This is a genomic window from Candidatus Tisiphia endosymbiont of Sialis lutaria (assembly GCF_964026535.1).
Lineage (GTDB): Bacteria > Pseudomonadota > Alphaproteobacteria > Rickettsiales > Rickettsiaceae > Tisiphia.
The window spans coordinates 288,356-346,026 of the sequence record NZ_OZ032153.1 but is presented as its reverse complement, the minus strand read 5'-3'; the positions used below and the strand labels follow the sequence as shown (position 1 = coordinate 346,026).

Sequence of the window (57,671 nt, the reverse complement as noted above, 5' to 3'; positions counted from 1 at the left end):
GTGCCAGATGAGTTTTTAGGTAATGTTTTATCTTTGTGTACTGATAAAAGAGGAGTACAAATTGAATTAACTTATGTCGGTGGTAGGGCTATGGTAATTTACCGATTACCGTTAAATGAGATAGTATTTGATTTTTACGATAAGTTAAAAAGTTACACAAAAGGCTATGCTAGCTTTGATTGGGAAATGGATGGTTATGAGGAAAGTGATTTGGTAAAATTATCTATTTTGGTTAATAGCGAGCCAGTTGATGCTCTATCTACTATAGTACATCGGTCACGATCAGAATATCGTGGTCGAGAATTGTGTAAACGCCTTAGCGATTTAATCCCAAGGCAATTATTTCAGATCGCTATTCAAGCTGCTATTGGTAGCAGAATAATCGCTAGAGAAACCGTTAAAGCAATGCGTAAAGATGTTTTATCTAAATGCTATGGTGGAGATATAACTCGTAAACGTAAATTATTGGAAAAGCAAAAAGCTGGCAAAAAACGTATGCGTAATATTGGTAATGTTGAAATTCCGCAATCGGCTTTTATAGCTGCTCTTAGAATAGGAGATGAGTGATATAGCTACCCTGATTGACTATAGTTATAAAAAGATTGACTCACCGACAAGTTAATATAATATAAATTAAAGCTTATGAGGTATTATTATGCTAAAAAACTATACATGTGTAAAAGGTACTGTGTTAGAGGATTTAGAAGATAGTACAAAACACACAATGACTCACCATAATTTTATAGTGCAAGCTAACCAACTAGACTATCAAGTAAATATAGATATTCAGTCTGATTCTAGAGCTAATGTTAAACTATACTATGTCGATCAGTTGGATAATAATGAATTGTTAACTAATTTAGCTAAACTAGGAAATGAGGGATTATTTCGCTTAGATAAGTTAAATCAAGCCTATAGACTTGATTATTTTCGCAGTGGAATTTTGCCAGTAGATTATTTAAAGAATACTTTAGCAAAATCATGGCAAGAAATTTCATCTTTGCTAGACATGCATATTATCCGTGGTACAAAGATATGTATTTTAGGTGAGTCTTATGATGATACTGAAACAAGGGAAGTAGTACCTTATGGATTACAGCTAAAACAACAACATTCTCAACTTCCTCCTAGAGGTATACATGATATACATCTGAATCAGGGGAACTATAACCCACACAGTAAAGATAATGGCATTTATCAAGATGGGGCTATATTCATAGAAACCCCTAATAATAGTATTAAAGCCTTTTTCTTCATGTTTGATGAACAATCTTTGAATACTGATGATTCAGGCGATCCTGTTGATGATGAGTGAATTGACTAACCCGACTTGTCATTGCGAGAAGACCTTAAGTCCTCAAGCCGTCATTGCGAGGAGGCGTAAACCGATGAAGCAATCCAAGAAAAAGTGAATAGAAATGGATTGCTTCGTCGGTCTGGCGACCTCCTCGCAATGACAGTCGGATTAGTTATAAATATAATAAAAGCGAAAAAGAAAAATTTATATGAAAAATTATAGAATTGAAACCGATTCATTTGGAGAAATCAAAGTAGACGATCAATTTTACTGGGGGGCGGGAACTCAAAGGTCTCTTGAGAATTTTAAGATAGGCGAGCAAAAAATGCCTATTCAGTTGATTAAGGCACTAGCAATTTTAAAAAAATGTGCAGCAAAGGTCAATAAAGAATTAGGCGATCTTAAGCCTGAGATATCAGAAGCAATAGATCAAGCTACCTCTAGAATATTAAAAGGGGAATTTGATGATCAATTTCCTTTAGTAGTATGGCAGACTGGCTCTGGTACTCAGACTAATATGAATATCAATGAGGTAATAGCCTCTATTGGTAATGAACAATTAGTAGGCAAGAAGGGTGGTAAATCGCCAATTCATCCAAATGATCATGTAAATATGGCACAATCATCCAACGACTCGTTTCCAACTGCTATGCATATCGCAACCATACTCGCTAGTAAACAACAATTAATTCCAGCATTAACCAGCCTACATTCGGCGTTAAATACCAAAGCTACAGCTTGGAATAATATAGTTAAGATAGGACGCACTCATTTGCAGGACGCTACGCCAATAACGCTTGGGCAAGAATTTTCTGGTTATGTAACGCAAATAGCCTATGCCATAGAACGAGTTGAGGAGTCACTAAAAAGAGTATATTTTTTAGCCCAAGGTGGAACTGCAGTGGGGACTGGTATTAATTGTCGTAAAGAATTTGCTGTAAGATTCTCTGATCAAGTTGCTGCATATACCAACTATCCTTTCAAAAGTGCTGCTAATAAATTTGAAGCATTAGCTACTCATGATGCATTAGTAGAATTTTCTGGTACTCTAAATACCATAGCAGGAAGTTTAATGAAAATGGCTAATGACATCAGGCTATTAGGATCGGGACCAAGATGTGGTTTTGGTGAATTACATTTACCGGAAAATGAGCCTGGTTCTTCAATTATGCCAGGTAAGGTTAATCCAACACAAATTGAAGCATTGACTATGGTTTGCGTGCAGGTTATGGGCAATAATCTTGCAGTAGCTATAGCCGGATCAAACGGTCATCTTGAATTAAATACCTTTAAGCCGGTTATAATATATAATATTTTGCAGTCAATAGAGTTGATTTCTGCTAGCATCAATAGTTTTGTTACGCATTGTATTGAAGGTTTAGAGCCGAATATAGAACGTATTAATAAGCTGAGAGAGCAATCGCTGATGTTAGTGACAGCCTTAAATCCGCATATAGGTTATGATAATGCGGCAAAAGTTGCAAAAAAAGCCTATCAAGAAGGTATAACTTTAAGAGAAGCTGCTATAAAATTAAATTTTTTATCAGGTGAGGAGTTTGATCGCTTAGTGGTAGCAAAAAATATGGTATAATTAGACTGATGCTCTTTATGAAATATATTTTATGGTAGAAATTTTCAGATTCTTTATTATACTAAAAACAATTTATATTTAACAGGTAAAATATTATTATGGCTTTACATCTCAAAGCACCAGAAAATGTAATTCTTAAACCAATTATCACAGTATTTGGTGTTGGAGGAGCTGGTGGTAATGCAATAAATAATATGCTACTTGCCAAATTGCAAGGAGCAAACTTTGTTGTTGCCAATACTGATGCCCAATCACTCGAACATTCCTTATGCGACAACAAAATACAGTTAGGTGTTGCGATTACTAAAGGTCTTGGAGCTGGTGCGTCTCCAGAAATCGGGGCTTTAGCAGCTGAAGAATCAGCTGACGAGATTAAGGGGCATTTAGAAGGTAGCAATATGGTGTTTATCACTGCCGGTATGGGTGGAGGTACTGGTACAGGTGCTTCTCCGGTTGTGGCAAAGATTGCTAAGGAGCTAGGAATTCTTACTGTGGGGGTAGTTACTAAACCTTTTCATTTTGAAGGAAAACATAGAATTAAAACTGCTGAACAAGGTTTACTAGAACTACAAAGATTTGTTGATACTTTGATAGTAATACCGAATCAAAATTTATTTCGTATAGCAAATGAAAATACTACCTTTGCCGATGCCTTTAAAATGGCAGATGATGTATTACATGCCGGAGTCAGAGGGGTTACTGATTTGATGATCATGCCAGGTCTGATTAACCTAGACTTTGCTGACATTAGAACAGTGATGAGCGAAATGGGTAAAGCTATGATGGGTACGGGAGAAGCATCTGGTGAGGATAGGGCGGTTAAGGCAGCTGAAGCGGCTATCTCTAATCCACTATTAGATCATAACTCAATGCGTGGTGCTAGAGGGGTGTTAATTAACATTACTGGTGGTGCGGATATGACCTTATTTGAGGTTGATAGTGCGGCTAATAGAATTAGAGAAGAAGTAGGGGATAGTGATGCTAATATTATTTTTGGTTCAACGTTTAATCAAGAATTAAATGGTGTTATTCGGGTATCGGTAGTTGCTACTGGTATTGATGCTGATCAAGTTATAAGCAACAAACCCCAACCTATTGAATCAGTAACTAGTAGTCCTGCAAGTTGTGAACAAGTAGCTAATAACCCTAATTTAACAGAGACAATCATTTTAGAAGAAATTCCAGATTTTGCCCAATATACTGGTGAAAAAGCTAGTTTAGTAGATTCTGGAGTACAGCCTTTAAACTTAAACGTTCAGGCGACATCAATTAATATACCAAATCAGCCAACTATAAGTAGCAATGATGCCAAAGCATCTTTACTCAGTAGAATGTGGAATTCACTAAAATCCAATACTAATCAAAATCAAGAGCAAATCAAAAACCATATTCCTCCAATTTCTCAAAAGAGCGATGTAGACGTTGATATCCATGATATTCCAGCTTTTTTAAGGAAACCAAAATAATAGAATACATTAGTTATCTTGAAATATATCAAGTAGCGTGCTATAATTCTCACTTATTGTTCTTAGGCTATGTAACAAAATTTAAATTATTAATATAGCTTAGCGATCGATATAAATTAATATATGATAGTGTATAATTATGGCTGAAGTTTTTTTTAATGGTCCTGCTGGTCGGATTGAAGGGCTGTATACTAAATCTAGCGATTCTAAGGCTCCACTTGCTTTGGTATTACATCCACATCCACTTCACGGTGGCACTATGAATAACAAAGTGGTTTATAATGTATATAGAACACTAGTATCGAATGGATTCACAGTACTCAGAATTAATTTTCGAGGAGTTGGACGCTCTCAAGGAGAGTTTGATAATGGTATTGGGGAAATGACTGATGCGGCGACAGCACTTGATTGGTTGCAGCTTAACAATCCTACAGGTAGTATAAATTTAATAGCAGGCTTTTCTTTTGGAGCCTTGATAGCCATGCAACTTATCATGAGAAGACCAGAGATTAATAATTTTATTATGGTATCCCCACCAGTAAATAAATATGATTTTTCCTTCTTGTCTCAATGCCCTATTTCCGGTTTTGTAATACAAGGGGACAATGATAGTATTGTGTCAGAAGAATCAGTACTTGAACTGGTAGGAAAGCTGTCTAAGCAGAAACATATAACTGTCGACTATAAGCTCATCCATGGAGCCGATCATTTTTTTCGGAACAAAATTGGTGAATTTACCCAGGCAATTAGTGATTACTTACAATTAAGGTTATTAAATAATAAAGTTACTCATTTAAATAAGGACTTTCTTACTGAAGGAAAATTAGCAAAAAAATCTCTTCAAAAGGTTTTCTTAGATTAACTGCAATTAGCCACTGGTTATAAGTTATAGTCAATTAACCTGAATTAGTGCCGAATAAGCACCCATCATACTGTCATTGCGAGGAGGCATAAGCCTCCGAAGCAATCCATTTTAATAGTTTTTTGGATTGCTTCGTCGCCACTAAAGTGGCTTCTCGCAATGACGCTGAAGCTAAATACTAATAGGATTTATAACGTTGCTAATTCAAGTTAATTCACTATAATCTGGTTGGAGTAAATAAAGCATTAAAAATAGCAATGAATGAATAAGTGGAAATATTAATGGAAAATTATGATATAGCAATTATTGGCGGTGGGCCTGGTGGTTATGTTGCGGCAATTAGGGCGGCACAACTAAATAAAAAAGTTGTGTTGATTGAGAGAGAGCATTTAGGAGGGGTTTGTTTAAATTGGGGATGTATACCAACAAAAGCACTACTTAAATCAGCTGAATTATTTCAGAAAATTAAGCATGCTCAAGATTATGGTATTATAGTCAATGAACCAAGCTTTGACTTAAAAAAAATAGTACAGCGTTCTAGAGATATATCGACGCAGTTAACATCTGGCATTAAGTCCTTACTAAAGAAAAATAAGGTTACGGTAATTGATGGCACTGCTGTACTTGGAGCTGGCAAAGTGGTAAATATTGATAGTAACGGTCAAAAAATTTCAATTAAAGCACAAGATATAATAATTGCTACAGGTGCAAGAGCTAGGATTTTAAATGGATTTAAACCAGATGGTAAGCAAATTATTACTTCTAAGGAGGCTATGATTTTGGATAAATTACCAAAATCTATGATTATAGTTGGATCAGGAGCGATTGGTATAGAATTTGCCTCATTTTATAACTCTTTAGGAACAAACGTCACCATAGTTGAAGTACAAAATAGGATTTTACAAGCTGAAGATGAAGAAATTTCTTTAATGGCACGAAAAATTTTTGAGAAAAAGGGTATAAAAATTCATACTAATAGTAAGTTGTTAAATCATAGCCAAACACAAGATCATGTTATGATTGAAGTTGAGATAGAAGGTAAGAACCACAAAATACAAGCTGAAACTTTGCTTATGGCAGTTGGTATAGTTGGCAATACGGAAAATCTTAATTTAGAAAAAACTAATATAAAAATAGATAGAGGTCATATTGTTACCAATCAGTTTATGCAAACTGATGAACAAGGAATTTATGCAATAGGTGATGTCACATCTCCCCCGTGGCTTGCACACAAGGCAAGTCATGAAGGTATTATTGCTGTAGAAACTATTGCCGGTCTTAAAGCTCATCCTCTAGAAAATCGTAATATTCCAGGTTGTACTTATTCCTCACCGCAGATTGCTAGTGTAGGGCTTACTGAAGAACAAGCGAAAAAAGCTGGTTACCAAGTGAAAATTGGCAAATTCCCATCTATCGCTAATGGGAAAGCCCTGGTTGATGGGTGTACTGAAGGGATGGTTAAAACAATATTTGATACAAAAACTGGGGAATTGCTAGGGGCGCACTTGATAGGCGAAGAGGTTACCGAGCTAATTCAAGGTTATGTAATTGCTAGAACTATGGAAGGTACAGAGCTTGATTTAATCAATACCATTTTCCCTCACCCAACTTTATCGGAAATGATGAGTGAGTCAGTATTGCAGGCCTATGGTAGAGCCATTCATATTTGATTTATTTTTTTCTAAATATACTTAGTGGTAAGGATAGATTGTGTTATAAGTACTATTTGTTACTCCCGCGAAGGTTTTGTGTCATTCCCGCGTAGGCGGGAATCTAGCCCCCTGCTTACGCAGGGGTGACAAGAGAGGCGGATGACAAGAGAGCAAGAATAACAACTTGCAATTAAATTTAAATATGAGGTACAGGCAATGAGTAAGATGAATGCTGAGGATTATGAAACTTTTCCACGAAAGCGGCGAATAAATATCGTTATGCGGCATGGTGTATCATTTGGCTCGGCATTGGCTATGGCTATTTCGTTTAACATCAACCACTCTGTGTTATGGGCAGTCTTACATGGTTTGTTTTCATGGCTTTATGTGGTTTATTATTGCTTGTCTTATTAGAGTTTTATGGATGTAACAGTATAATGATCAATAATAAATTAGTACAAAATTATACTTCTGCGTTATTTAATAATGCACTAGCTAATGCTTTGGAAGATAAAATATTTGAGCAGATTAAGATTATTGATCAGCTTATCAATGATAATGCACAAATCAAGGAGGCGATATTTTCTCCTATAGTGAAAAATATTGATAAATGTAAAATAATTGAATTAATTGCAAAAAACTTTAATGTTGAATCTACAGTTAAGCAGTTATTATTAATATTACTAAAACATTCACGTATGCCTATTTTATCAAATATAGTTGTATTGTACCAACAATTACTTAATAAAAGTAGAAATATTAAGATGGTAACAATCACTTCTGCTAAAATTTTGCATAGTGAAGAAAAACAATGGTTAACAAAACATTTAGAAACTGATTTTCAGCAGAAAGTTGCGATAAAATTTAGTCAGAATCAGTCAATTATTGGTGGTATTATTATACAATATGATAGCGTAGTTAGGGATTACTCTATTGATGGAATGTTAAAAAAGATAATAAAAACCTTAAAAACTACAAAGATTTAGGTTATATAGATAGTTAGAAATGGATTGCCACGATCACTATATGGTCTCGCAATGACGTTTGGTAAAATCTTTTCGTCATTGCGAGAAGCCACTTTAGTGGCGACGAAGCAATCTAGGAAAGTGATTAGAAATGGATTGCCACGACCACTTATATGGTCTCGCAATGACGTTTGGTAAAATCTTTTCGTCATTGCGAGAAGCCACTTTAGTGGCGACGAAGCAATCTAGGAAAGTGATTAGAAATGGATTGCCACGACCACTATATGGTTTCGCAATGACGTTTGGATTAAAAATTATTAAATAAGATTTACGAGGTAAATAATTATGGGTTCTTCCCAAAAATTAAAGGCTGTTGAACTTGCTGAAGTACTAAAAAAAGAAATTGCTAATATTGAACAATTTAGCGATTTACAAGAAGTAGGGCAAGTTATAACAGTTGGAGATGGTATAGCTAGAGTATACGGTATCGATAATGTAGGAGCTGGTGAGGTAGTTGAGTTTGCCTCGGGGGTGAAAGGTCTTGCTCTTAATCTTGAAACAGACTCGGTAAATATCATATTGATTGGTGACGATCGCGAAGTAAAGCAAGGAGATTCGGTCAAAAGAACTGGTAAGATTATACAAGTACCAGTCGGTAAAGCATTGCTTGGTAGGGTCGTTGATGGTATGGCAAGTCCTATTGACGGTAAAGGCGAAATTATAACTGATAGCTACAGGAATATAGAAGAAAAGGCTCCGGGGATCATTTCTAGACAAAGTGTTAAAGACCCGGTGCAAACGGGTATCAAAGTGATTGATTCCCTAATTCCTATTGGTAGAGGTCAGCGGGAGTTAATTATTGGTGACAGGCAAGTAGGAAAAACGGCTATTGCCATCGATACGATTATTAACCAAAGACAAGCTCATCTTGATGGCGATGAAAAAAATAAGATTTATTGTATTTACGTAGCTATTGGTCAAAAAAGGTCGACTGTCGCACAGGTAGTAAAAAAATTGGAAGATTCAGGGGCTATGGAATATACAGTAGTTGTTGCAGCCACCGCCTCTGATCCTGTTGCGTTGCAATATGTGGCACCTTACACTGGCTGTAGTATTGGTGAGTATTTTCGTGATAATGGCATGCATGCATTAGTTATTTATGATGATTTGAGTAAACATGCTGTTGCCTATAGACAAATCTCTCTATTGCTCAGAAGACCACCAGGGCGTGAAGCATATCCGGGAGATATATTTTACCTACATTCTAGGTTACTGGAACGAGCAGCAAATATGTCGGATAAAGATGGTGGGGGTTCTCTTACGGCTTTGCCGATTATTGAGACCCAGGCAGGTGATGTTTCTGCATATATTCCAACCAATGTTATATCAATTACTGATGGACAGATTTTTTTAGAGAATGAACTATTTTATAAAGGTATCAGACCGGCGGTAAATATTGGTATATCAGTGAGTAGGGTAGGATCAGCTGCTCAAGTAAAATCTATGAAACAAGTAGCAGGAAGTGTCAAACTTGAATTAGCCCAATTTAGGGAATTAGCCGCTTTTGCTCAGTTTAGTTCAGATTTAGACAGCTCAACTAAGCAGCTTATCTCACATGGTACAAGGTTAAGTGAGATATTGAAGCAGGATCAATATGCTCCCTTCTCTGTTGAAGAACAGGTAGTAAGTCTTTATGCTGGGGTGAAAAATTATCTCGATAATATTCCTGTTGAGTTAGTAAAAGAATTTGAGCTTAAATTACTCCAAGAAATAAAGCTTAAAGAAAACGATATTTTATTATCCATTAAAAATCAGGGGCAAATCATTAAAGAAACGGAAGAAAAGTTAAAATTTTTCTTAGAAGAATTTGTACAGAACTTTCTTACTGACAATAAAGTTGGGTAGCTATGTCAGGTTTAAAACAATTAAGATCTCGTATTAAAAGTGTTAAATCAACGCAAAAAATTACTAAGGCTATGCAAATAGTCTCGGCTACCAAATTTACCAAAGCCAAAAGCCAAATTAAGGACTCAGAAGATTATATTGAGATTTTGCGGAATACAATGTCTAATGTAGCATCTAGGAATAATTTGCAAAATATGACTGAAGAAGAAAAAAAATTCTTTTCAAGTGATGTAAATATAAATAAGCCTCATTTATTGGTAGTAGTTACCTCGGAACGCGGTTTATGTGGTTCTTTCAATTTTGCAGTGTTCAAACAGGTGAAATTTGATATTGCAAATTTGGAAAATGCTGGTAAACAAGTAAGGCTTATTATTATTGGTAAAAAAGGCTACGATCTATTCAAATGGCAATATTCCCATTATATTGACAATTATTATGATTTTCCCAAATATCATAATAATAATTTGGCATTTCAGATTAAAGATAAAATAACGGAGATGGTGGATAGTGGTAAAATTAGCAGTTGTCAGATATATTTTAATAAATGTAAAAATGCTATAACCCAGATTGCCACTAAACAGCAAATATTACCAATTGAACAGCAGCTATCTTCAAGTGAGCAATACTCAAGTGAGCAGTATTTAAGCTATGAATATGAAGGCGAGGGGCTTGTTTTGAATATGATTAATCTTTATGTAACCGCACAAATTAATTATGCTCTACTACAAAGTAGAGTTAGTGAAGAAGGAGCTAGAATGACAGCGATGGATAATGCCACAAAAAATGCTAATGAGCTTATTAATAAGTTAACATTAACGCTGAATAGGTCTAGACAAGATATAATTACTCGGGATTTAATTGAAATTATTGCAGGAGCAGAAGCTATATAAATTAATTAGGTTGCTGGATGCTCATTGTGAGCGAATGGATTGCTTCGTCGGCTCACGCCTCCTCGCAATGACGTTTGGTAAATCAGTTCCGTCATTGCGAGCGAACGTATGTGAGCGTGGCAATCCATAAAGGTAATTAGAAATGGATTGCTTTGTTGTTACTAAAGTAGCTTCTCGTAATGACAATTAGGGTCTAATTTACTATAGATAGACAAATATAATGTAAGGTAAAATATGACAAAAATTATTGGCAAGACTATTGGTAAGATTGTGCAAATTATCTCAGCTGTGGTTGATGTACAGTTTATTAATGATGCTAAATTGCCGAAAATTCTTAATGCACTTGAATGCTATAATAATGGAGAAAAGGTGATATTAGAAGTATCGCAACATATCGGAGATGATATTGTTAGATGCATATCTATGAATCCAACAGAGGGGTTAGTAAGAGGTCAAGAGGTGGTAGATACAGGAGATACCATTAAGGTACCTGTTGGCACGGCAACACTTGGGCGTATAATGAACGTAATTGGTATGCCGATTGATGGAAGAGGTAACATTACTTCAACTAAATCTGCTTCAATTTACCACTCAGCTCCCAGTTTTGTTGATCAATCAACGGAAAAAAACATTTTGGTTACAGGAATTAAAGTCATTGATCTGTTAGCTCCTTATTCAAAAGGAGGAAAGATTGGGTTATTTGGTGGTGCTGGGGTAGGAAAAACAGTATTAATTATGGAGCTTATTAATAATATCGCCAAAGCTCATGGAGGATATACGGTTTTTGCTGGAGTTGGAGAAAGGACTAGAGAAGGCAATGATTTGTATCATGAAATGATTGATTCCAATGTAATTGATCTAGAAAATCCAGAAAAATCTAAAGTAGCTCTGGTTTATGGGCAAATGAACGAACCGCCCGGTGCAAGGGCTAGAGTTGCTTTAACTGGACTCACTATAGCCGAAAGTTTCAGGGATTTAGATGGCGGACAGGATGTCTTGTTTTTTGTCGATAATATTTTCCGATTCACTCAGGCTGGTTCTGAGGTATCAGCCCTTTTAGGTAGAATACCTTCGGCAGTGGGCTATCAACCAACATTAGCAACTGATATGGGTGAGTTGCAAGAACGTATTACTTCAACAAAGTTTGGATCAATTACTTCGGTACAGGCTATTTATGTGCCAGCCGATGATCTAACTGATCCTGCTCCTGCTGCCTCTTTTACTCATTTGGATGCAACGACTGTACTTAGTCGACAAATTGCTGAGCTTGGTATTTATCCGGCAGTAGATCCACTCGATAGCGGTTCACAATTGTTAAGTCCGGCAATTGTTGGAGAAAAACATTATTTAGTAGCTCGAGAGGTACAAAAAGTTTTACAGACATATAAGTCGCTACAAGATATCATTGCCATTTTAGGAATGGATGAGTTGTCGGAAGCAGATAAATTAACTGTTACCAGAGCCAGGAAAATACAACGATTTTTATCCCAACCTTTCCATGTTGCCGAAGTATTTACAGGTATGTCTGGAAAGTTTGTCAGTTTAGCTGATACTATTGAAGGGTTTCAAGGTTTGGTTTCTGGCAAATATGATCATTTACCAGAAGCAGCTTTTTATATGATAGGTAGTATTGATGAAGCAGTAGAGAAAGCTGAAATGCTTAAAGAGAAAATTGCATAAATGGATTGCATAAATGAACAAAATAATTAGGGTTAAAATTGTAACACCTACAAGTATTGTATTTGACCAGGAAGCTCAAGAAGTAACAATGCATGGAGAATTAGGAGAATTTGGTGTTTTACCTGGTCATGAGTTACTGATTTCTAGTTTAAAAGCTGGTTTAACAAAAATAACAGTAGGTAATTCTGTATTAAAGTATTTTGTTTATTCGGGATTAGCTGAAGTTACTAAGACCAACGTTAATATAGTAACTGAATTTGCTGTTGATACCAACAACTTACAACCCCATGAAATAGCTGAAAAGATAGTATTGTTAAAAAAAGAAATAAGCGAAGAAAAGGGTGAGACAAAGAATGATATTATAAAATTAGATATAGCTAGATACGAATCTTTACTAGCTTGTTTTGAGTAAGTATGTCATTATATAGCTAACATTACCGTCATTGCGAGGAGGGGTGAAGTCCGAAGCAATCCAAATTTATCGTTTCCCTGGATTGCTTCGTCGCCGTAAAGCGGCTCTTCGCAATGAGGTTTGGGTAAGGCACTTCTGTCATTGCGAGCGAACGTACGTGAGCGTGGCAATCCATGAAGCTTATCATATGGATTGTTTCGTCGTGTTTACACACTCCTCGCAATGACGTAGTTTGCTAGTTAACACAACTACTTTTACTACAGTAAAAGATAAACATCAGGAGATATATTATGTTTATAGAAAATGCCTATGCAGATGACGATACAATATCAATCAAAGAAACTGTAGAAGTAGTTCCAGCAGCACCTGAATCATCTATGCAGTCAGTATTAACAAGCATGGTGCCGATGGTATTAATTTTCATTGTATTTTATTTTTTCCTAATTAGACCGCAAGAAAAACGTCGTAAGGAGAAAGAAAGTGTGGTGAGTAGCGTAAAAAAGGGCGAAGAGGTAGTAACTAATAGCGGAATCTTTGGTATAGTCAGCAAGATTAACGATACTGACAACACAATAGACCTTGAAATATCTGAAAATATACGAATCAAAGTTTTAAAATCTGCAATACTCGATATTACAAGTCGTCATAAAAAAGAAGCTATAGCTGTTAATAAAAGTAAAAAAGACAAAGGAAAATAGCTGTGCATAATATTGCTAAATGGAAAATATTCTTGTCTATTTTATGTACAATAGGAGCATTTATTTGTGCTTTACCTAATTTTACAACTATAGATTCAAAAATATTACCCAATTATAGGGTAAATCTTGGTCTTGATTTAAGAGGTGGTACTCATCTATTGCTAGATGTCGATTTTGATACTTATTTAAATGATGTAATGGAAGGTTTGACTGACCATTTACGAAAATATTTACGGGAAGATAAGGTAGGCTATAAAAATCTTATTGCTAAAAATCACATGGTACAGTTTGAATTAAGAAACCCAGAAGATTACAAAACAATAAAAAAGATTTTAGGTAAAATTGACCGAGAAATTACTGTAGAACAAGATAATTCTAATATTAAGCTTAGCTATAATGATTCTAAACTTGCCGAATTAAGGCAAAAAGTAATTGCTCAATCAATCGAAATAATTAGAATGAGAGTGGATAGTACAGGTACCAAAGAGCCTAACATACAGAGGCAAGGCGATAAACATATATTGCTCCAGGTACCAGGTGAGGAAAACCCACAACAACTGAAAAATATTCTTGGTAAAACTGCAAAATTAACCTTCCATTTAGTTGACGAAAATGCCAACATACAAGAAGCAATAAATGGGCGTTTACCCTCTGGCTCAATCTTAGTTAAAGGAGAAAATTCAGATAAAAAAGAATATTATGTAGTTGTTAAGAAAAAAGTTATTGTTAGTGGTGAGCAGCTAATAACTGCTCAAGCTTCTTTTAACCAAAATACTCAACCAGCCGTTGCTTTTTCCTTTAATAATCTTGGTAGCAAATTATTTGCGGAAATAACCAAAAATAATTCTGGTAAAAGGCTTGCGATCGTGCTTGATAATAAATTATTAAGTGCTCCAGTAATTAATGAACCAATTCTTGGAGGAAGTGGTATAATTTCAGGTAATTTTACTGTCGAATCAGCCAATGAATTAGCCTTATTACTTAGAGCTGGTTCGTTACCAGCTCCTTTAAAGATAATAGAGGAACGAACCATAGGGCCAAATCTTGGGGCAGACTCAATAGAGGCAGGTAAGAAAGCAGGGATGATTGGTTTTGCCAGTGTGGTGATATTTATGATTTGGTCGTACGGAATTCTTGGAATTTTTGCCAATATAGCATTAAGTCTAGCCCTACTCTATATTCTAGCTTTATTGTCACTTTTCCAAGCGACATTAACTCTACCGGGAATTGCTGGTATAATATTAACGATTGGCATGGCGGTTGATGCCAATGTACTCATTTATGAGAGAATAAGGGAAGAGCTTAAAAAGGGGGCATCTAACCTGTATGCTATAAGGACAGGGTTTGAATCAGCTTTTGCGACAATTCTTGACTCAAACGTGACAACTTTGATAGCGGCGTTTTTACTTTTTATGTTTGGTGTTGGTGCTATAAAAGGCTTCGCGGTAACACTAACTATTGGTATAATATCATCGATGTTTTCTGCGATTATTATTACTAAATTGTTAATTGATATTTGGATTAAATACCAAAATCCAAAAAATCTGGGATTGTAGTAATAACCGTCCATACATGACATCTGACTTTCTGTCATTCCCGCTTCGGTGTGGAACCACAACTGTTGAAAGTTAGAAGGTAAAGCGGGTTTTAGATAGGTTTTCTGTCATTGCGAGACCACGTAGTGGTCGTGGCAATCCATCTTTGGTTACTTTTGTGGATTGCTTCGTCGACCTACGGTCTTTCTCGCTAATAGACGTTGACCACATACGACTTTTAAACTATCCGGTCTAAAACCGCTTCCTCTTCTAACTTTCAACAGTTGTGGTGTGGAATCTAGACCCCTGCTTACGCAGGTATGACAAGAGAGTAGGTATGACAAGATGAGTAGTGGTGACAAGATGAGTAGTGGTGACAAGAGAGTAGGGGTGACATAAAACATTAGTATGGATAACACAATAATTAAACTACAGGATTTACAATATGTCTAAAGCTAAACTCTTACAAAAAATGATGCTACCTATTATAGTAACAGGGATGTTTACTGGGGTAACATATGAAGGTTATAAACGCTCGTCAGAACTTTCTAAATTTGAGATAGCTGCTAAGGGATTAGGTTTCACTTTCCCAACTCAGCAAGACAGTTTGTTAAAGATTCTTCATCTAGCCGGATATTTACAACCAGAAAAATTATGGCGTGATCTAGCATGTTTTGATAAAACTGGTAATTCAGAAAAAATATTTGCTTCAATTTCTAGAAGTTTAATTAAATCTCGAGCTACTCAAGATGCTCCTGATCAATTCGATGCTAAATTATTGCGTAAAAATTTATTTAAAGCTACTAATGAATTGAGTGTACGAGATGTTGAAGATTGGTTACTATATGTTGCTCAGAATGCATTTAATCGTAAAGTTGGTCAGGAACGTAATGAACTAACCAATGAAAATTGGATGATTAAATATGCCTCTCAATACATTGATGCTGCCAAACAATTAGGGCTTATTGATGAAATACCACCCCAACATCAGGAATATGCTGAAAGCTGGATTGCTGGAGCCTCTAGAATTGGCTTATTGGCACGGATAATTTATCATAATAAAATAACAGAACAAATTAAAATTAATGGATCAGTATTAGTATTAGCCGGAGCAAGACCATTATGGGCTAATATTGATGGTATTAACCCAGAGACATACGATAAATTACTAAAAATATGGCAAGATAAGGGGGATATCAATAAATTAGATGCTTCTTTATTAGTTGGAGAAGATTCAGCTCGTACAGAGGAAGGGAAGGAATATATGGGGTCACTTGCTAAAAGTTATAATATTGTTTTAGAACTAACACAACCCTTCATTCAATATACCACAAAAGAAGAATGTCCTGCAGGTTTCTTTCCTGGAAGAGTCTATCCTAATTATGCAACTACAGATGAAACAAAGCTCACAGAAAGCCTTATGAGTGAGGATTTATTAAATAACTTCCTTAATAAGGAGCAGAGAAGCTCAGCTGAAGTAATAAATACCGAACTGGGCAACAATAACGCAAGACCTAATACCGCTACTACTGCTTATGATGCTGCAGTTACTCTTGTTGATAAGATTTTGAGTGGGGGGCTTGGTGAGCAAAAAGATTATGTTATTTTATTTATCAGCAATAACCCTTACATTCAACGCCAAACAATTGCTACTCAAAGAGAAGTTGATAAAATATTACAAAAATATGGATTAGATAAAAAAGGTTATCATATTGAAGTCGAAGGAGTAGGTTTTAGTTCCAAACAGGATGTCCCAACTATTCATTCTGAACTGGCGTGCTTGATAGCAGAGCTATGGAAAAATCATAATCTACTAGTTTCTAATGAAGCGGGGCATTCTATCGAGCAATTATTGTTTCAAACTCGTCAAGACCTTGCAATAATACCGCCAATGCCAGAAGTCAAAGAAGAGAATGTAGGGATAATTGGTCAAATGGTTTTATGGACTCAGGATGTATTGGATCATTTATCGTACTAAATAACGCCAAAATGATAAAAGAGAGCTAGGTTCTGTTGACAAAATTTTATGTTAAGTTATCAGAGGAGAATAAATAAGTTGCAACAGTAAGAAGGAATGGTAGTTTTTAGCTGTCGAAACCAAAGAGCTACCAATATGAAGTATTACATAAAAAACCAAGCATGAGAAGCAATTTTATCATTTTTTAAGAAAAAAAGCTATACACAAGAAGAATGAGGAGAAAATAAGACAGTTTATTAGACCTCTTGCATAACCTAAAGATAATTGAGGAATTTTTAGGAAAAACGAAGTCGAGTACCGCAGCTTATTAAGATGCATATCTTTACCCATAAGTTGCAAGAGGTGGAAAAATAGTTTAATAATATCAATTAAGGAAATCATAAAGTTGGTATTGATATGAATAAATGGGTAGAAAGTGAACTAGAATATGTAGATTTGGGAGATGAGACTCGATAATCAAGTTTTTTGCAGAGCTTATAAATAGTAGAAGTAAATTGTCATTCCCGCGTAGGCGGGAATCTATAATACCTCAGAGCATTTTTAGATACCTGCCTACGCGGGAATGACAAATTTTGCGTTTAAAGATAGATGTCGTGATTCGGATATATTCAAATTTCCTTCAAACAACCTACTATTTATAAGCTCTGCAAAAAACTTGATTATCGAGTGAGAGATTAAACAGACGATAATTATCTTGGTAACTATAACGTTATATGTTACAATTATGATAAGGCAATATTATTTATGATATGATCAAAACTTTCAGCCATAAAGGTCTAAGCAATTTCTTTAATTATGGTGATACTACAAAAATACAAAGTGATCATATAAAAAAACTCAGACTGTTATTAGCTAACTTAAATGCTGCAACTAAGGTAGAAAACATGAATTTACCAGGACTCGGACTGCATAAGCTGCAAGGCAATATGAAAGACTTCTGGTCAGTTAAAATTAATGGTAATTGGCGTCTGATATTTCATTTTAGTAATGGAGATGCCTATGACGTTGATTATTTAGATTATCATTAAAGCAAGGTATATATGTTCAATCCTCCACACCCAGGTAGTATATTAAAAGAGTTGTATTTAGAACCTTTAAATTTAACTGTCACTGAAGCATCTATATCGCTTGGAGTTACCCGTAAAACTTTATCATTTCTGATCAACGAAAAATCTAGTATCAGTTCTTCTATGGCTATTCGTTTATCTGCTGCATTTCCAAACACAAGCCCTGAATACTGGCTTAATCTTCAACAACAGTATGATATTTGGAATGCCAAAAAAAATATTGATGTTTCTCATATTAAAATATTACTTCACATGTCTGCTTAAATTAAAAGTAGTGAAGGAAAAGATTTGTTTGGAAAGGATTAATAAGAAATTATTTTACTAGGTTCTGTTGACAAAATTTTTAACGTAACCATATTAAAGCTCCAACAAAATTTAGAAAGGCTAAAAAGGTGGCTGGGGCTTTATCAAACCTAGAAAAAAATATACGCCTAAAATGTTTGATTTTCCCAAAGAAACATTCAATTAAATGGCGTTCTTTATAAATATGTTTATCATATTCACGTTGTACTTTACGATTAGATTTTGGTGGTATAATAACCTATCTACATCTACTTTAACATGATCCATTAAAGCTTTCCATATGCCTTTGTCAACCCATCTCTTAAATCTGAGAATTAGTATAGATACATCAAGACTATATGGATTGCTTCGTAGGCTTATGCCTCCTCGCTAATAGACAGCATGAAGGGTGCTTATTCGGTACTAATTCAGATTAATTGACTATAGTATGCATATTTATCCAATTATCTCCTACCTTGGTTTCGACAATGAGCGGAACCATTAATTTAGATGAATTTTCCATAGTAGTTTTAATTAGTTGGGTCGCTAGTTCTACTTCATCAATGGGCGATTCAAAAAGTAATTCGTCGTGGATTTGTAAGATTAGCTTGGTTTTCAATTTTAGTTGTTGAATTTTACGGTCAAGATCAATCATCGCTATTTTGATTATGTCGGCACTAGTCCCTTGGATTGGAGCGTTGATTGCTGCCCTTTCGGCAAATTGCTGTAAAGAATGTTTTTTATCATAGATTAAGGGAATAAAGCACTTTCGTCCGAAGAGATTCAGGACATAACCATGCTCTTTGGCGTAGTTTTTTGTATATTCCATATATTTTTGAATTTCTGGATATTCTTCAAAATATTTCTTTATATATTCAGCTGCTTGTGTAGAGCTAATATGTAACTGCTTTGCTAGTCCAAAAGCACTAATACCATAGATAATGCCAAAATTTATAGCTTTTGCTTTATGCCGATGTTCGGAAGTTAACTGCTCTTTAGTAATTTTAAATATATTACAAGCGGTTTTACTATGAATATCCTCACCATTAACAAAAGCTTGTTTTAAAGAAGGTATATCTGCCATGCTACTTAATATTCGCAGTTCAATCTGTGAATAGTCTGCTGAAATTAATTTATGCTTATCTTCTGCAATAAAAGCTGCTCTGATTTTATTACCTTCTTTCGAGCGAATTGGTACATTTTGTAAATTGGGTTCTTGAGAACTAAGCCTACCAGTACTAGTTGAAGTTTGTAAAAATGTTGTATGCACCCTATGAGTTATCGGATTTACTTGCATAGGTAAACTATCCGTATAGGTATTTTTTAATTTAGTAAAGTGACGCCATTTTAGCAATAAATCAGCAATAGCAAAGCCACTTTCGCTAATTTTTTCAAGAATTTCTGCACTAGTAGAATAAGATTTTGCTTTTGATGACAATTTACCAAAGGGTAATTGCATTTTTTCAAATAAAATTTCCCCCAGTTGCTTTGGTGAAGCGATGTTAAACTTTGTGCCGGTAATAGCAAAAATATTATGTTCTAATTGAGTAATTTCACTGCCAAATTCATCCGATAATTGTTTAAGATATGGTGAATTGACCTTAACCCCAATTTTTTCCATTTTATCTATTATATAACATAAAGGTAAATCAATATCTCGATATAGTGTTAAGGCATGGTTATCTTTTAGTTCTAGCAACAGTTTTTGGTAATTATCACTAAAGCCGGTAACTACTCTCGCTAAATTGTCTAAACTATCCTGCTGTATTCCATCAAATGGATTCTTCTGAGGCTTGCCAGCAGAAATTAGATATTGCATTAGTTCAAGATCTTCACATGAATATACTTCATTATTGACAAAGAATTTTAATAATGATTTAACCTTATAGGTGATTTTCTTAATAGATTTATTCTTTAGCAATTGAAGAATATTAGCCATAAACCATTGTTCCAGGTAGTTTTGACGAAAATCGTAAGCAAGTAAATCAGACATATTGCCAGAAATTTTAGCAATAAACTTAATATTGTAGCATTTACCATCAATTGATAAAATTATAGAAGGAGTTTGCCCAGGGTAATCGGATAAATGAATATTGACAATCCCATATTCTTCTGCCTTAGTTAGCATAGCATCAAGCTGTTGTTGAGAAGCAACTTCTTGAATTATAATTTGCTTAGTAGGTAAAGATTCGTTGGTAATTTGTATTTGGAATAAGTTCTCCACTCTTTTATTTAGAGATTTAAAACCATATTCTACCAGAAAATCAGATATTTGTTTGCTATCAGGTTGGGTATACTGCAATAAACTAAAATCTAAATCGATATCAACATTATAATCTAGACTAAATAATTGCCAGGAAATTAAGGCTAAATCTTTTGAGGAGCTGATGATTGCTCTCTGGCGATCGTTAGTGATTTGATCAAGTGAATTTAACAGCTCTGCTAATGAACCAAATTGTTTAATAAGTGTTGCTGCAGTTTTAGGACCAATGCTTGGCACGCCTGGTATATTATCGGACTTATCGCCGATCAACGCCATTACTTCCCTGATTTTACTTGGTTCTACACCAAATTTCTCTATCACGTCATCTTCGGAAATATATTTTGCTTTTATTGGGTCATACATTTTAGTATGCGAATTAATTAATTGCATTAAATCTTTATCAGAAGAAATAATGATAGTATTTTGTTGTAATGCAGAAGCTTTATGGGCTAAAGTGGCAATTATATCATCTGCTTCATAACCAGCTTTCTCAATCATTGGAAAATTTAGGCTATTTGCTGCAAGGCGAATAAGTGGTAATTGACTCTTTAAATCCTCTGGTATAGGGGGTCTATTTGCTTTATATTGCTGATAAATTTGATGACGAAAATTCTTACCACCAGAATCAAAAACTACAATAGCATGTTCTGGCTTAAAATCATTCAATAGCTTTAACAACATTGAAGTAAAACCATAAAGTGCTCCAACAGCTAAGCCACTCGGAGAAGTTAATGGTGGCTGAACATGGTAGGCTCTAAAGATAAATCCGTAGCCATCAATTATTAATAAAGTATTTTTATTAGTCATTTTGCTATTAGGTCAAATTGTTATATTTATGTATACTCTTCTGCTTTGAAGAATTGGCTCCGTAAAACTTCAGGGTATTCGCGTGCTCACGTACTTCATGTACGCTCCGCTCGCTCACCCCTTGTTTACGTTCCAATTCTCCAAATCATTTGAGTATAGTATACAACAATTATAATCTGCACTAAGCTTTATTAGTAATAATTTTATAAATAATGAGAAGTTGGTAACGTTGTCTCTCATCGATTGACTATAACATGGATTGCAAACACAAAACAAGTAATGTATAGTATTACCTATAAATACTTAATACTATAAAGGAGAACTCGTATGAAAAGAGCTGATGAGAATATTGTAGTAAGCGTTAAAATTGCCCCGCAAATTAAGAAGAGGTTGCAAGTACTTGGTAAAATTAAGCAACGTTCAACACACTGGCTGATGAAGGAGGCAATTACTAATTATCTTAAATTAGAGGAACATGAGGAACAATTAAAACAAGAGACTATACAGCGTTGGCAAGAAATGCAAGAAGGTAAATTTTTAGGAAATGACAAAATAACTGAGTGGCTTGATAGATGGGGAAGCGATAAAGAAGAGGAAAGACCTTAATGGAAAGATTAGTATGGTTGGAATCGGCAATTACAGATTTGGTACGGCCAAGAAAATTCATTGATAAAAATAATCCTAATGCTGCAAAGAGAGTGGCAGAAGTAATAAAGAAAGCAGTTATCGAACTTATAGAATTTCCTTTAATAGGTAAACCTGTGACTAATCTAATAGATTATAGGGATTTATATATTCGATTTGGCTTATCAGGTTACATACTACGATATCGAATATATGATGATACTATTTATGTAGTTCATATCAGACATGCTAAGGAAATAGAATTTAAATAATAAAAAAGAAATACCAATGTTCGACAGTTGTGCCATTCTAGGAAGCTACCTACGATTTATAGTCAATTGATGAGAAGTTGGTGACGTCGTCACTCTAATGCTCGCCTATTACTTATAGGCGTCAGCAAGAAAATAAAGTAGAAAAGTCGTCTATTAGCGAGCCACCGTAGGTGGCGTGGCAATCGATTTCTAATCACTTTTCTTGATTGCTTCGTGACCTTACGGTCTCCTCGCAATGACGGTTTCTCAATTATTGTTTTCTTAATTGCTGACGCTTATGCGTGTTCGTACAGATTACGCCGATGAGGCTATACCCACATAGATATTAAAATACAGCCTTGTGCGAAATCTTTGCAGAAATATTTACAGTTCCCTTACTTAGCTCTTGACATAAGTATGCCAATGGCATATCGTGTATTTTATGGATACAAAACTTATTTCAATTGTTGAACTTCCAGAATTTCAAAAATTTGCTAAGGATTACTTGAGTGAAAAAGAATGTATGGAAATTATTAACTATATAGCAGCGAATCCTAATCAGGGAAATATAATAAGAGGTACTGGTGGTATTAGAAAATTAAGATTTGCTCTAACTAACAATAAAGGTAAAAGTGGAGGAATGAGAATAATTTATTTTTATCATAATGAAAATATGCCGGTCTTTTTAATAACTGGTTTTATAAAAAGCAAAATGGAGAATATTAGTCAGGATACTTGTAACGAATTAAAAAACCTGAGTAAGACTTTAATAAAATTATATAATTAGGAAAAAAATATGAGTACAAAAGAATTTAATCGAACTGAAAAAAGTATTCTAGCTGGAATGCAAGAAGCGATCCTATATTCTAAAGGTCGGCTAAAAGCAAAAAAACACAATATTTCATTACCAAATATTGATGTATATGAGGCAAGAGATCACCTCAAACTAACTCAGAAACAATTTGCTGCAGCATTTGGAATTAGCATTGCAACACTACGTAATTGGGAACAAGGGCGTAGATCACCAACTGGGGCAGCAAAGGTACTTCTTAAGATTATTCAAAAGGAACCTGAAATTGTAAAACAAGTTTTAAGAGGTTAAATTATTTGTACTAATTTCCTGGATCAACTTCGTCGGCTTGTGCCTCTTCGCAATGACGTTTGTTAGGCTGAAACAGGTTCTTCCACAAATCCCTTGATTGATATTTTATTTGACTTTTTAGACAAACAGCAAAAGCCGATAATTCCGATAAGACAACAAATGGGAACTATAGAAATTGCCACAATAAAATCATAGTGACTATAAATAGGAGTGCCAGATTCACTCAGTAAGCCGTCCCAATTATAAGAGATTAAATAACTCATAATTTTGTGAAAGAAATGCCCAAAAGACATGTTGATACAGTTGACTATCGCAACGGCAAGTCCAATAGATTTCTTCGTAACAAGGTTACTGACAATGGTAAAGATTAGAACCTGATAACAACAAAAAATTCCTAATAAAAACATTAAAGAACTACTAGTAAAGAAATTTAATGAAGGACAATATAATAGAATGATAAAAATTACTATTGTCAGCAATCCGGTGATAGTTATTATAGCATCAGATGATTTTACTAAATTAGCAATAAGAGCAAGTATTGGACCGCCAAGACACATCCCTATATAAACAAATGAGGTAGCTAAGTTACTATCCATATCATTCATTTGATAAATTTGTTTGAAAAATGGAATAGCCCATACATCAGCAAAACCTTCCAATGCTCCTACCATTAAACCACCAAAAATTCCGATTAACAGAATAGTAGGGTTTAATAAGAGTTTCAATATCGATAATTCGGAATCTAGAGTAGTAGTAGAATTGCTACTTACATCATCATTTTTTATCAATAAAATCATTAGTCCAATAATAAATCCGATGGCAGCTAAACTATTAAAAGTTACGTTATAACCAAAATAGGTGAATAATAGTTTCATTGGAGTAATAGCAAATACTGCTCCAATTAAGCCAAAAGTAAAAGAAAGCCCTAGCATTACGGAGTGGTATTTAGTTGGAAAACAGCTTCTAGTAATTTTAGCTACTGATAAAAACCCAACAGCAGAACCAGCTCCAATCATAAATCTACCAATGAGTAAATAATTGAAATTTTCGCTGGCAACAAAAGTTAAAGTACCAAGAGAAGTAACCAAGATAGATATGAATGTAACAATTCTAAAGTTAAATTTATCGAGCATTATGCCAATTGGTATTTGCATCCCTGCATAACCTAAATAATAATATCCAGCAACTGTACCAAATGCTATGGTATCAATGGCAAATTTTTGCATAATTTCTTCTCTAAGAATTCCAGTCGAAAGTCTTAATATAAATTGAAAGGCAAAAAACATGCTGGCAAGAGACCATAATAAAAATGGTTTTTTCAAGGATAGAGCTGTATTCATAAAAAATTTAAATTATAATAACGTTGTATTTTAAGGTGTTAAATTATAGTATTAAATAGTATTTTGTCAAACCTTTATAAACTAGGAGGTTGTAGGAAATAACTAAAGTAATTAATAGGGAAATGGTATTATGACTTCAGACAAGCCAAAACATGACGAAGTCTTTCGCAAATCTATGGAGAATCCCATAGTTGCTAAAGAGTTTTTGGCAACTCATTTGCCTAAAGATGTACTGGCTTTAATCGATAGCACATCTTTAAAATTAGAAAAAGATAGTTTTATTGAGCCAGACCTTTCTGAAACTATTTCAGATGTATTATTTTCTGTTAAGTTTAATGATCAGGATGGCTATATTTTTTTGCTATTGGAACATCAAAGTACTGTTGATAAAATGATGGCATTTAGGTTATTTAAATATATGATTAATATTTGTGATCGATATTTAACTACTAATCCTAAAGCTAAATGCCTTCCAGTAATTTATCCCCTAATAATTTATAATGGCAAGAAGAAATATAACGCATCGCTCAATATATGGAATTTATTTAGCCATCCAGATTTAGCCAGAGGCTTTTGGACAAATGATTGTCAGCTTATTAACGTACATGATATCCCCGATGAGGAGCTAAAGAAAAAAGTATGGTCTGGGATTTTGTTATTTTTCCTCAAACACATCCACGAACGTCAATTACTGAAAAGATGGCAGGAAATTTCTCATCTATTGCCTAAATTGAGTAAAATAACAATAGGCCATGACCATATAAGAAATCTATTGAGCTATACTTTGACCTTTATTGAGCAAAATGATAAAATAGAGTTAGAAAAAATACTAAAAAATAATTTAACTAAAGAAAAAGGAGAAAAACTTATGCCTAGTATAGCTCAAGTATGGAAAGAAGAAGGGATTCAAATCGGAGTGCAAGATGGTATCAAAATCGGAGAAGCCAAAGGTAGAGCCGAGGGTAGAGTCGAGGGTAGAGTTGAGGGTGAAGCTAAATTAATAAAAATGATGATAAATAATGGTAGCTCTATTGAAGAAGTAGCGAGAATGACTAGATTATCTATTACAAGAATCAATGAACTATTGAAAGTACAGTAATTATTAGCAAGGCATTACTTTAGTAGCGACTGAAGCCAAAGGTAGAGTCGAAGGTAAAACCGAAGCAATGAAAGCTATAGCAAAAACTATGCTACTTAAACATAAGGCAGAGCAAATCGAGAGAGTAAAATGACTGCCCCTCGAATTGTTAGGTTCTGTCATTTTTGAATTTATAATTGCTGAGACTAGTTTGAATTATGGAGCAGTTTGAAGCCTATTCGTTATTATTTACCGATAGTTTAGTAGGTAATTTAGTTATAAGTTTAGATAGTGAACTAATTGTTCATTCTATGAAAATGTTTGGTGTTTATAATAATTTAATAATAGTGGTGGTAGCAACTATTGCTTCATTAGTTGCTACTAGTATAAATTATTTTTTTGGTATAATGTTATGGAGAATTTTTTATTTTTCTAAAAATACCCAGATTCATACTAATCAGCAATTATTATCTCAGTTTTTTTTTAAATATAACATATTGATATTATGGCTTATATTCATACCATTATGGGGAAAATTCATTCCTTTAATTGCCGGCTTTACTAAAATAAATTTTATAAGGGTTTTAGCTATTAGTGGTGTTATAAAATTATGCTATTATATAGTCAGTTGATGAGAAGTTGGTGACGTTATAAATCCGATTAGTATTTAGCCTCAGTTATAAGCTCTGCAAAAAACTTGATTATCGAGTATAACAGAAAAACAAGGTACAATTATGAAAATAAATAAAACTAGTTTAGAACTATTTCAAAGTAATCTGATAATAATTACTATTTTTTTAGTAATTATATTTATAATTCTTGTTTCTTGCAAAAGTTATAAAGATCAAGAAAATTTAATTATTCCTGGGAATGGGAATTTACAAGTTGAGAATGTAAATTATAGCTGTATAGATGGAAGGAAAATAAATATACAGTATTTGAATAAGGGAGCTAATACTTTAGCGATTATTCCAATTGCAGAAGAAAATCAAATTTTAATTTTTACTGGTAGGGTATCAGCTAGTGGAGTACTATATGGGGCAAATCAATATGAATGGCATACAAAAAATAAAACAGCTATACTCCGTAATATAAACACTGATAGTACAGTATTTTGTGATGAAATAGAATAATATAACTGAGTTTATAGCTGTATGCTAATATCAGGCTGTAATTTGATTTTTCTTTTATAATCTTTCTCAAAACGCTTTACCATCAAATAGGCTAATATCACAAAGAAAATAAGATATATCATGGGGAATAATTTAAAGTTTAGATATCTCATTAATACTAGACATACATAATTTGCACTGCCAGACATCAACATTGCCCCCATAGTATGACCAAGACTTATTGCCCGGTAGCGATCATTAACAGCAAAAGCTTTTATCATAGTACCATGGGCAAGAGCATTGAAAGGGGCAACAAAACATGCAAGCATTAAACAAGAACCTAAAGCCAAATTAACCATTTGATAATTAACCGAAATAATAAATAATAAACTAGCTACAAGTGTACCAAATAGACTGATCTTAAACACTATCATTTGATTAAATCGATCAGCAAATAAGCCAGAAATAGGCATAGCAATTGCAAAACACACAGTTATCAGAACTGAAAAAACACTCATAATGAAACTAGTTTGTGGTAGAATCATAGGCAAATATTGTTTCATAAACATAATGGATAGTTGATAAGTCACACCAAATCCACCAGCAAGAAATACTACCATCAAAATAATCCGCCACTGTTTGTTAACTAAAGTAGCTAGGCTTTGAACCCTTATTCCATTTGCTTGATTTTTCTTAAATTCCGGTGTTTCATCTAATTTACGACGGAAATATAGAGTAACTAAAGCTAAAGGTAAACTAATTAAGAAAGGAATACGCCAACCCCAATCTGGAAAAATATGGGAACTAAAAAAATTGGTTGCCCCAATTCCTAGTAATAAGCCTAAAACTCCAGTACAACGAGTTATCGCCGAAGCGGTATATCGATATTTCTCCCCTAAATGTTCGATAACATAAATAGCTGCTCCGTCATATTCTCCAGCTACAAAAATACCTTGCATAATACGACACAAAACCAGAATTACCGTACTCCAAACCCCAATAGACGAGTAGTCTGGCAAACATCCTATAATCATAGTAGGTATCACAATTCCTATTATAGTAATAGTTAACGCCGTCTTACGCCCATAAATATCCCCTATACGTCCAAAAATTAGCGAACCAATAGGTTTTGAGAGATATGCCATCGCATAAACAGCAAAAGCATTTATTAGACTAGTTATATAATCAGTATTTGGAAAAAATTTAACAGCAATAATTCCAGCAGAAAAACCGTATAAACTATAGTCGTAATATTCAACGATTGTTCCTAGGAATGCTCCGATAATTTTATTTTTTGTTTTTTCTTTCACTTTTCATCTTATTTAAGCTCCTTCAGCTAGCAATTTATTTCTGACTGAAGGAGATAAGTTAATATTAAGCTCTTTTAAAGCTTTTTCATCAATATAATCAGGAGCATTCATCAATAAATCTTCCGCCTGTTGATTTAGTGGGAAAGCTATCACCTCTCTAATATTGGTTGAATCGGTTAATAACATAACGATTCTATCTATGCCAGGGGCTATTCCACCATGTGGTGGAGCACCAAATTTAAACGCTCTGATCATTCCGCCAAATCTTTTATCGACAATTTCTGGAGGGTATCCAGCAATCTCAAAAGCTTTATACATTATTTCTGGTTTATGATTTCTAATTGCTCCACTAGATAATTCAATACCATTACAAACAATATCATATTGATATGCTTTAATGGCAAGTAGATCATCTACTGTTTTAGCTGATTCTAATATCTCCATACCACCTTGGGGCATAGAAAATGGATTATGGCTAAAATCTATTTTTTTAGTTTGCTCATTTAATTCATAAAATGGGAAATCTATTATCCAACAAAACTCAAAACAATCTTTTTTAAGTAAAGCTAAATCCTCGCCTAATTTAGTTCGAATCTTACCAGCAAGTTTAGAGGTTTTATCAACTTTATCACAGGTAAAGAAGACAGTGTCACCATTTTGTAGATTTGCTAAAGACTTTAAATTTAATAATTGTTCCTCTGTTAAAAATTTAACAATAGGTCCTTTAACTTGTCCATCTTCTAGAAACTGGATGTAACCAAGCCCACTTGCCCCCTCGGAAATTGCAAATTCTGCCATTTTGTCAAAGAAGCTTCTCGGTAAAGTAGAAGTTTTAGGAGCTGGCACTGCTCTTACAACATAGCCATTTTTTATATTTTCTTTAAAGATAGCAAAATTAGACTCTCTAAATAATTCGGTAACATCGGCAATGATTAGCGGATTTCTAAGGTCTGGCTTATCAGTACCATATTTTAACATTGCTTCTTCATATGGAATCTGGACAAAAGGGGTATTTGATACTGTCTTATCAGAAAATTTGCTAAATATTTCATACATCACCGGTTCAATAGTATTAAATATATCTTCCTGCGTAACAAAAGACATTTCTATATCCAATTGATAAAATTCACCTGGCGATCTATCAGCTCTTGCATCCTCATCTCTAAAACAAGGAGCTATCTGAAAATAACGATCAAATCCTGATACCATAAGCAATTGTTTGAATTGCTGAGGAGCTTGCGGTAAAGCATAAAATTTCCCAGGGTGTAATCGGCTGGGTACTAAGAAGTCCCTAGCCCCTTCTGGTGAACTGGCAGTTAAGATTGGTGTTTGAAATTCAGTAAAACCACCCTGCGTCATAATCTGACGTAGATGAGCAATAATTTGCGATCTTAGCATAATGTTATTATGCAACTTTTCACGCCTAAGATCTAGGAAACGATATTTTAGCCTAGTTTCTTCGGGAGAAATTTGTTCAGAATTCACCAATAATGGTAAAGCTTCGGCATTAGACTCAATTATAAACTCACTTACCAATATTTCAATTTTACCGGTCGTTAATGAATCATTTATTGTGTCATCAAGCCTTGCTACTACTTCACCAACAATAGTTATAACCGATTCATACCTTAACCGACTAGCAGCATCCATTAAACTTGGGTCTTGATCAGTAAATACTAATTGGCTGATACCAAAATGATCCCTAAGATCAATAAATACCAAATTACCATGATCCCTTCTTCTATGTACCCAGCCAGATAATTTTACTCTTTTTCCGACATCACTCAATCGCAATTCATTACAATTATGCGTTCTATATTTATGCATTTTACTCAACATATTTATTCTGTTTCTATACTCAAGCGATCTAAGTATATAGATATATAAAATATATCCACATTAGGCAATAGGCTTTTTATTAAATTCCATCCTTCCTATATAATAATATATCATAAAAATCAACTACACTAATACTTGAAATCAAGTTTTTTTGCAAAATGGGCTGGAATGACAAATTACAACTTAGCGTCACCCCTGCTTTGGTGCGGGGTCTAGATTCCCGCCTACGCGGGAATGGCAAGGGGAAGTGGGAGTGACAATAGGAGAGGGAATGATAAATTACACTTTAGTGTCACCCCTGCGAAAGCAGGGGTCTAGATTCCCGCCTACTCACATAAGCGTTAGTTTAAGAAAACAATAATTGAAAAACCGTCATTGCGAGCTGATATATCCCCACGAAATTAAGCATGACAAAGCTCCGTCTTTATAATAGATGAAGGGGTTCTACCAATGGTTTTATGGCATGCAAATAATTAAATTCAATAATAAATTTCCCAAGAGTACAATACGAATAAATTTTTTTATCTTTTACTGTGTTAGGTTGGAAAATTCTTTGCATACCTTGGCTATAGCCTACCACACCTATAACCCAATCATTTAATACTGTTTTTACATCCATAACCTACTATCTCCATCATCATTAAATAATGATGATATTCTATCAATTCTTGCTATTTTGCAACAATTTCGTGGGGATATATCAGATTGCGAGGAGACCGTAAGGTCGACAAAGCAATCCAGAAAAGTGATTAGAAATAGATTGCCACGCCACCTACGGTGGCTCGTAATGACGACTTATTTTCTTAAGCTGACGCCTATGTACCACAACTGTTGAAAGTTAGAAGGTAAAGCGGGTTTTAGATAGGTTTTCTGTCATTGCGAGACCACAACTGTTGAAAGTTAGAAGAGGAAGCGGTTTTAGACCGGATAGTTTAAAAATCGTATGTGGTCAACGTCATTGCGAGAAAGACCTTAGGTCGACGAAGCAATCCATAAAAGTAACCAAAGATGGATTGCCACGACCACTACGTGGTCTCGCAATGACAGAAAACCTATCTAAAACCCGCTTCCTCTTCTAACTTTCAACAGTTGTGGCCTATGTACCTACGCGGGAATGACAAATTTTGCGTTTATAAGCTATGCAAGAGGTCTATTATATTTGCAGGTAAGATTAATTTTCAGCACATTCTGCCACACCTTATCCCAACCTTTGGTATGAGTAATATTAGGAAAAATCTTTTGCTGTATACAATTTGAAGAACTAGCTTTTATATAGCCATGCATAATACTGCTAGGTACTATTTTATCCTTGCTTCCTGAAATATGTAATTGTGGGATATTATTGATTTTTATGGCATAATCTATGGGATTTAATGATTTCTTTAATGCATATACTCTATGATGTTCACTAAAATTTTTAATATCAAGATTACCGGCTACAGTTATTATATCCTTAATATGTTTATTTCTTGCTGCCACCAAGATAGCAACACCTCCCCCACCAGAGAAACCAACTAAACTAGCTGGCTTATCATTATTTATACTATTTATTACTATGTTTGTTGATTCTATAACCTCTTCAGCCATTCTTTTGTCTGTCCAATAGACTTGATTACAATTAGGATTAAGCTCTACTGGTGTATATTGGCATGGACGAGCTATATAAACTACATTAGGTCTAGTATCAAGAGTAGCAAGCTTAAACAACATAATCTTGGAAGGAGTCGGATTGCTAGCGACGGCATAACGTCCAATACTTCCATCACCCTCAATATAAAATACATAAGGGCTATCTTTATCCGAGATATGTTGGTAAGTTGTAATGACAAAATCCCCAGCCTTAACAAGTTTTTTCTCAAACCTGTTTATTGATGCTAGTTTTTCTGCTTCCTCAACCCTTGTTTCTATAGACGAAACACAAGAAGAAAGAGCCAAAGATAAAGAAACTACCGCAACTCTAGAAAGGTATTTCATCATCTAAATCGCTATGGTCAAAGTTAGTAACCGTATTTTTGGGTACAACAGTATCTGATGTTTGAATGCCAACACCTTTAGAATCTAACAATATAAATTGTGAGTTAAAATTCTGCAGCACTATTTCTGTCGTATATTTTTCATGCCCAAGGTTATCTACCCATTTTCTAGTTTGTAAAATACCTTCTAAGTAAACTCTAGTTCCTTTTTTGGCATAATTCTTTACAACAGATACCAAACCTTCACTAAATACTACTACTCTATGCCATTCGGTTTTTTCTTTCTTCTCTCCAGTAGTACGATCTTTCCATGTCTCAGAAGTAGCAACACTAAAACTTGCTATCTCTTTACCGTCAGCCGTATGCCTAATTTCTGGATCACGTCCTAAATTACCTATTAATATTGCTTTATTTAAACTACCAGCCACAAATCATTACCTAATTTATTTAAAAATTTATTATTGCAATAGTAATCCAAAACGACCTATAATGCTACAAGTTTTTTGAAAGTTCCTTAAAAATTTATAACAAATTATTATGCAAGAATATATTAAAGTTCGTGGTGCTAAGGAGCATAATTTAAAAAATATAAATGTTGATATTCCTAGAAATAAGTTTGTGGTAATTACTGGGCTTAGTGGTTCTGGTAAGTCTTCATTAGCCTTTGATACTATTTATGCTGAAGGGCAACGTAGATATGTTGAAAGCCTGTCTTCTTATGCTAGACAATTCTTACATCTTCAGGATAAGCCTGATGTTGAGTCAGTCTCTGGTTTGTCGCCGGCAATAGCTATTGATCAAAAAACTACATCTAAAAATCCACGCTCTACAGTGGGTACGATAACTGAGATTTATGATTATTTGAGATTACTATATGCAAGAGTAGGAGTCCCATATTCTCCAGCAACAGGTCTACCTATCAAGAATCAGACTATATCAGAGATGATAGATGCCATTCTTGCCTTTCCTAAAGCAAGTAAATTATACATTTTAGCTCCGATTGTCCGAGGACAGAAGGGTGAGTTTAGACGTGAAATTCTTGATCTTAGAAAACAGGGTTTTGGCAGATTGGTAATTAACAATGAAATTTATGAGATTGATAATCTGCCAAAATTTGACAAAAATAAAAAACATAATATTGAAGTAATTGTTGATAGGATTTCTCTAGAAGGTGATTTAGGCAATAGACTTGCAGATAGTTTGGAAATAGCTCTTAAATTGGCAGATGGTATAGTATATGTCGAGATTGTTGATTTACCAAACGGAGTAGAGACCACCCTTACTAAAGGCTCGAGAATCATTTTTTCAGAAAAATATTCTTGTCCAGTTTCTGGTTTCCAGATTACTGAGATAGAACCAAGAATTTTTTCCTTTAATAGCCCATTTGGTGCTTGTCCTAAATGTGAAGGTCTTGGCAAAGAATTATTTCTTGATAAAGACTTAATTATTCCCGATAGCAGAGTTAGTATTAAGGATGGAGCTATAGCCCCCTGGGGTAAAATATCCTCAAAGTTCTTTTTAGAAACATTAAAAGCCTTAGCAACTCATTACAAATTTTCATTAGACACGCCCTTTACAGAATTATCAAATACGATACAGCAAATATTGCTCCATGGGTCTGGTGATGAAGTTATAGATTTTCAATATCATGATGGTTCTAAATCTCAGATTATTCAGCAGCCTTTTGCTGGAATAATACCTAGCTTACAAGAAAAAGAGCGTAAGACTGATTCCTCTTTAGTAAAAGAAGAATTATTAAAATACAAAGCAGAACACAAATGTACAGCTTGTGAAGGTTATAGATTAAAGACAGAGTCTCTTTGTATTAAAATTGCTGATATGCATATAGGACAAGTATCTGCCTTGAGTATTTTACAACTACAAAAATGGTTTAATCAATTAGACCAACAGCTTAATAAAAGACAAGTAGTTATTGCCGAGCGTATATTAAAGGAAATCAAGGAAAGGTTACAATTTCTTATGAATGTTGGTCTTGAATATCTTGCTTTGTCTAGAGGGTCAGGTACTTTATCTGGTGGAGAAAGCCAGCGTATTCGTTTAGCGTCACAAATTGGTTCAGGACTTAGTGGGGTGTTATATGTACTTGACGAGCCGTCAATTGGTTTACATCAGCGTGATAATGCTCGCTTAATAGAAACTCTCAAAAATCTTCGAGACCTTGGTAATACAGTACTGGTTGTTGAGCATGATGAAGAAACAATGTATGAGTCGGATCACATTATTGATGTTGGACCAGGTGCCGGTATTCATGGTGGACATATAGTAGCCCAAGGAACAATTGAGGAAATTAAACAATGTGCAAATAGCATAACTGGCAGCTATTTAAGTGGTAAACAATTTATTGAAGTACCAGCAAATACTCGAATACCCTCTTCCGGTAAGGTAATAGTCTTAACTGGAGCTGTGTCTAATAATTTACAAAATGTTAATATTACGATCCCTTTGGGTAGTTTTACAGCAATAACCGGTGTATCCGGTGGAGGAAAATCAAGCTTAATAATTCATACTTTATATAAAGCCGCTTTAAAGTTTTTAGAACCATCTTCAAAAGTCTTTCCGGGAGAATATAAATCAATTACTGGTCTTGAATATATTGATAAGGTTATTGATATCAATCAGTCGCCAATAGGTCGTACACCAAGATCAAACCCAGCAACTTATACAGGGGCATTTACCCATATTAGAGACTGGTTTGCTGAATTACCAACTGCAAAAACTCGGGGTTATAAAGTTGGTAGGTTTTCATTCAATGTTAAAGGTGGAAGATGCGAATCATGTCAAGGTGATGGTCTGATTAAAATAGAAATGCATTTTTTACCTGATATTTATGTAAAATGTGATGTGTGTAATGGCGATAGATATAACAGAGAGACTCTTGAAATTAAATATAAGGATAAGTCTATATCTGATGTTCTTAGGATGACAGTTGAAGATGCTATGAGCTTTTTTGAGAAAGTACCATTAATTTACGAAAAACTGGTTACTTTAAATGAGGTAGGACTTGGTTATATAAAAATTGGTCAATCGGCTACTACTTTGTCTGGGGGTGAAGCACAAAGGATAAAATTAGCTAAGGAATTATCAAAACGCTCAACTGGTAAAACTTTATACATACTTGATGAACCAACAACAGGTTTACACATAGATGATATTAATAAATTGCTTAAAGTATTACATAAATTAGTTGACATGGGTAATACGGTGGTAGTTATTGAGCATAACCTAGATGTTGTAAAAACAGCGGATTACGTTATAGATGTTGGTCCTGAGGGAGGGGATAAAGGTGGTAGCATAGTAGTTACTGGAACTCCGAAGGATATTGCGGCTTGCAGTGAGAGCCATACTGGAAAATATTTAAAAAATTATCTATAATTAGCTTAGTGGAAAAAAATTTTGCTATATACTCAAAGATATAGAAGTCCAATAGGTCATTACGAGAAGCCACTTAGTAGCGATGAAGCAATGCTGTTTTGTCATACCTGCGTAGGCAGGTATCCAGATTCCTGCCTACGCGGGAATGACAATGGGAAGCGGGAAGGGCAAAGGGAAGTGGGAATGATAACTTGCAAGTGCTTAGTCGAGTGATACTACGGCTCGCTAATAGGCAGAGTAGTGCTAATCGGATTAGCTATATATATTAATGATAAACGGATGCAGATTATTATGAAAAAGGCAGTAGCTTTAGTTAGTGGTGGTGCAGATTCAGCTACCGTACTAGCCATGATGGAAAAAATGAATTACGAAATTTATGCCATAAGTTTCAACTATTCTCAACGCAATAATGTTGAACTGGAGAAGGTTAAGCAATTAGTTAACAACTATAACATCAAACAGCATAAAATTGTAAATATTGATTTACGTAACTTTGGCGGATCAGCTCTTACTGACAATGCCATAGACGTACCAAAATATAAAGATCATAGTGAATTACAGAATGATCTATACTCAAAGCAGCAGATTATATACTCAAATGATTTGGAGAATTGGAACGTAAAACAAGGGGTGAGCGAGCGGAGCGTACACTTAGTACGTGAGTACGCGAATGCCCCGAAGTTTTGCGGAACCAATTCTTCAAAGCAGAAGAGTATACCAGTTACTTATGTACCAGCACGTAACACCATATTTTTAAGTTATGCTTTAGGATTTAGTGAAATAATAGGAGCTTTTGATATTTTTATAGGGATACATGCAACTGATTCCGCTAATTATCCAGATTGCCGTCTGGAATATTTAGCAGCTTTTAATAATCTGGCAAATCTGGCAACTGCTGTAGGAGTGTCAGGTAAACAAATTACCATTCATGCTCCCTTAATAAATATGTCAAAGGGAGAAATTATCAAGGCTGGTCTAGAATTAGGCGTAGATTATTCCAAAACGATTTCTTGTTATGATCCATCAGATGATGGGCTATCTTGTGGCACATGTCTTTCATGCTTAACTAGACTTAAAGCCTTTGAAGAGAATAATGTAACTGACCCCGCTAATTATAAAAAATAAATTATTTTCTAACATATGCTGAACCACTCTATATATCATCAATTTCCTGTATTAGACCTAGGTAATATAGTGCTTAGGGAATTAACTAGTGATGATTCCGAAAACTATTTTACCTATATGAATAAGCCAGAAATGCTACCATTCCTGACCGAACAAAATTGTCCATCGGACACGGCTCAAGCTACTGATGAGATAAGATATTGGTCCAGCTTATTTCATAATCATCGGGGATTTTACTGGGCTATTTCCCTCAAAGATACTAATAAACTTATAGGGACTGTTGGGTTTAATAGTGTTTCTGCAATGCACCTCAAAGCAGAAATAAGTTACGATCTTGATCCGGAATTTTGGGGTAAAGGAATTATGCTGAAATCTATCAAAGCTATTTTAAGGTTTATCGAATATGCTGGAATTGTTCGCACCCAAGCAACTGTTATAACTGACAATACTCGCTCAATTAAGGTTTTGGAACGATGTAATTTTGTTAAAGAGGGATTGCTCAAAAAATATGAGATTGTGCAAGGAATACATAGAGATTATTATATTTATGCTATAGTCAATTGATGAGAAGTTGGGGCGTTGTCACTTGTCGCTCGCCTATTACTTATAGGCGTTGCTCCATCGTTCCTAGCCCCAAATTCTCCTGAATTGACTATAAAATAGCTTAATGCATAACTATCAGATTAATGTTGGGAGATATAGTCGGTCTCTACCCCTTCAAGTTCCATCATTTCTTGAGCATAGGGAAATGAGATATAGTCAATTGATGAAAAGTTGCTGACGTTGGCACTCGTCGCTCCATCGTTCCTAGCCCCAAATTCCCCTGAATTGACTATAGCACCACTTCCATATCCTTCGTCATTAATTTTATCATCTACCATTGCGTTTGAATCTGCATTTAAACCTTCATCCTCTTCAAGATTAGCTTTGTAATTAGCCACTAATCTGTCACATAGATCTTGCATCAATTTAGAATTATTTGCTAAATATTGTTCAGCGATTAGCTTTAATTTTGTTATATTACTTTCACTAGCATCATCTAAATTTTTACATTCTTTGGTAATAGGCAGCATTATTTCTGTATTTTGCCCTTCACCTGTTAAATCTAACCTAACCTCAGTTGCATCACCTTCTTCATCATTTTTCATAATCATATCAACTAAGCCATTAAGCAACCACCCTAATACTCCATCAAAATTAGCTGACGGTATCTGAGCTTTTACCTTGTCATCTACAACAAAATTGATAGAACAAATTGTGGTACGCTGTAAAATATCTGCTTGTTCATGATAAGTATGACCTTCTTTAAGTATCTGTAGCACTATAGCAGCTGGGCGATTAGCCCCAAGACCACCATCAGCCAAAGCATAAGGCGTGCCAGCAGCGTAGTCATAATCGCGTACAGCTTCACTATTAGCAACTACTGGAAAATAGGTAGGTGCTGCAGTAGTTGCAAGAAGTACATACTTTGTTCTAACATGTGTGCTATGCTTATCCTTGCTATCAAAGACCTTGATACTATCTCTTCCCTCGTTCAAATCAGCAACTGGTATAATAAGACGACAGAGAGTATCGATTAATCTATTGTCCCCTAAATGTTTTTCCAACATTTCTTCCAAAGGTTTTGGGGTATATTTGTGTTTTATTATTCCACAGTTAAAGCAACTTTTAGGGAAGATTTCAGCAGCACTATTCTCAAATAATTCTAACGCTTCTTTGGCTGAATAACGAGGCTCTTTCGACCCTTGTTCTTTAGGGAGAGTTAACAACGCAGCAATTAACCCACCAACGCTAGTACCAGAAATAATGTTAAATAATTTAGATATAGGTAGCCCTGTAATCTCTTCTATTTTTTCAAGGATAACTAATGCAGCTATTCCTTTTACTCCACCACCTGAAATACAAAGAATTGTATTTTTTTCGTTTAATCTTTTACTCATCATAATCTCTATAGCTTAATTTAAAATTTTTCACTAATTTTAAATTATTATAAAGTTTGCATTATAGCAAATGAATTTATAATGATAAATAAAACAAATTGACAAAACTATGCAAAAAATTTGATTATCGAGTTACAAATGTGGTACAATTAAATAATAATAATAAATAAATTGGAGTGATCTTGTGGTAGCTAAACGATTATTAGTGTCTTTAGATGAGAAAATATTAGCTATAGTCAATTCAGGAGAATTGGGTAGCAGGAGCGATGGAGCGACGCCTATAAGTAATAGACGAGCGACGAGTGACGACGTCACCAACTTCTCATCAATTGACTATAAATTAGCAGATGAACGGATAGGTAATACTAAGGAATGGATTAGTTGTACCGACAGTTGGAAATATTAGATGTTTGAGCAATTACTTGATTTCTCTTCTATATTCTATATTATAGAAGGGATGGTAGTAACACTGAAATATAGCTTAGTTTCGGTGTTATTTGGATTGATTATCGGTACTTTACTAGCAATTTGTAAGGTAAGCAAAAGTCATGCCTTAAGGTTATTTGCTAATTTTTATACATCAATTTTTCGTGGTACACCACTACTTATCCAACTTAGCATAATTTATTTTGGTTTGCCTGGGGTAATTGGTATTAAGTTTGGAGTATTCGCTGCAGGTACCATAGCTTTCTCATTAAATTCAGGGGCGTATGTTTCGGAAATAATTAGAGCTGGAATGAATGCTGTTGACAAGGGGCAGATTGAAGCGGCTAAGGCGTTAGGCATACCTGAAAGATTAATGATCAAAGATATCATCTTACCGCAAGCTATAAGAAATATTTTACCTTCACTGGTTAATGAGCTTATTAACCTAATCAAAGAATCATCGATTATATCAATGATCGGTGGAATGGATTTAATGCGGAGAGCTCAGCTAGTATCACAGGAACATTATACTTATTTTACGCCTCTGTTAATAGCAGGGTTTTGTTATTATGTTATGGTAATAATTATTAGTAACTTAGCCAAAATTCTTGAGAAAAAATTAACAATTGGTATTGAATAAGATTTGTTTATATGTATTTAAGTGAAATATGCATCAAGCGTCCAGTATTTGCAACAGTTCTGAGCCTAGTAATTGTTATTTTAGGAGCTGTATTTTTTACTAAACTACAAATTAGGGGGATTCCCGATATCTCTTTTCCTGTAATAACAGTACATGCAGATTATCCTGGGGCGGATGCTCTTTATATGGAAAAAGAAATTACCACTCGTATTGAAAAGGCTCTAAAAACTATAAAAAATCTTGATTCTATCACTTCCCAAAGTGCGACAGGTAGTAGCTATATCTTTTTAACATTTTTATCATCGGCTAATATCGAAGTATCCTTAAACGATGTTCGGTCTAAAATTGCTGCGATAAGTCGTATATTGCCAAAAGATATGCAAGCACCTCGTGTTAGTAAGCAAGATGGAAATAAGTTTGTTGATTTGATCTTAACTGTTAGTAGTGATGTATATAGTGATTTACAATTAACTAAAATTGTTCAAGAGAGTGTGAAAAGCGTTTTAGATAAGCTTGAAACAATAGGTGAAGTTAAAGTACATGGTAAAGATTATTCTATGCGGATAGAGCCAGATCCGGTAAAATTATATCAGCATAAAATGTCGGTGTTGGAAATTGAAAATGCTATAAAAAAACAAACTATTTCTTATCCGGCGGGAACTATTAAAACCGCCAGTCGTGATTTTGATATAAGATTAGATGGTTCTTTAAGTAAACCGGAACAGTTTGAACAAATTATATTAAAAGTGAACGATACTAGTATATTAAGGTTACAAGATATTGCTAAAATATATTTAGCTTCTCTAGAAGATGATGTAACTTTTAGATATAACGGCAAAAGCTCGGTAGCACTTACAGTAAAAAAACAATCAAAGGCAAACTTTCTTGATTTATCTAAAGAAGTTAGGTCGTCACTAGATAAAATTAAAAATAATCTACCTAAAAATATAACAATTGATATAGCTTATGATGCGTCAATTCCAGTTAATGCCTCAGTCAAATCAGTATTCTTCACGATCTTTGAAGCATTAATTTTAGTTATAATAGTAGTATATTTATTCCTGGCATCAGCAAGAATCACTTTGATACCACTTGTAACTATTCCTGTATCGTTGATTGGTACATTTATTTTCATGTATTATTTAGGGTTTTCTATTAACATATTTACCCTTTTAGCAATGATATTGGCTATTGGTTTGGTGGTAGATGATGCAATAGTAATGTTGGAAAATATTTTTAGATACAATGAGATGGGGCATTCTGCTATGGAATCTGCCACTCTGGCATCTAAGGAAATTGGTTTTGCTATTATAGCAATGACTATAACACTTGCCTCAGTATTCTTACCAATAGGTTTTATTGATGGATTTATGGGCAAGTTATTCATTGAATTTGCTTGGACCTTAGCATTCTGTGTGTTAGTTTCTGGTTTTGTTGCTTTAACTTTGACGCCAATGATGGCAAGTCGCATGATTGGCAAAAATGATCAACCTTCCTTAGGGTTTTTAATTAAATTTGACCAGTTTATTAAATTAGTCCAAAGCAAGTATTTGGTCTATTTAAATCTTGCTTTTGATCATAAAAAGCAATTCTCGCTTATTATTGCCCTATCTTTAGTGCTGCTAGTCGTTAGTTTTATCTTTGTCCCAAAGGTGTTTATCCCTCAGGAAGATGATGGTTTAGTGCAGATTTCCTTCTCTAGTCCTCAAGGCTCTAATAGTGAACAATCAGAAAAAGCAGTAATAGAAGTTGAGAAAATACTTAGTTCTTACAAAGATATATTAGGTTATTTGATGATGACGTATCCAGAAGGTAGTCATGGTTTTGTGCCTCTTAAAGACTGGAAGGTAAGGTCAATGTCACAAACAACTATAATAAACTTACTTAATCAGCAATTTCAACAAATAACTGGAATATCGGCTTTTGCAAGACCACACCGTTCATTAATTAGCGGTAATGCTGAACATGCTGTGGAATTTACTTTGCAATCCTCACTTGAATATGAGCAATTAGTTCAAATATCAGAGAAATTCGTGGAGGCTATGAAGAAAAAACCAGCTTTTATGAATATGAATGTTTATAGTAATGTAGATTTCTCTCCGATCATTGACGTAATTGTTAACCGAGATAAAGCTTACCTTTATGGTGTGAGTTTAGAAAATATAGGGTTAACATTGCAATATTTGCTAGCAGGAAAGCAGCTTGGTGATTTTAGAATGGGCAATGAATTGTATGATATAACTATGCAGTATAATTTAAAACATCGTAGTAATATCGATCACTTTAGTAAGATACTGATACCAACCAATAAACCAACTAATAATTTATTACCATTAAATGTCGTGGCTAATATAGTTGAGAAAGTATCTATCAAATTTTATAATCATTATAATAATGCTAGATCAGTAACCATCTCGGCAGATTTAGCCCCAAACCAAAAAATTACCGATGCAATAAAGCAAGTGAATAACATAGCTAATGAATTATTGGATAATAATACCACTATTCTAGAATATATTGGCGAAATTAAGCAAAAGGCTGAATCAGAAGGTACTATGACTACTACGTTCTTATTTGCTTTATTGTTTATTTACTTAGTGCTTTCAGCACAATTTGAAAGTTTTACTGATCCGATATTAATCCTTATTGCTGTACCATTTTCATTTACTGGTGGCGTATTAGCACTCTGGATATTTGGTAATACGTTTAATATGTATAGTGGTATTGGCTTGCTCACTTTAATTGGTTTGATCACAAAAAATTCTATTATGATCGTAGAATTTACTAATAACTTAAGAAGCCAAGGATTAAATATTAGAGAAGCTGTAACTAAAGCTTCTAGCTTAAGGCTTAGACCAATTCTAATGACTACTTTAGCAAGCATTTTTGGGGCAGTATCATTAGTTATCGCCTCAGGAGCAGGAGCCGAAGCTCAAAAGTCTATTGGTTTAGTAATAGTGGGTGGTATGACTATTGGTACTCTATTTACTATATTTGTTATTCCAGTTTTATATCAAAGTTTTAAAAGGGAGATTAAATATAGCTAACCCAATTAGTGACCGCAAATTCACAGATGTCATTGTGAGGGCATAGGCGTCAGTTTAAGAAAATAAAGTAGAAAACAAGTTTTTTGCAGAGCTTATAAATAGTAGGTTGCTTGAAGAAAATTTGAATATATCCGAGTCACGACATCTATCTTTAAACGCAAAATTTGTCATTCCCGCTTCGGTGCGGAATCTATAATACCTCAGGGCATTTTTAGATACCTGCTTTCGTAGGGATAACACTGAGTTGTAAATTGTCATTCCTGCATAGGCGGGAATCTGGATACCCTACCTACGCAGGTATGACACAATTGTTTCGTCGAGCTACAGTTTTTTTTGCAATGACGTCTTGTACTTTTATGCAATTTGCATAAGGTGAATCAATCACCTAAATATCTAAGAGTACCAGAGTCTCCTAAACTATTAACTTCATCTCTACTAGGGTGTGTCGTCACGAGATTTGAGCCCACATTAGTAAAGCCCTTAAACAAAGACCCGCCATGTATGATTTTGTATTTTTAGCATATCTTGTTGCTATACCACGCCATTCTTTAAATTTTTGAAATGTATTTTCAATAATGTGCCTTAGCTTATATAGATATTTATCTATCTCTCTTTGAATCTTCCTGTTTCTTTTTGATGGTATTACAGGAATTATGTTTGCATTCACAGCCGATTCTATTATGGCGTTTGTATCGTAAGCTTTATCAGCCATAAGATGTTGTGCCTCCATATTCTGGATTAACTCACAAGCTTGAGTACAATCATTTCTGGAACCTTCTGTAACAATAATTCTGACCGGCATACCATACGCATCCACGGCCATATGTACCTTTGTATTGAGTCCCCTTTTGTGCGACTAACCGTTTGATTCCCGCCTTTCGCTCCAAGTCCTGCTTTGTGAGTTTTTACAAATGTAGAATCTATCATTAACCATTCAAAATCAGGAGCATTTATAAAAATATTTAGCAAATTCTCCCATATCCCATTATCACGCCATCTACAGAATCTTCTGTGTACATTCTTCCAATTGCCATAATCAGGAGGCAAATCTCTCCATGGAACTCCCGTTCTAAATATCCACATCACTGCATTTATAAAAGTTCTATTGTCTCTTGCAATACCTCCCCAACAACCTTTCTGACCAGGTAAATTACTTTCTATCTTATTCCAAAGCTCATCGCTTATATCATGTCTTCTATGTGCTAAACTCATTGCTTCTTATCGCCTATTTTTATTACTACAATTATAATAACAAATCACATAAAATTATGCAATCACAATCTCGTGACGACATACCCTAGAATCATGTATATCTGAAGTATATTTATACAAAGGTTCCAGTATAGATTGAGAATCTTGCACCCAGGATGCATGAAAATCTAGTATATCCTGTGGAACATATCTTGTTTCTAGTTTTAACAGAGCTTGTTCTACAGTACACCCATCTTTAAAATCAGTATATACAGCTATATTATTTTGTTCAAATATATCAAGTATCTCTAGAACATTGGGATTTGGAATATTCAAAATTTTTACAGTTTTAAGTATCATCTTAGAATTTTGTATTTCATCGTACATTAATGATTCAGGAATTCTAAATGATCGAGTATCTTGTTGTTTTGCCATAATTATAATCTTTTTAGTTAAAATATAGGTTATTGTCACGTTCACATTCATTCGCTTGCAATGACGTAATTTTGCTATAAAGCCTAAGGGTTAGCCATAAAAATTAACCATCTTCTCAGAGATTAATTGGTTGTCATATTTTTCTAAAATATCTTGTCGAATTTGCACACCAAGATGTTTTCGTAACGAAGGTCTAGTGATTAGCAGCTCCATAGCTATTGCTAAATCTTCTATATTTTGAGGTTTGACTAATAACCCATTTATTTTGTCTTGTATTAATTCTCTGCCACCTGGAGCGTTAGTAGTAATAATCGCTCTACCATATGCCCCAGCCTCTAAAAGGGAGCGGCTTAGTCCTTCACGATAGGAGGGTAATACGGCGATGTGGGCTTTTTTCCATATTTCTTCTATATCTTTCTGATATCCAAGATATTTGATATATCCTAGATTTTGGTAGTCTTCCAATATGGATTGTGCTATTGATTGTTTATTATTTTGTTCAGGCTGACCAACTAACCAGAATTCAGCATCGATATTTTTCTGTTTTAATATTTTTGCGGCATATATAAATTCATATACACCTTTATCAATAAGCATTCTAGCTACTAAGGCAACTACTATTTTATTACCTAACGGTTCTGGTAGGAGAGGGAATTTCTTGGTTTCTATACCAACACTACATTGTTTAATGACTAAATTTGGTGGAGCAATATGGCTAACCTGATTAGTACCTATCCATAGCAAACTGGGGTCATTGCGAGAAGGCATGAGCCGACGAAGCAATCCATTCCTGACCATTTTGGGATTGCCGCGTCGCCGCAAAGCGGCTCCTCGCAATGACGTTTGTGAATTTGCTGTAATGCTAATAGAGTTTGCTATACCTAATTTCACCACTAAAGCTAAATCATCATCATTTTGTACAACAAATAACATACTTTTATAATAGCTTATTAGGGATAATATTTTAACTATGATCTTCCTAAGGCATTTTAGTAAAAATTTATTGCTGATAAACAATAAACCCATACCAACAAAAGTGTTAATGATTTGTGGTGTATTGCACAGAAAAGCACTGATACTTCCATAAAAAATTGGTTTTATAGTGAAATTATGTAATATATCAGGTTTTTCCTTATTTAATATTCTGATTAGCTTGATTAATAATAGTAAATCAGTAAAAAGGTTAATACTTCCACGCTTTATTGAAATTGGAATTACTGGTAAATTATGCTGTTCTATTTTATCTTTAAATTCACTAATATCTGTTAGTACTTTAACTTCATATCCTTTAATTTTAGCAGTCAAAGCAATTGGCAGAAGATGGTTATAAAAGTGCCAATCTGTATTTGTAAAAATAATGATTTTTTTCATTTATTTTTCTTTATAATAACTCTATAACATAAAATCATACTCAAATGATTTGGGAAATGGGGACAATAACCAAAGGGTGAGTACGCGAATTACCTACAGTCTTGCGGAGCAAACTCTTCAAATCATTTTAGTATAATTGAATTAAACTTATTATATAGTATATGTCAAGATATTTAGTCACTGGTGGAGCTGGTTTCATTGGTTCGCACCTTGTTAAATTATTAACCAAAGAAGGACACCAAGTTGTCATATTGGATGATCTTTCAACTGGTACCTTTAATAGTTCACTTGATAAAAATATTGAGTTTATTCAAGGAAATATTTTAGATCAAGATATTGTGAAGAAAGTATTTAGAAATATCGAGGGTTGTTTTCATCTTGCAGCAGTGGCAAGTGTGCAGGAATCAATTAATAATTGGCACTATAGCCATCAAGTAAATTTAACAGGAACCATTAATATCTTCCTTCAGGCAAGTAAACAAAATATTCCTGTGGTATATGCGTCATCTGCTGCTGTTTACGGCAAGATCAGTGATTTTCCTCTACAAGAAAATGGCAAAGTGAGTCCACTTTCTCCTTATGCGGCGGATAAATATGCCTGCGAGCTACAAGCTAAGGCTTTTGGCGAGGTTAAATCTCTTAAAAGTTGTGGTTTACGCTTTTTTAATGTTTATGGTACAGGACAACCTAAAAATTCTGATTATTCTGGTGTAATATCAATATTTAGAGAACAAGTGAAAGATGGTAAAGAGTTGGTGATTTTTGGTGATGGAAATCAAAGTCGGGACTTTATACATGTTTCAGATGTAACAAATATGTGTGTTAGAGCCTTATCTATGGCGGCATCATCGGCACCAGTACTAAATGTTTGCACAGGACGTGCCTATTCTATAAATGAACTTATTCAATTAATTGATAAAATCGCTGTTATCAAAGGAATAAAATATCTACCACCTCAAGTTGGTAGTATAAATACTTCTGTTGGCAGCCCAGAATTGGCTCAGCAGATGTTAAATTATAAAGCAACATATGAGTTAGCAACTGGATTATTAGAGTTATTTAGCGTAAATTTATGAATTCCAAAGAAACCCTGATTTTAGTAGCGGATATTAGGGGGTGGGCTTTTGATAACGTTGCTTCGTTTGTTCAATCTTTGTTAAATGATCAATATGATTGTCATATAATTTATAGTTGTGATTATAAAACATCGGAGGAGTTTTTAATTAATTTAAACCAATATAATTCTATTAAATTAATACATTTTTTTCATCGCGGGTATTTAACGCACTTACTGCAAATTATAGCAGATAACGGTATTAACACTAATAGTAATATTGAAAAATTATTAAATATTGCCATTACCATTAGCATACCTGATCATTTATTTATTGAAAATGAATCTGACATACTAAAAAATCTACCAACTTTCCGATTTATTGACAACTATTACACTAGCTCTAAAAGATTGTATGATATTTATGCAAATATCCCAGAATATCCAAAACCGTGGCAAGTAATTTATGATAATGTATTAATTCCAGATTCACAAATTGCTCCTGATCCTAAAATTGGTTTAGCCTCTAGTCAGCTAGTTATCACATGGATTGGTAATAGTGCTTGGGAAAGTTGGTATAGTACTATTGACGATTACAAAGGTCTAAAAACAGTAATTATGCCAGCCCTAGAACAGCTTGAGCATGAGAAAATTCATATCAAAAAATGTATAATAGATAAAAATAAGCGACTACACTCAAAACAAGAAGTTTGGGATACTCTAAAAGAAACAGACATTTTGCTAATAGCCTCAGTGCAAGAAGGAACACCGTTGACGCTTATTGAAGCGATGGCATTTGGTTGTGCAATTATTACTACTGACGTGGGGATTGTCCGGGAGGTGCTACCTGATATACAACATCAGTTTATAATCAATAGAAATCATCCGTATCTTACGGAGGCAATGAAAAAATTAGATGTTGACCGAGATTTACTAGCAAAAATTAAACAGCAAAATTTTCTTGCTTATCAAAAAATCTTTGCCGATAAAGCCCATTTGCAAAATTTATGGCTTTCGTTTATAGATATTTCAGTAAAAAATCATAACAAAAAACAAAATTTACAAATAAAGCAACAAATTTTAAGAGATATCAACCTTGTTAATAAGGGCGAAGCTCCATCGATAATTGATAAAATCCGTTCTATTCGTTTGTTAAAAAAGATAGCACAACCTCTTCTAAGATATTATTGGGTTAGATTGCTTGCTAGACGAATAATTACAATGCTTTATTCTTGTTCTTCAGAAAATGATTATGATAATTTTAAAAATTTTATAATCAAATACCAAGGACAGCAAAAGGATATTAGACCTCTTACAAAACTCGCTTATGCTGAGGAATTTGTAGGAGACACGGAACGCAGAACCGCAGCGTACTCTAGTGTATGTGAGGATTCGAGTACCGCATCATTGTCCAAATTACCATCAGAAGTAGAGTTTTACAAGAGGTCTATTGACGATATCTACGTAATATATTCTAGTACTTTTCCTGGAGTCGCTAACTCCACTAAAGAATTATTTGACCAAATAATTCCTTTTCCTATAGGCAAAGCAAATATTTTGCTAAATTATATTAATGCATATTTACCTAACAAAATTATCACTAAAATAGCTCAGTTAATTATCAAAACAGGCATTAAAAAATTAGTTATATCGGGTGGGCTTGATGTTCATGCTCAATTAGTAGAAAAGTTGCATCAGCTTAAGGCTGATAATTATTTAGATATTTACTTTTTATGGCATGGTTCTCCTGCCCAATGGGTAGATTCTCATCATTGCCAAGATTTTTATAAATGGTTAAATTTATATAAACAAAATAAGATTAAGGCTATTATCACCCTGAAGAAAGGTCTAGAACAATTTTTGATAGCTAATGGTATTCAATCTTATTTATTACAAAACTTCATACCATCAATGCCTGAAAAAAAGGTGATAGCTATAGAGAATAGTAAATTTACAATTGGTATATGGAGTGCTTCTAGCATATGGATAAAAAATCTCTATCCTCAATTTGCTGCAATAAGTATGTTGAAAGATAAGGTTTCTTGTTACACTAATTGCCATTTTAATGACAATAAACATGCTTGTTGGATGATGCAGGATGTAGAGCTTAAAGTTTTTCCAGAGCAATTACCACATCAAGAACTAATAAAACTTATTGCCAATACTAATTTAACTTTATACATTACTAATTCAGAATGTTCACCTATGATAGTTTTAGAGAGTCTAAGTTTAGGAGTGCCTTGCTTAGTTGGTCCTACAGCAGATATTTATGATGATCAATTTTTACGTGATATGTTAACTGTTAATCGCGTTGATTGTCCGCTGACCATATTTAAAGCAATAGAAAAGGTTCAACAAAATATTGATATGATACGTTCCAAACTACCGGAGTTTATTAGAAAATATAATAAAAATGCTCTTGCTTTAAAAAACTATTTGCTAACAGTCATAAATAATGATCATAATAGGTGAGGGGAGTAATAAGTTGTCATTCCCGCTTCGGTGCGGAATTTAGACCCCGCACCAAAGCAGGGGTGACACCACAACTGTTGAAAGTTAGAAGGTAAAGCGGGTTTTAGATAGGTTTTCTGTCATTGCGAGACCACGTAGTGGTCGTGGCAATCCATCTTTGGTTACTTTTATGGATTGCTTCGTCGACCTAAGGTCTTTCTCGCTAATAGACGTTGACCACATACGATTTTTAAACTATCCGGTTTAAACCCGCTTCCTCTTCTAACTTTCAACAGTTGTGGGGATGACACCACAACTGTTGAAAGTTAGAAGGTAAAGCGGGTTTTAGATAGGTTTTCTGTCATTGCGAGACCACGCAAGTAGGTCGTGGCAATCCATCTTTGGTTACTTTTATGGATTGCTTCGTCGACCTAAGGTCTTTCTCGCTAATAGACGTTGACCACATACGATTTTTAAACTATCCGGTCTAAAACCCGCTTCCTCTTCTAATTTTCAACAGTTGTGGGGGTGACACTAAGGCGAGCAGGGGTAACATTAAGGTGAGTGTTATTATTTTAACTATATAAAGCAAAATAAAGTCAGTTGATGAAAAGAATTATAAGATGTTTATATCAGGCAATTTTAAAAACAATTGAACATGATGGTGTTGAACATTCAGGGTATATGTCATTTATGATACTCATGGCATTTTTTCCTTTTTTAGTTTTTTTATTAGCATTAACAAGTTTTATTGGTGCCTCAGAACTCGGGCAGAACTTTATAACTATCTTTCTTGAGAGTATGCCAGAACTGGCTACTGACTCAATAAAAACTAGGATAAATGAACTTAGTAAAACTCCACCTCAAAGTCTAATGACCGTAGCGATAGTAGGAAGTATATGGACCGCATCATCTTTTGTTGAATGTTTAAGAACAATCTTAAATAGGGTATATGAAATAAAATCACCACCTCCATACATAAGACGAAGATTACTTAGCATAGTACAGTTCTTAGTAATCAGCATATTCGTTACTTTTGCTATGTTCATTCTAATTATAGTGCCAATAATATTGACAAAACTGCCGATGATTTTACAAATAATGGAAGAACATATGCTAGCTCTAACTATTTTACGATATGTTATAATTTTTTGTTCATTATTTATTACCTCATCATCATTATATTATATCGTCCCTAATATAACATTAAATTTTACAGAGGTATTTCCTGGAGCTTTATTAACAGTAATTTTATGGGTGATAAGTGGATATTTATTATCTACTTGGATAAGAAGTTATAACCAATTAAGCATAATATATGGTTCACTTGGTGGTATAATAATAACCCTAATGTTCTTTTATATTATTAACATGATTTTTATATATGGTGCAGAATTTAATTATTTGCTAAAAAAACATCACTGAATTGTTAAATAAAAGTAAATCTTTGTTTACTTTTGTGGAATTTTTGTTGCGTCCTAGCTAAAATAGTAGTACAAGCCGTTTTGTTAGGATATGTGAAGGATATCTAAGTAAAAGCTTGAACGATGGGATAATGGTTGCATCTTTGTTATTCGCGTTCGTTCCTTTGTTATTCGTGCTTCGGTGCAGAATCTAAGACCCCTGCTTACGCAGGGGTGACATTGATTACTTTGTCATTCCCGCGTAGGCGGGAATCTAGACCCCTGCTTACGCAGGTATGACGCTAAGTCGAGCAGGGGTCACATTAAGCCAAGCAGGGATGCTCATCATTATTCTGATCTATTCAAATTTCCTTCACATAGCCTAGTGATTTTAACTAAAAAAGATTATAATTATGGCAAAACAAAAACATACAGCAACTCGAGATCACTATATCGGCAGTAATCCCAATTTAATGCGCCTCACTGAAATAAACAACACTAAGACGATACTTGAAGCTGTAAACAATAAAAAGATTGCTAAAGATATTTGGTCAATATGCAATATATTTGGTGTATCTCAGGAAATACAATGTACACTTGCATCTACTAAGGGGGGTTTTGATGAAAAGGTAATTGAGGGTTTATTTAAGAAGGAGCTTAAATCATCCAAGAACAATGACAAGGACAAGGACGCAATCAAAAATTGTTTGCAGGTGTTGTATTATTGTTCTACTAATAAACTTGCAAAATTTAACGATATATGCACAACACTTAACGAAGCTAAATCTGTAGATAGTAACTTATCTGTATATACTAACTTTGGAAAAAAATGTACTATAACTAAAGCTTTGGAAAAATTAGATAGCTTGGAGCATACGTATCTATCACCCAATTCAAATACTAGTGATGTAGTTGATGAAAATGCTGTAGTCGCATTAGGAGAATTTCCAAATATGGATGGTGACACAATAAACTAAAAACTGTCATTGCTAGGAGGTAGCAATTGTGGATTGCCACGCTCAAGGGCGTTCGCTCGCAATGACCTATATTTTAACTAAAATAGATTATAATTATGAAAAGAAAAAAAGTTTATACACAATATAAATCAGATGAAAATCCCCCCGTCCCGGTTAGGTTTTTTTTAAAGACGTTGCCCACTGAAATAGGCAACTCTATTACGATACTTGCAGCTATAAGAGATAAAGACCCTGTCGCCATAGGTTCCCTGTTTAATAATGTGTCTCAGACACTGCAATGCGACCTTTATCAGCTCGTTAAATCTAATGAGTTTACTAATAAGAAAGTTGAAGCTTTATTTCAGAAGGAGCTTAACTCATCCAGAATAAATGTTGATAAGGCAGCAATCAATAATTATAAGTCTATAGTAGTTAAGCTCTTGAATAATCCAAATATTAGTATTAACGAAATATTTGATTGTTTTAAAAAAGCTAATGTACGAGTCAATCATTTATTTTGTGTAAGTTCTATTTTTTACATTCCAATAAATCATATTTAAAATCACCACAAAGTATTTCAAATTGATTCAAAGCTAATGACCAATCTTTTATGGGCATAGTCCATTTTTTAGATGCATTTTGCAGAGCTAAAAATATTATTTTCTGAATTGATTTATCATCTGGAAACACCCCCTTATTTTTGATGATTTTTCTAATTTGACGGTTGACAGATTCAATGGTATTTGTTGTATAAATTACCTTTCTTATTTCCTCAGGAAAAGCAAAAAATGGGATTATCCCACACCAATTACGTTGCCAAATATCAGAAATTACTGGATATTTTTTGTCCCATTTTGAACTAAATTGTTGAAGTTTTAGACTTGCCATTTCTTCATTATTTGCTGTATAAATTTGCTTCAAATCTGTGGTCACCTCCTTTAAATCCTTATATGAGACATACTTCACTGAATTGCGAACCATATGAACTATACATAACTGTACTATAGTCGCAGGAAATATGCTACTTATCGCTTCCGGAAAACCTTTTAGACCATCAACACAAGCAACATAAATTTGTTCTACTCCTCGATTTTTTAACTCAGTAACTACTTGCATCCAGAATTTAGCACCTTCATTTTTTCCTACCCAAATACCCAGCAACTCCTTCTTTCCTTCTATATTAACAGCAATCGCTAAATATACTGCTTTATTTATCACTACCTGGTTATCCCTAGACTTAACGTGAATACAGTCTAAGTATAATATTGGATAAACCTTATCTAAACCTCGATTTTGCCACCTAGTTACTTCGTCTATTACTCCATCGGTTATTGTCGATATTAAATCACCGGAAACCTCAGTTTGATATATTTCTTCCAAATGACCTCGAATTTCACTGACTGTCATTCCTCGACCATAAAGTGAGATAACTTTATCGTCAAATCCACTGAATCTTCTCAGCCCTTTAGGTATTAATTTCGGAACAAACTCTCCTTCTCGATCTCTTGGTACTTCCAGAGTAACCTTCCTACCATCATCATCAATTATTGTCTTTTCATAGCTACCATTACGACGATTATTATCTACTTTCGGCATTTTACTATGCTTTGAATAACCTAATTCATGCTCTAGTTCACTTTCTAATATTTTTTCAACTATTTGCTTTTTTAGTTGTTGAAATAATCCTTCTTTGCCAAACAACTTAGATGGATCGGCTTTTGATAATAATTCTTCTACTAAATTATTACTTATATTATTATCTTTTAGTTCTAATATCTTCTTTTTTATTTTTTCTGACATATTTTACCTTTTTATAAGTTGTTTTCTTACAGTACTTCTTACTGCTTACTTTTGCAACTTACACAAAGTATATTATAGACTCTAATGTACCTGTACTACGTATTAATTTTGAAAAATATGATACTATCGATACAGCTCTAATAGCATTACAGAAGTTGCAGCATGAGTACTTGCCAGTCCGTATGGTTACTGGGGAGGAATACTCAAATATGCTGAGTGAGTTAACGCTAACTCAGCTTGCTACAAATCTAAAGTATTTAGATAGTCTTGATGATTCATCAGGAAAACATAATGTTGATGTATCAGGAAAGCATATTGACTATGATTCAGAGGTGTAATAGACTCTTAATCCGATTAATATTTATCTATACTGTTTGTGTTATTCCTGCGTAGTATGTAATATCTACGTAAGTAGGTATCTAGTACTACAGTTGTAGATTGAATGTGAGTGTTCACGGAAAAAAGGTTAAAGTATAAGATGTCATTGCGAGGAGGTTGCCAGACCGACGAAGCAATCCAGGAAAGTGATTAAAAATGGATTGCTTCGTTGACCTTACGGTCTCCTCGCAATGACGCTTGGTGATCAGGTTTTTTTATTCATCACAAAAAAATCGTGAATGCTCACATCTAAACTACAACTGTAGTACTAGATTCTCGCCTACGCGGGAATGACAATAGTGGGCAGAAATGACAATTTACAACTCAATATTAAGAACTTATTAGGGCTATCTATATATGCAGTTACAAGAAAAAATTTATGTTTTTTTATGTGCTTTATTTGTTGTGCTAATAGTAGTTAGTAACTTAGTATATCAGAAATTTGTTTATTTACCTATTTTCTCTATTTATACCTTTGAACTATCGGTTGGGGCGATTTTTTATCCGGTCACTTTTCTAATAACTAACTTAATATCCGAGTTTTATGGAAAAGAAAAAGCACAATTTTGCGTTAGATTGGCAACTAGTATAAATATTTTGGTATTATGTATTATCAGTTTCATGGGTTATCTACAAGCTACTACCTGGTCAAAAATTGACAATAATACTTTTGACTCGGTATTTGGGGCATATAGCGTATCACTATTTGGTTCAATAACAGCTAGTTATACAGCTCAGATGATAGATATAAGGCTTTATTTACTAATTCGCAAACTTACTAACAATAAATACCTTTTTCTAAGAAATTTGAGTAGTGCCATATCGTTATTTATTGATACATCGATTGTAGTTATTTTTGTTACAGTTATTGGGGTTGTACCTTATGAACAAATGATATCTTTAATATTTAACAGCTATTTATTCAAACTGTTTTTCACCATAGCAACTACCCCAATATTTTACTATGTGGTGTACTTTATTAGGAGTCGGAATTAAAACGATACTCTCAATTTTATCGAACCTTGATGGCTAGAGTATTTATTATTAGAAGCTAAATAATCATATACTGCCATAATTTCTGTCACTCCACGTTTTATAGTAATAGTCCCACCAACTTTGTAGTTATATTTAGCCGGTTTTTCAAGTAGCAATACTTCTTCTCTTTTGTTGGAACCTAACGCTATCTGCATACGAACTATAATGGTCTCCATATTTTGGACACAAAAATAGAAGAAATGAGATAGAATTCTTTAGCAAAAAAGGAGAGCTAGAGATGAAAAAACAAGTAAGGCAATATAGTGCTGAGGAGAAATCAAAAATTGTCATAGAGACAATCAAGGGCGAGCTAACAATAGCCCAAATAACTAGTAAGTATGGTGTTCATGCAACGCAGATAAGTAATTGGAAAAAACAGGGGCTTGAATTATTAGTACAAGGCTTTAAGAGTAAAACACAGAGTGCTGATCCAAATCAGCAGGAGTTAATCAAGAATCTATATGAACAAATTGGACAGTTAAGTGTAGAGCGTGACTGGCTCAAAAAAAAATCTGCATTGTTTGGACTTAAAGGTTAGGTGTAATATGATAGAGCCTAATCATAATAAATTAACAATTATACAACAGTGTAAGTTGTTGGGTATTAGTAGGTCAACCTACTACTATCAACCTACTGCTATTAGTGAACAAGAACTTAAGATCATGGCAATAATTGATGAGACCTATACTATGCATCCATATTATGGTATGCGACGGATGGCTAAATATTTACAAGCCCAAGGTTTTTCGGTAGGTCGTAAAGCTGTTAGACGTTACTACCAAATAATGGGTCTTGAAGCTGTTTATCCTAAAATGAATTTGAGTAAAAGAAATCAGGCACATAAAATATATCCTTATTTATTAAAAGATTTAGAGGGAACATACTCAAATCAAGTATGGTGTTCAGATATCACTTACATAAGGTTGCAACAAGGATTTGTTTATTTGGTAGCCATTATGGATTGGCACAGTCGTTATATACTTAGCTGGCGGGTATCTATTAGTTTAGAAAGTACTTTTTGTGTAGAGGCTCTTGAGGAAGCTATAGAACAATATGGTATACCAAAGATTTTTAACACAGACCAAGGAGTGCAATTTACGTCTGAGCAATTTATCTGTATTTTAAAAAAATATAATATTCAAATAAGTATGGATGGCAAAGGTAGAGCTTTGGACAACGTGTTTATTGAGCGATTTTGGCGTTCGTTGAAACAGGAAAAAATTTATCGAATAATTTTAACAATTGTAAAGGAGGCAAAAGCAGCTATTAAGGAATATATCGATTTTTATAACCACGAAAGAATGCACCAAGCATTGGGGTATAGGACTCCTAGCTTGATGTACTATAAACAAAAAGTTGCATAATAGTGACAATAATAATTTCATGGGAATTATATGAGTCAATCATTTATTTTGTGTAAGTTCTATTTTTTACATTCCAATAAATCATATTTAAAATCACCACAAAGTATTTCAAATTGATTCAAAGCTAATGACCAATCTTTTATGGGCATAGTCCATTTTTTAGATGCATTTTGCAGAGCTAAAAATATTATTTTCTGAATTGATTTATCATCTGGAAACACCCCCTTATTTTTGATGATTTTTCTAATTTGACGGTTGACAGATTCAATGGTATTTGTTGTATAAATTACCTTTCTTATTTCCTCAGGAAAAGCAAAAAATGGGATTATCCCACACCAATTACGTTGCCAAATATCAGAAATTACTGGGTATTTTTTGTCCCATTTTGAACTAAATTGTTGAAGTTTTAGACTTGCCATTTCTTCATTATTTGCTGTATAAATTTGCTTCAAATCTGTGGTCACCTCCTTTAAATCCTTATATGATACCAATTGAAATAATTAACGTGGTATATTAATCCACTCTCTATACATAATTGATTTTACTAAAGTTACATTTTTACTAAGTTGATTCCAGGCATAGCAAGCATTAGCAACGATATCTTCGTATACACCGTAACATTGATTAGATAGGAAGTGATTTTTGATCCACTGCCAAATTTGTTCCATCGCATTTAATTCCGGTGCGTATGGCGGAAGCGGTACCAAAGTAATGTTACTTGGAATAATTAATTTTTTCGCTGCATGCCACCCGGCATTATCTGTTAATAATGCAACATGCCTACCAGAATCAATAGTCAAAGAAAATTCATCTAAGAACTTATTCATTGAATCAGTATTGGTATATGGTAAAATTAACGCAAAAGATTCGCCCGTATCATGGCAAGCAGCTCCATAGATGTATGTTGAGATAAATTGTTGTTGCCTTACTTTCCTAGGTCTGCTCCCACGTTTAGCCCATATGCGACTTAAACTACCTTGCTGCCCAATTCGAGTTTCATCCTGTGACCAAATGTCAACCTTACTCCAATCAATATCTTTTGGTAATAATACTTTTAGCATATTGGCGAAGTTTTTTTATATGTATTTTGAGTTGCTTGATTAGATTTTGGGTGTACTGAACGAGAAGTAATCCAGCTAAAACCAAGTCGATGTATAGTGTTATAAACTGTTTTTAAACTACATTTAATACCATATGTTTCAAATAACATATTATGTAATTCCTTTCCTGTTATATAACCACCTGTCTTACTTTCACTCAACATATTTATTTTATCAGACAAAAAAGATTCTTGTAAGCTATTGAATTTTCTAAACGCACCACTCCTATGCGATTCAAATAATCCATCAAAGCTAGAGTTTCTAAATCTTCTAAGCCAAGATTGTACTGTTTTCCAGTGCGATCCAACTATTATCGATACAGTTTTCAATGACTTGCCTGATTGCAGGTGATGCATTGCTAATAAGCGTATGCGATTTCTTCCGTGCGACTCGTTTTTCATTAGGCATATGAAATCATGCTCATGAAAACCTTTTGGTAATATTAATGTTCTTGCCATTTTACTACCTGCTCAAGTTTATATTCCCATATTATAATATACCTCCTTAACTATTTCAATTGGTATGAGACATACTTCACTGAATTGCGAACCATATGAACTATACATAACTGTACTATAGTCGC

Annotated in this window: 55 protein-coding genes and 1 pseudogene (2 of these 56 running past the window's edge); 38 read left to right on the top strand and 18 right to left on the bottom strand. The window is 34.1% G+C overall.

The window, feature by feature from the left end:
• From lepA to AAGD20_RS01580, 16 genes are all read left to right on the top strand, one after another.
• Window positions 1–567 carry the final stretch of a translation elongation factor 4 gene (gene lepA, locus AAGD20_RS01655; protein ID WP_094648628.1) on the top strand. The gene continues 1,236 nt to the left of window position 1, outside the view, so 567 of the gene's 1,803 nt are visible here — the last part of the coding sequence; its start codon lies off the left edge, out of view; its stop codon occupies window positions 565–567.
• Window positions 568–655: 88 nt separating this feature from the next.
• Window positions 656–1,315, top strand: a complete 660-nt coding sequence (locus AAGD20_RS01650; RefSeq protein WP_341749163.1) for a DUF2278 family protein — start codon at window positions 656–658, stop codon at window positions 1,313–1,315.
• 190 nt (window positions 1,316–1,505) lie between these two features.
• Entirely contained in the window at window positions 1,506–2,888 is a 1,383-nt protein-coding gene (gene fumC / locus AAGD20_RS01645) for a class II fumarate hydratase (protein ID WP_341749162.1), read from the top strand.
• A gap of 98 nt (window positions 2,889–2,986) precedes the next feature.
• Window positions 2,987–4,354 (top strand): cell division protein FtsZ, encoded by a 1,368-nt coding sequence (ftsZ, locus tag AAGD20_RS01640; protein ID WP_341749161.1) that lies wholly within the window; start codon window positions 2,987–2,989, stop codon window positions 4,352–4,354.
• Between the two features lie 139 nt (window positions 4,355–4,493).
• The gene (locus tag AAGD20_RS01635; RefSeq protein WP_341749160.1) at window positions 4,494–5,216 is read left to right on the top strand and encodes an alpha/beta hydrolase; all 723 of its coding nucleotides are present in this window, start codon (window positions 4,494–4,496) and stop codon (window positions 5,214–5,216) included.
• A gap of 281 nt (window positions 5,217–5,497) precedes the next feature.
• A complete protein-coding gene (lpdA, locus tag AAGD20_RS01630; protein ID WP_341749159.1) occupies window positions 5,498–6,886 on the top strand; it encodes a dihydrolipoyl dehydrogenase in 1,389 nt (462 codons plus the stop codon).
• Between the two features lie 332 nt (window positions 6,887–7,218).
• Window positions 7,219–7,854, top strand: a complete 636-nt coding sequence (gene atpH, locus AAGD20_RS01625) for an ATP synthase F1 subunit delta (protein WP_341749158.1) — start codon at window positions 7,219–7,221, stop codon at window positions 7,852–7,854.
• 324 nt (window positions 7,855–8,178) lie between these two features.
• Window positions 8,179–9,738, top strand: a complete 1,560-nt coding sequence (gene atpA / locus AAGD20_RS01620; RefSeq protein WP_341749157.1) for a F0F1 ATP synthase subunit alpha — start codon at window positions 8,179–8,181, stop codon at window positions 9,736–9,738.
• Window positions 9,739–9,740: 2 nt separating this feature from the next.
• The gene (gene atpG / locus AAGD20_RS01615) at window positions 9,741–10,628 is read left to right on the top strand and encodes an ATP synthase F1 subunit gamma (protein ID WP_341749156.1); all 888 of its coding nucleotides are present in this window, start codon (window positions 9,741–9,743) and stop codon (window positions 10,626–10,628) included.
• 246 nt (window positions 10,629–10,874) lie between these two features.
• Window positions 10,875–12,308 carry a F0F1 ATP synthase subunit beta gene (atpD, locus tag AAGD20_RS01610; protein ID WP_341749421.1) on the top strand — a complete coding sequence of 478 codons (1,434 nt, stop codon included), beginning with the start codon at window positions 10,875–10,877 and terminating at the stop codon, window positions 12,306–12,308.
• Between the two features lie 13 nt (window positions 12,309–12,321).
• Complete coding sequence (atpC, locus tag AAGD20_RS01605; RefSeq protein WP_341749155.1) at window positions 12,322–12,720, top strand: ATP synthase F1 subunit epsilon; 399 nt, start codon at window positions 12,322–12,324, stop codon at window positions 12,718–12,720.
• Between the two features lie 290 nt (window positions 12,721–13,010).
• On the top strand, window positions 13,011–13,418 hold the full coding sequence (gene yajC, locus AAGD20_RS01600; protein WP_094648617.1) for a preprotein translocase subunit YajC: 408 nt from the start codon (window positions 13,011–13,013) through the stop codon (window positions 13,416–13,418).
• 2 nt (window positions 13,419–13,420) lie between these two features.
• A complete protein-coding gene (gene secD / locus AAGD20_RS01595; RefSeq protein ID WP_341749154.1) occupies window positions 13,421–14,974 on the top strand; it encodes a protein translocase subunit SecD in 1,554 nt (517 codons plus the stop codon).
• Window positions 14,975–15,398: 424 nt separating this feature from the next.
• Window positions 15,399–16,931: a hypothetical protein gene (locus AAGD20_RS01590; protein ID WP_341749153.1), complete on the top strand. Its 1,533-nt coding sequence runs from the start codon at window positions 15,399–15,401 to the stop codon at window positions 16,929–16,931.
• Between the two features lie 749 nt (window positions 16,932–17,680).
• Window positions 17,681–17,959 carry a type II toxin-antitoxin system RelE/ParE family toxin gene (locus tag AAGD20_RS01585; protein WP_094649613.1) on the top strand — a complete coding sequence of 93 codons (279 nt, stop codon included), beginning with the start codon at window positions 17,681–17,683 and terminating at the stop codon, window positions 17,957–17,959.
• Between the two features lie 12 nt (window positions 17,960–17,971).
• Window positions 17,972–18,262 carry a HigA family addiction module antitoxin gene (locus tag AAGD20_RS01580; RefSeq protein ID WP_094649612.1) on the top strand — a complete coding sequence of 97 codons (291 nt, stop codon included), beginning with the start codon at window positions 17,972–17,974 and terminating at the stop codon, window positions 18,260–18,262.
• Window positions 18,263–18,341: 79 nt separating this feature from the next.
• Here the strand turns inward: AAGD20_RS01580 and AAGD20_RS01575 are convergent.
• A pseudogene (locus AAGD20_RS01575) lies at window positions 18,342–18,536 on the bottom strand (IS5/IS1182 family transposase); the annotation flags it as partial.
• Between the two features lie 177 nt (window positions 18,537–18,713).
• The gene (polA, locus tag AAGD20_RS01570; protein ID WP_341749152.1) at window positions 18,714–21,350 is read right to left on the bottom strand and encodes a DNA polymerase I; all 2,637 of its coding nucleotides are present in this window, start codon (window positions 21,348–21,350) and stop codon (window positions 18,714–18,716) included.
• A 327-nt stretch (window positions 21,351–21,677) separates the two neighbouring features.
• On the opposite strand from polA, the gene AAGD20_RS01565 reads away from it, so the two are divergent.
• The 4 genes from AAGD20_RS01565 to AAGD20_RS01550 all read left to right on the top strand — a co-directional run bounded on the left by AAGD20_RS01565 (window position 21,678) and on the right by AAGD20_RS01550 (window position 23,327).
• Window positions 21,678–21,956 (top strand): CopG family ribbon-helix-helix protein, encoded by a 279-nt coding sequence (locus AAGD20_RS01565; protein ID WP_341749151.1) that lies wholly within the window; start codon window positions 21,678–21,680, stop codon window positions 21,954–21,956.
• Window positions 21,956–22,246 (top strand): type II toxin-antitoxin system RelE/ParE family toxin, encoded by a 291-nt coding sequence (locus AAGD20_RS01560; RefSeq protein WP_341749150.1) that lies wholly within the window; start codon window positions 21,956–21,958, stop codon window positions 22,244–22,246. Before AAGD20_RS01565 ends, AAGD20_RS01560 begins: the two co-directional genes overlap by 1 nt.
• 421 nt (window positions 22,247–22,667) lie before the next feature.
• Complete coding sequence (locus AAGD20_RS01555; protein WP_239832796.1) at window positions 22,668–23,012, top strand: type II toxin-antitoxin system RelE/ParE family toxin; 345 nt, start codon at window positions 22,668–22,670, stop codon at window positions 23,010–23,012.
• 9 nt (window positions 23,013–23,021) lie between these two features.
• Window positions 23,022–23,327: a helix-turn-helix domain-containing protein gene (locus tag AAGD20_RS01550; RefSeq protein ID WP_239832795.1), complete on the top strand. Its 306-nt coding sequence runs from the start codon at window positions 23,022–23,024 to the stop codon at window positions 23,325–23,327.
• Window positions 23,328–23,389: 62 nt separating this feature from the next.
• Here the strand turns inward: AAGD20_RS01550 and AAGD20_RS01545 are convergent, their stop codons facing one another.
• Window positions 23,390–24,667 (bottom strand): MFS transporter, encoded by a 1,278-nt coding sequence (locus AAGD20_RS01545; protein ID WP_341749149.1) that lies wholly within the window; start codon window positions 24,665–24,667, stop codon window positions 23,390–23,392.
• A gap of 130 nt (window positions 24,668–24,797) precedes the next feature.
• On the opposite strand from AAGD20_RS01545, the gene AAGD20_RS01540 reads away from it, so the two are divergent.
• The 3 genes from AAGD20_RS01540 (at window position 24,798) to AAGD20_RS01530 (ending at window position 26,878) form a co-directional block, all read left to right on the top strand.
• Entirely contained in the window at window positions 24,798–25,766 is a 969-nt protein-coding gene (locus AAGD20_RS01540) for an Rpn family recombination-promoting nuclease/putative transposase (RefSeq protein ID WP_341749148.1), read from the top strand.
• A gap of 197 nt (window positions 25,767–25,963) precedes the next feature.
• Window positions 25,964–26,377, top strand: coding sequence for a DedA family protein (locus AAGD20_RS01535; RefSeq protein WP_094649490.1), 414 nt, complete (start codon window positions 25,964–25,966; stop codon window positions 26,375–26,377).
• A gap of 102 nt (window positions 26,378–26,479) precedes the next feature.
• Complete coding sequence (locus AAGD20_RS01530; RefSeq protein ID WP_341749147.1) at window positions 26,480–26,878, top strand: MliC family protein; 399 nt, start codon at window positions 26,480–26,482, stop codon at window positions 26,876–26,878.
• Window positions 26,879–26,889: 11 nt separating this feature from the next.
• Here AAGD20_RS01530 and AAGD20_RS01525 read toward each other — a convergent pair whose 3' ends face one another.
• The 5 genes from AAGD20_RS01525 to ssb form a co-directional block, all read right to left on the bottom strand.
• Window positions 26,890–28,167 carry an MFS transporter gene (locus AAGD20_RS01525; protein WP_341749146.1) on the bottom strand — a complete coding sequence of 426 codons (1,278 nt, stop codon included), beginning with the start codon at window positions 28,165–28,167 and terminating at the stop codon, window positions 26,890–26,892.
• A 12-nt stretch (window positions 28,168–28,179) separates the two neighbouring features.
• Window positions 28,180–29,994, bottom strand: a complete 1,815-nt coding sequence (gene aspS / locus AAGD20_RS01520; RefSeq protein ID WP_341749420.1) for an aspartate--tRNA ligase — start codon at window positions 29,992–29,994, stop codon at window positions 28,180–28,182.
• Window positions 29,995–30,430: 436 nt separating this feature from the next.
• On the bottom strand, window positions 30,431–30,625 hold the full coding sequence (locus AAGD20_RS01515) for a hypothetical protein (RefSeq protein WP_341749145.1): 195 nt from the start codon (window positions 30,623–30,625) through the stop codon (window positions 30,431–30,433).
• A gap of 518 nt (window positions 30,626–31,143) precedes the next feature.
• The gene (locus tag AAGD20_RS01510; RefSeq protein WP_410520911.1) at window positions 31,144–31,980 is read right to left on the bottom strand and encodes an alpha/beta hydrolase; all 837 of its coding nucleotides are present in this window, start codon (window positions 31,978–31,980) and stop codon (window positions 31,144–31,146) included.
• Entirely contained in the window at window positions 31,964–32,407 is a 444-nt protein-coding gene (gene ssb / locus AAGD20_RS01505; RefSeq protein WP_094649241.1) for a single-stranded DNA-binding protein, read from the bottom strand. The genes AAGD20_RS01510 and ssb overlap by 17 nt, the downstream gene beginning before the upstream one ends.
• A gap of 106 nt (window positions 32,408–32,513) precedes the next feature.
• Here ssb and uvrA point away from each other — a divergent pair, with 106 nt between their 5' ends.
• The 3 genes from uvrA (at window position 32,514) to AAGD20_RS01490 (ending at window position 37,061) form a co-directional block, all read left to right on the top strand.
• Window positions 32,514–35,372, top strand: coding sequence for an excinuclease ABC subunit UvrA (gene uvrA / locus AAGD20_RS01500; RefSeq protein ID WP_341749419.1), 2,859 nt, complete (start codon window positions 32,514–32,516; stop codon window positions 35,370–35,372).
• A gap of 291 nt (window positions 35,373–35,663) precedes the next feature.
• Window positions 35,664–36,497: a 7-cyano-7-deazaguanine synthase gene (locus AAGD20_RS01495; RefSeq protein ID WP_341749143.1), complete on the top strand. Its 834-nt coding sequence runs from the start codon at window positions 35,664–35,666 to the stop codon at window positions 36,495–36,497.
• Between the two features lie 15 nt (window positions 36,498–36,512).
• Window positions 36,513–37,061: a GNAT family protein gene (locus AAGD20_RS01490; RefSeq protein ID WP_341749142.1), complete on the top strand. Its 549-nt coding sequence runs from the start codon at window positions 36,513–36,515 to the stop codon at window positions 37,059–37,061.
• Between the two features lie 119 nt (window positions 37,062–37,180).
• Here AAGD20_RS01490 and AAGD20_RS01485 read toward each other — a convergent pair whose 3' ends face one another.
• Window positions 37,181–38,437, bottom strand: coding sequence for a patatin-like phospholipase family protein (locus AAGD20_RS01485; RefSeq protein WP_341749141.1), 1,257 nt, complete (start codon window positions 38,435–38,437; stop codon window positions 37,181–37,183).
• Window positions 38,438–38,621: 184 nt separating this feature from the next.
• Here AAGD20_RS01485 and AAGD20_RS01480 point away from each other — a divergent pair, with 184 nt between their 5' ends.
• The 3 genes from AAGD20_RS01480 to AAGD20_RS01470 are packed head-to-tail and all read left to right on the top strand — an operon-like array spanning window position 38,622 to window position 42,550.
• The gene (locus tag AAGD20_RS01480) at window positions 38,622–38,843 is read left to right on the top strand and encodes a palindromic element RPE2 domain-containing protein (protein WP_341749140.1); all 222 of its coding nucleotides are present in this window, start codon (window positions 38,622–38,624) and stop codon (window positions 38,841–38,843) included.
• Window positions 38,844–39,503, top strand: coding sequence for an amino acid ABC transporter permease (locus AAGD20_RS01475; RefSeq protein ID WP_341749139.1), 660 nt, complete (start codon window positions 38,844–38,846; stop codon window positions 39,501–39,503).
• A gap of 11 nt (window positions 39,504–39,514) precedes the next feature.
• Window positions 39,515–42,550, top strand: coding sequence for an efflux RND transporter permease subunit (locus AAGD20_RS01470; RefSeq protein WP_341749138.1), 3,036 nt, complete (start codon window positions 39,515–39,517; stop codon window positions 42,548–42,550).
• Between the two features lie 448 nt (window positions 42,551–42,998).
• On the opposite strand, the gene AAGD20_RS01465 is transcribed toward AAGD20_RS01470, so the two are convergent.
• The 3 genes from AAGD20_RS01465 to AAGD20_RS01455 form a co-directional block, all read right to left on the bottom strand.
• A protein-coding gene (locus AAGD20_RS01465; protein WP_341749137.1) for an IS5 family transposase occupies window positions 42,999–43,762 on the bottom strand; the annotation gives its coding sequence in 2 pieces (ribosomal slippage) (window positions 42,999–43,405 and window positions 43,405–43,762; 765 coding nt in all).
• Between the two features lie 54 nt (window positions 43,763–43,816).
• A complete protein-coding gene (locus AAGD20_RS01460; protein ID WP_341749136.1) occupies window positions 43,817–44,176 on the bottom strand; it encodes a hypothetical protein in 360 nt (119 codons plus the stop codon).
• Between the two features lie 90 nt (window positions 44,177–44,266).
• Window positions 44,267–45,547: a glycosyltransferase family 4 protein gene (locus AAGD20_RS01455; RefSeq protein WP_341749135.1), complete on the bottom strand. Its 1,281-nt coding sequence runs from the start codon at window positions 45,545–45,547 to the stop codon at window positions 44,267–44,269.
• A 161-nt stretch (window positions 45,548–45,708) separates the two neighbouring features.
• Between AAGD20_RS01455 and AAGD20_RS01450 the strand changes: the two genes are divergently transcribed.
• From AAGD20_RS01450 to AAGD20_RS01430, 5 genes are all read left to right on the top strand, one after another.
• Window positions 45,709–46,623 (top strand): NAD-dependent epimerase/dehydratase family protein, encoded by a 915-nt coding sequence (locus AAGD20_RS01450; RefSeq protein WP_341749134.1) that lies wholly within the window; start codon window positions 45,709–45,711, stop codon window positions 46,621–46,623.
• The gene (locus AAGD20_RS01445; RefSeq protein ID WP_341749133.1) at window positions 46,620–49,073 is read left to right on the top strand and encodes a glycosyltransferase; all 2,454 of its coding nucleotides are present in this window, start codon (window positions 46,620–46,622) and stop codon (window positions 49,071–49,073) included. The genes AAGD20_RS01450 and AAGD20_RS01445 overlap by 4 nt, the downstream gene beginning before the upstream one ends.
• Before the next feature lie 585 nt (window positions 49,074–49,658).
• Window positions 49,659–50,477 carry a YihY/virulence factor BrkB family protein gene (locus tag AAGD20_RS01440; RefSeq protein WP_341749132.1) on the top strand — a complete coding sequence of 273 codons (819 nt, stop codon included), beginning with the start codon at window positions 49,659–49,661 and terminating at the stop codon, window positions 50,475–50,477.
• Between the two features lie 391 nt (window positions 50,478–50,868).
• Window positions 50,869–51,432, top strand: a complete 564-nt coding sequence (locus tag AAGD20_RS01435; RefSeq protein ID WP_341749131.1) for a hypothetical protein — start codon at window positions 50,869–50,871, stop codon at window positions 51,430–51,432.
• A gap of 95 nt (window positions 51,433–51,527) precedes the next feature.
• A complete protein-coding gene (locus tag AAGD20_RS01430; RefSeq protein WP_341749130.1) occupies window positions 51,528–51,971 on the top strand; it encodes a hypothetical protein in 444 nt (147 codons plus the stop codon).
• On the opposite strand, the gene AAGD20_RS01425 is transcribed toward AAGD20_RS01430, so the two are convergent.
• Window positions 51,940–53,211 carry an IS256 family transposase gene (locus AAGD20_RS01425; RefSeq protein ID WP_341748792.1) on the bottom strand — a complete coding sequence of 424 codons (1,272 nt, stop codon included), beginning with the start codon at window positions 53,209–53,211 and terminating at the stop codon, window positions 51,940–51,942. The genes AAGD20_RS01430 and AAGD20_RS01425 overlap by 32 nt on opposite strands.
• A gap of 209 nt (window positions 53,212–53,420) precedes the next feature.
• Between AAGD20_RS01425 and AAGD20_RS01420 the strand changes: the two genes are divergently transcribed.
• Complete coding sequence (locus AAGD20_RS01420; RefSeq protein ID WP_341749129.1) at window positions 53,421–53,549, top strand: hypothetical protein; 129 nt, start codon at window positions 53,421–53,423, stop codon at window positions 53,547–53,549.
• 397 nt (window positions 53,550–53,946) lie between these two features.
• Window positions 53,947–54,585: a queuosine precursor transporter gene (locus AAGD20_RS01415; protein WP_094649775.1), complete on the top strand. Its 639-nt coding sequence runs from the start codon at window positions 53,947–53,949 to the stop codon at window positions 54,583–54,585.
• Here the strand turns inward: AAGD20_RS01415 and AAGD20_RS01410 are convergent.
• The gene (locus tag AAGD20_RS01410) at window positions 54,582–54,779 is read right to left on the bottom strand and encodes an autotransporter outer membrane beta-barrel domain-containing protein (protein WP_341749128.1); all 198 of its coding nucleotides are present in this window, start codon (window positions 54,777–54,779) and stop codon (window positions 54,582–54,584) included. The genes AAGD20_RS01415 and AAGD20_RS01410 overlap by 4 nt on opposite strands.
• An 83-nt stretch (window positions 54,780–54,862) precedes the next feature.
• On the opposite strand from AAGD20_RS01410, the gene AAGD20_RS01405 reads away from it, so the two are divergent.
• Both AAGD20_RS01405 and AAGD20_RS01400 read left to right on the top strand, forming a co-directional pair.
• A complete protein-coding gene (locus tag AAGD20_RS01405) occupies window positions 54,863–55,162 on the top strand; it encodes a transposase (protein WP_341748685.1) in 300 nt (99 codons plus the stop codon).
• Between the two features lie 7 nt (window positions 55,163–55,169).
• Complete coding sequence (locus AAGD20_RS01400; RefSeq protein WP_341748686.1) at window positions 55,170–55,988, top strand: IS3 family transposase; 819 nt, start codon at window positions 55,170–55,172, stop codon at window positions 55,986–55,988.
• A 59-nt stretch (window positions 55,989–56,047) separates the two neighbouring features.
• On the opposite strand, the gene AAGD20_RS01395 is transcribed toward AAGD20_RS01400, so the two are convergent.
• The 4 genes in view from AAGD20_RS01395 to AAGD20_RS01380 are tightly spaced (at most 50 nt apart) and all read right to left on the bottom strand, a layout consistent with a single transcriptional unit that may run on beyond the window.
• Complete coding sequence (locus AAGD20_RS01395; RefSeq protein ID WP_341749127.1) at window positions 56,048–56,479, bottom strand: transposase; 432 nt, start codon at window positions 56,477–56,479, stop codon at window positions 56,048–56,050.
• A 9-nt stretch (window positions 56,480–56,488) separates the two neighbouring features.
• Window positions 56,489–57,049: an IS630 family transposase gene (locus AAGD20_RS01390; RefSeq protein ID WP_341749126.1), complete on the bottom strand. Its 561-nt coding sequence runs from the start codon at window positions 57,047–57,049 to the stop codon at window positions 56,489–56,491.
• Window positions 57,043–57,546 carry a helix-turn-helix domain-containing protein gene (locus AAGD20_RS01385; protein WP_341748510.1) on the bottom strand — a complete coding sequence of 168 codons (504 nt, stop codon included), beginning with the start codon at window positions 57,544–57,546 and terminating at the stop codon, window positions 57,043–57,045. Before AAGD20_RS01385 ends, AAGD20_RS01390 begins: the two co-directional genes overlap by 7 nt.
• A gap of 50 nt (window positions 57,547–57,596) precedes the next feature.
• A protein-coding gene (locus tag AAGD20_RS01380) for an IS256 family transposase (protein ID WP_341749125.1) crosses the window boundary here: on the bottom strand, window positions 57,597–57,671 show its 3' portion. 786 nt of this gene lie beyond the right edge of the window; the window shows 75 of its 861 coding nt (coding positions 787–861); its start codon lies beyond the right edge, outside the window; the stop codon is at window positions 57,597–57,599.

What these genes read in the sequence shown, in the direction of transcription:
- AAGD20_RS01650 (WP_341749163.1), top strand. Translation starts at nt 656, where the DNA reads ATGCTAAAAAACTATACATGTGTAAAAGGTACTGTGTTAGAGGATTTA.
- fumC (WP_341749162.1), top strand. Translation starts at nt 1,506, where the DNA reads ATGAAAAATTATAGAATTGAAACCGATTCATTTGGAGAAATCAAAGTA.
- ftsZ (WP_341749161.1), top strand. Translation starts at nt 2,987, where the DNA reads ATGGCTTTACATCTCAAAGCACCAGAAAATGTAATTCTTAAACCAATT.
- AAGD20_RS01635 (WP_341749160.1), top strand. Translation starts at nt 4,494, where the DNA reads ATGGCTGAAGTTTTTTTTAATGGTCCTGCTGGTCGGATTGAAGGGCTG.
- lpdA (WP_341749159.1), top strand. Translation starts at nt 5,498, where the DNA reads ATGGAAAATTATGATATAGCAATTATTGGCGGTGGGCCTGGTGGTTAT.
- atpH (WP_341749158.1), top strand. Translation starts at nt 7,219, where the DNA reads ATGGGCAGTCTTACATGGTTTGTTTTCATGGCTTTATGTGGTTTATTA.
- atpA (WP_341749157.1), top strand. Translation starts at nt 8,179, where the DNA reads ATGGGTTCTTCCCAAAAATTAAAGGCTGTTGAACTTGCTGAAGTACTA.
- atpG (WP_341749156.1), top strand. Translation starts at nt 9,741, where the DNA reads ATGTCAGGTTTAAAACAATTAAGATCTCGTATTAAAAGTGTTAAATCA.
- atpC (WP_341749155.1), top strand. Translation starts at nt 12,322, where the DNA reads ATGAACAAAATAATTAGGGTTAAAATTGTAACACCTACAAGTATTGTA.
- yajC (WP_094648617.1), top strand. Translation starts at nt 13,011, where the DNA reads ATGTTTATAGAAAATGCCTATGCAGATGACGATACAATATCAATCAAA.
- AAGD20_RS01590 (WP_341749153.1), top strand. Translation starts at nt 15,399, where the DNA reads ATGTCTAAAGCTAAACTCTTACAAAAAATGATGCTACCTATTATAGTA.
- AAGD20_RS01585 (WP_094649613.1), top strand. Translation starts at nt 17,681, where the DNA reads ATGATCAAAACTTTCAGCCATAAAGGTCTAAGCAATTTCTTTAATTAT.
- AAGD20_RS01580 (WP_094649612.1), top strand. Translation starts at nt 17,972, where the DNA reads ATGTTCAATCCTCCACACCCAGGTAGTATATTAAAAGAGTTGTATTTA.
- polA (WP_341749152.1), bottom strand. Translation starts at nt 21,350, where the DNA reads ATGACTAATAAAAATACTTTATTAATAATTGATGGCTACGGATTTATC.
- AAGD20_RS01565 (WP_341749151.1), top strand. Translation starts at nt 21,678, where the DNA reads ATGAAAAGAGCTGATGAGAATATTGTAGTAAGCGTTAAAATTGCCCCG.
- AAGD20_RS01560 (WP_341749150.1), top strand. Translation starts at nt 21,956, where the DNA reads ATGGAAAGATTAGTATGGTTGGAATCGGCAATTACAGATTTGGTACGG.
- AAGD20_RS01555 (WP_239832796.1), top strand. Translation starts at nt 22,668, where the DNA reads ATGGATACAAAACTTATTTCAATTGTTGAACTTCCAGAATTTCAAAAA.
- AAGD20_RS01550 (WP_239832795.1), top strand. Translation starts at nt 23,022, where the DNA reads ATGAGTACAAAAGAATTTAATCGAACTGAAAAAAGTATTCTAGCTGGA.
- AAGD20_RS01545 (WP_341749149.1), bottom strand. Translation starts at nt 24,667, where the DNA reads ATGAATACAGCTCTATCCTTGAAAAAACCATTTTTATTATGGTCTCTT.
- AAGD20_RS01540 (WP_341749148.1), top strand. Translation starts at nt 24,798, where the DNA reads ATGACTTCAGACAAGCCAAAACATGACGAAGTCTTTCGCAAATCTATG.
- AAGD20_RS01535 (WP_094649490.1), top strand. Translation starts at nt 25,964, where the DNA reads ATGGAGCAGTTTGAAGCCTATTCGTTATTATTTACCGATAGTTTAGTA.
- AAGD20_RS01530 (WP_341749147.1), top strand. Translation starts at nt 26,480, where the DNA reads ATGAAAATAAATAAAACTAGTTTAGAACTATTTCAAAGTAATCTGATA.
- aspS (WP_341749420.1), bottom strand. Translation starts at nt 29,994, where the DNA reads ATGCATAAATATAGAACGCATAATTGTAATGAATTGCGATTGAGTGAT.
- AAGD20_RS01515 (WP_341749145.1), bottom strand. Translation starts at nt 30,625, where the DNA reads ATGGATGTAAAAACAGTATTAAATGATTGGGTTATAGGTGTGGTAGGC.
- AAGD20_RS01510 (WP_410520911.1), bottom strand. Translation starts at nt 31,980, where the DNA reads ATGAAATACCTTTCTAGAGTTGCGGTAGTTTCTTTATCTTTGGCTCTT.
- AAGD20_RS01495 (WP_341749143.1), top strand. Translation starts at nt 35,664, where the DNA reads ATGAAAAAGGCAGTAGCTTTAGTTAGTGGTGGTGCAGATTCAGCTACC.
- AAGD20_RS01490 (WP_341749142.1), top strand. Translation starts at nt 36,513, where the DNA reads ATGCTGAACCACTCTATATATCATCAATTTCCTGTATTAGACCTAGGT.
- AAGD20_RS01485 (WP_341749141.1), bottom strand. Translation starts at nt 38,437, where the DNA reads ATGAGTAAAAGATTAAACGAAAAAAATACAATTCTTTGTATTTCAGGT.
- AAGD20_RS01475 (WP_341749139.1), top strand. Translation starts at nt 38,844, where the DNA reads ATGTTTGAGCAATTACTTGATTTCTCTTCTATATTCTATATTATAGAA.
- AAGD20_RS01470 (WP_341749138.1), top strand. Translation starts at nt 39,515, where the DNA reads ATGTATTTAAGTGAAATATGCATCAAGCGTCCAGTATTTGCAACAGTT.
- AAGD20_RS01460 (WP_341749136.1), bottom strand. Translation starts at nt 44,176, where the DNA reads ATGGCAAAACAACAAGATACTCGATCATTTAGAATTCCTGAATCATTA.
- AAGD20_RS01455 (WP_341749135.1), bottom strand. Translation starts at nt 45,547, where the DNA reads ATGAAAAAAATCATTATTTTTACAAATACAGATTGGCACTTTTATAAC.
- AAGD20_RS01450 (WP_341749134.1), top strand. Translation starts at nt 45,709, where the DNA reads ATGTCAAGATATTTAGTCACTGGTGGAGCTGGTTTCATTGGTTCGCAC.
- AAGD20_RS01445 (WP_341749133.1), top strand. Translation starts at nt 46,620, where the DNA reads ATGAATTCCAAAGAAACCCTGATTTTAGTAGCGGATATTAGGGGGTGG.
- AAGD20_RS01440 (WP_341749132.1), top strand. Translation starts at nt 49,659, where the DNA reads ATGAAAAGAATTATAAGATGTTTATATCAGGCAATTTTAAAAACAATT.
- AAGD20_RS01435 (WP_341749131.1), top strand. Translation starts at nt 50,869, where the DNA reads ATGGCAAAACAAAAACATACAGCAACTCGAGATCACTATATCGGCAGT.
- AAGD20_RS01430 (WP_341749130.1), top strand. Translation starts at nt 51,528, where the DNA reads ATGAAAAGAAAAAAAGTTTATACACAATATAAATCAGATGAAAATCCC.
- AAGD20_RS01425 (WP_341748792.1), bottom strand. Translation starts at nt 53,211, where the DNA reads ATGTCAGAAAAAATAAAAAAGAAGATATTAGAACTAAAAGATAATAAT.
- AAGD20_RS01420 (WP_341749129.1), top strand. Translation starts at nt 53,421, where the DNA reads ATGCTGAGTGAGTTAACGCTAACTCAGCTTGCTACAAATCTAAAGTAT.
- AAGD20_RS01415 (WP_094649775.1), top strand. Translation starts at nt 53,947, where the DNA reads ATGCAGTTACAAGAAAAAATTTATGTTTTTTTATGTGCTTTATTTGTT.
- AAGD20_RS01410 (WP_341749128.1), bottom strand. Translation starts at nt 54,779, where the DNA reads ATGCAGATAGCGTTAGGTTCCAACAAAAGAGAAGAAGTATTGCTACTT.
- AAGD20_RS01405 (WP_341748685.1), top strand. Translation starts at nt 54,863, where the DNA reads ATGAAAAAACAAGTAAGGCAATATAGTGCTGAGGAGAAATCAAAAATT.
- AAGD20_RS01400 (WP_341748686.1), top strand. Translation starts at nt 55,170, where the DNA reads ATGATAGAGCCTAATCATAATAAATTAACAATTATACAACAGTGTAAG.
- AAGD20_RS01390 (WP_341749126.1), bottom strand. Translation starts at nt 57,049, where the DNA reads ATGCTAAAAGTATTATTACCAAAAGATATTGATTGGAGTAAGGTTGAC.
- AAGD20_RS01385 (WP_341748510.1), bottom strand. Translation starts at nt 57,546, where the DNA reads ATGGCAAGAACATTAATATTACCAAAAGGTTTTCATGAGCATGATTTC.